A 44,939-nucleotide genomic window follows, 5' to 3' on the forward strand; every position below is an offset into this window, starting at 1 on the left:
TGGTCCTTGATGCCCGAGGGCTATATCTGAAGGTGACAGGGCCCGACAAAGGCCGATGGGTATACCGCTTTAAACTGAACGGAACGACTCGCGATATGGGGCTAGGAAGCCTTGAGGACGTGACGCTGGCTGAAGCGAGGGTGAAAGCTGATGATGCCCGCAAGCTAGCCAAAGCGGGCATAGACCCAGTGGAGGAGCGCACAGCAGCAATCGCGACCAAAACAGCAGCTCAAGCTCAGGCGCAGGCGAACAGGCGGCTGTTCATCGATGAGGCTCAGCATTACATCGAGTCAAAGCGCCCCGGCTGGAAGAATGCCAAACATGCACAGCAATGGGAGAACACTCTCAAGACTTACGCTTACCCGATAATCGGCCAAAAACCGGTAGCCGACATTTCAACCGACGACGTGATGAGAATTTTGACTCCGATTTGGAATTCAAAAGCTGAAACAGCAAGCCGGGTCAGAAGTCGGATCGAACTCATCTTGAACGCGGCCAAAGCGAGAAAATTTCGTACCGGCGAGAACCCGGCTCAATGGCGGGGACACCTCGACTCACTGCTGGCCAAACATAAATCCTCTGAAGTCGAGCATCAGCCTGCTCTCCCTTGGGAGCAGCTGCCAGCATTCATGAGGGCTGTGACTGCGGAGCCCGATCTCAGTGCTAAAGCGGTTCGCCTGACCATTCTCACTGCCCTGAGAACGAGCGAAGTGCTCCAAGGCACTTGGTCAGAAGTAAACCTGGAAGCCAAGATGTGGATAATACCTGCCAAGAGAATGAAACAGACGAGGCATCATCGAGTACCACTATCACAAGCTGCGATAGACCTGCTGAGTGAGCTTCCAAAAATAGACGGAAACCCTTTTTTGTTTCCTGGTGCGAAAGAGGAGCGCCCGATATCGAACATGGCGATGCTAATGAAAATTCGCAGGTTAGATGAGCGCTCTCGTGCGAATAATGGTCCGGGCTGGCGCGATGAACACGGTGAAGTAATAACGATGCATGGTTTTCGTTCATCTTTTAGCGACTGGGCAGCAGAGGCCACTCATTTCCCGACCATCGTTACCGAGCAGGCGCTTGCTCACAAGGTACCGAATGCTACCGAGGCCGCATATCGGCGCGGAGATCTGTTGAAAAAGCGAGAAGAGATGATGCAAGCATGGGCGGACTACATCACGGGCACCGATGATGGCAACACAGAAGCAAAGAATTGAACTAGCTTCCTTTGCCTGTGTGATATTTACACTTAAACGAGACTCGACATGGCCGACAATCACCTCTCGCAGCTAACTTGGCTCAGCGTTGATCAAGCACTGCGCTACTTAAAAGAGAAATACTCAGTCCAGCTTTCCGAGCTGGATTTGTTGAGCCACTGCGAAGATGGAAACTGCGTGGCTCAGCTGCCCACCAGAGGTGTTGCAGGGAAGAGCGCCACCTGGATTCAAGGTGAAGGCGACACCTTTTTCCAAGAAGTCTATGGCGCGGCACGATCTCATGTATTGAACCCGCTGGACATACTCAACTCCGTCAGCAAAAGCGCCATCACTGTCAATCTATCCGGGCAGGTATATGAACATGACGACGTGGAGTCTAGCCCGTATCAATGTGAAGAGTGGTCGGCTGAAATGCTCCCCGAGAATTGCCGTTTCATATTTGCAATCACTGACATCGAGTCGTTCGCAAAGCAAATCAGCGGTGGGCGAGTGACAGCCCCAGCTGAAGAAAAACCATCCCTCGTGCTTGCAATCGCTGCCTTGGTTGAACTGCTGACCGAAAACCCACCTCGTAGGTTCACCACCCAAGATGCCATTGCAAGCGAGATTGAAAGTCGTCATTCGAGCCGACGCGGCATGAGCGCCAGCAACCTGACAAAGATTTTCGCAGACTGCAACAAAGCCGCAAAAGACGCTGACAAGCGATAGCCGGGATTTCAACTGCAAATCTAAAAATTGCAGTTGAAATGACTCCTAGGCGCTCGCCGGATTGAATGCCCCCATCAATCCACACCGCGCCAGTGGGCGCCAAGGACGTCAGCAATGCATCAATCAGCAACCATTCAGACCCGCCAGATCGATGGCTCACTCCATGCTCGCCGAATCCTACGCCTACGGGACGTGGAGTTTCGGACAGGCTTCAAACGCGCCCACATCTACAACATGATTAGCCAAGGCCGGTTTCCGAGGGCAGTACAGCTCGGCCCGCGCGCCGTGGGTTGGGATTCAGTGGCTATCGATCAATGGATTGAAGAACTGATATCGGGCACATCGCTGCACTGAAGCATCAGCAGGCTGGCTCAGAGAGTGTACCTTTTGAGCCATCAAAAACAGCCAAGTCCAGCGGCGAGAAATGCGGCCCTCAGCATAGCTCAAATGTGTTGATTTAATTTGAGCTATCAAATATATTCTGAGCCATACTTTTGAGCCAGAATAGAGCGCCCCGACCATGACAACTCTTGCCTACGTCCGAGTCAGCACCGAAGACCAAAGCACTGAGGCTCAGCGCCACACCATTTCTCAACTGCACAACGTTGAGCATTGGTATGCCGACGAAGCCACCAGCGGAGCTACCAAGGCTTTACAGCGCCCCGGCTTTGCCGAGCTGTTCAAGTTCGCCAGGAAAGGCGACACCTTGATCGTCTCTGCTATCGACCGCCTGGGTCGAGACACGATCGATGTTCTCGAAACAGTTGAAGCTCTGAAAGCCAAAGGGGTGGCTGTTGTATCAATGCGAGAAGGCTTCGACCTGTCTAGCCCCATTGGAAAAGCAATGCTGACCATGCTGGCAGCTGTTGCCGAACTAGAGCGCTCCAATATCAAAGCCCGGCAGATGGCCGGTATTGCACGCGCTAGAGAGCAAGGGCAGAAGCTAGGCGCTCCAAAAAAAATCGATGATCAAGCTGTCGCCGCTTGGCGGACAGCAAATCAAGCAACGATCCAAGAGACTGCCACGGAATTCGGTATCTCTATCGCGGCAGTCAAAAGAGCCTGCGCGAAAAAATCCTTACATGTAGTTGAGGGCGAATAATCAAATGCCAGGCAAGCAAAAGACACCAGACCAAAGCGCTCAGGCGGTAATTCTCAGAGAGGCAGGCTACACACTGCCGGCCATCGCAGATCGCCTCAGCATCAGCCTAAGTACCACTCAGCGGCTATTAAAGCGAAACGGCGCGGTTGCTGGTGCTGCCACACAAGCGCTGATAGAAAAGGCCAGGGACGAGATGCTGAGCTCTGCCTTCGCTCTAGAAAGCGTGCAGCAAACAGCCGCATCACTCGTACTTGAAGACCTTGCTGTCTGTCGGCAGATCAGGATGACACTTTCCAGCGCTCTGGAGCAGCTCGATACGAGCAACCCCATAGTGTTCCGGGCGCTTGCTGCCAGCGCCACAGCACTCAAATTGACTCAGGATGTGGGGCGACGAGCATTGCCTCTCGACAAGCTAAATCAATCAATGGAAGTCGACGAACTGCCAGAGCTTCAAATCCACATCATGACTGAGGCCGATGTAGAGGAGGTGCGAGCACAGCAGCGCCTTGAAGAAGCGGAGATCAACGGAACGCTAGATGATGCGCTGGAGACCCAGCGATGGCTGGCGTACAGAGAAGAGGTAAAAGCTCAGCAGGCCGATGACGATGTCATCGAAGAATGCTGAAACGACCTTGACTCGATCGTGACCGGGTCAAGTGTCAAACCCTTAGAACCCCTGGAAAGGCTCCTACCCCCTGGCGATATCGAGCGCCGCCGATTTTTGAAAATCGACCAAAGGTGGTGGGGCCAGAGACCGACCATGACAGACAGCACCAGCACCAGCACCAGCACTCCAGTCGAACAGCCGGCCTTACCGGCACAACAGAGGCCAATTCGCCCGGAAGAGGTCGGACGGTTTGCCACTAACAAACCGGAGCAGCACGCCGGTGGTTGTGGAGTAGATGCAAAAACCAGCCGCCGCAAACTGCCTCGAAAAACCCTCTCAACTCCACAGCAGGCTGGGCTTATAGCTAGTTTCCACGCTAGCCATGAACAGCATGTAGTAGCTATTAGTGAACTACCCCCAGACCTAGACAGCGAACAAGTAACCAAGCTCCTTTCTATCAACAGCTTCATCAGTCAGTTAGCCAAGTCATACAAAGGCAAAGGCAAAGGCAAGCTTGCTGACTGGTCGAAGCATGTGCCTGCCCACATCAAGCAGTTCTTCCGGTTGCTTTGGTTAGCTCGGCAGCCAGACGCCAAGGCTTTTACTATCCGGCTGGATCACGTTACGGCGACAGCAGCGCTGGCAGCGAAGCGCAGCCCGGCCAATTACCTAGCCGGAATCATCCAGCGGACGCTGACCAAGCTCGGCATCACCTCCGAGCAAGCCTTCAATCTGGAGTTTGTCCACGGCACCAGCAAGGAAAACCACCCGCTGCATATCCACGGAGTTCTGTGCATCCCGGCTGATCGAATCGAAGAGGTCAGCAAGGCGATCAGAGCCGCGCTAGCGAAGGAGTACCGGCAGCGCTTCGATAACCTAGCCGTCCACATAGACAGCATCCAGAACGAGCGCTGGTGGGCTGCTTACTGCGTTAAAGAGCACGACATCACGGCAGGCCGGCTCAGGACCATCAGGGGCCACAAAACCGACCCGGACTATGCAGGCCATGCAGCTAGGCGAGGCGGTAAGGCGATTTATGAAAGCATGAGTGACTGGCTCGACTAGCCATTGTCGCGGCAAACCGTCTACGAGCTCGCTGGCGATGCGTGCGACTCAATCAGGATGCCGAAGGCAACCAAAACGTTCAAGCGCTCGCCTAGAGCGAATCTGGAGCTTCGTCGGATGAACTGTTCGACGAGTCAGGAGGGCTGGGTTCGCCGGGTATCGTCGGATGAGCCACCACCTAGTCCTAACCACAAAGGTCACTGGACATTAACGAGCTTTTGCATCTTATCTGACCACCTAATTGCATCCAGCGTGACAGGCTGAGATCGGCCACAAGCCGGCGATAGCCAAGCATTTCGTGCTGTAGTAGCGTTGTGCCCAGAATCTCTGCAAAAGCTGTAACACACGACCGGCGTCACGCATGATGTATAACTCCCTCATGCCGTCCCCGAGCCGCTGCAACGCCCTTTCTAGACAGGGAAATCAAGAGGACAAGGAATGTTATCCACCACGCCCGTAAAAGCTTTATCACACCATTTGGCGTCTATTTATAGTTATAAACCTTTGCCATCCAGCACCGGCGCGCCCCATGAAAGTCATTTATAAAATCACGTACCCAAATGGCAAAGTTTACGTCGGTAAAGATCTGACCGGAACGCTAAATTATTTTGGCAGCGCCGACAGCAAGCTAATTGAGCGTGACTTTACCGCTGAGCAAATGCGTGACTTTACAGTTCGCAAGCAAATCCTCTGGGAGTCAGAAACGGCAGCAGACAAGGAAGTAAACCTAAAAGAGGTCGAGCTCATCAAAGAGCTCCAATCAAACAATCCAAGCATCGGTTATAACCAGTGGCCAAAATTCAAGGCCGTCGCGCAGGCAGGCTTATAACTATGCGCTCAACCCCGTTCGCCTCGCTCACTGGACTCGCAAAAGCTACGCTTTGCTCGCCGGTTAGCACAAACGTTATGCACATTGCGTATTAGTCAGAACAGCTGAGAATTTTAGATGCTACGAGGATGGATCTACGTAATAACAAATCCGGCCATGCCTGCACTGGTGAAAATTGGGTATTCGACCAAAGATCCATCCTTTAGAGCCAAAGAATTAAATAATACAGGATCACCACATCCATACTCTGTAGCTTATGATGCCCTTTTACCCTCGCCAAGAGATATGGAACAAAGAGTTCATAAACTATTAATCGATAAAAGAGAAGGTAAAGAATGGTTTCGAATCACAGTAGCAGAAGCCATCTCAACAATCAGAACCACTGCAGGCGAACACATATTACTTGAAAGGGTTAATCATTCTGAACACGGGGAGCCTTTACCGCACTCAGAAACGTCAAATTCTATAAATTCATGCCAATTTCCAGGATGCACCTTGGATGCAGAACGTGCTTATAAAGAAATCTACTATTGCATTTGGCACTTCAGGGAAAAAACGAATCCACGTAACGTCGCTGCAATTCGCCTGCTGCGTGAAGAGCAACAAAAAACGAGCACTAAACCCGAGAAATGAGCATAACAAGGCGTTCACTTCGTTCGCTGGGACGGCGTTCCGCCGCCCCTTAGCTTAATCGTTATGCAATGAAGGAGGAAAAATGTTCGACCTCTCGAAAATTCAAGATATCGAAGTTAAGTATGAGTACAAAAAACTTGGTTTAACGAGCTACTACTCTGAAATCAATGACAAAAATAGCCGCACTATTGCACCGAACAAAGAAACAATACGACTTACAATTCAAGACGATAACCTGTCTGATGACAACGGAATTTACCAAGTAATAATAAAAAACAAAGGCGACCAGTACGAAATAAAAGGCGACTACTTTGTAAGCCCAGAGATATGGTACGAGGCATCGGCAATTATTAATGAGGACCATGTGTTAATTATTTCTGAAGATGCAGACGAAAAAATGACCATCATATGCCACATCGCATAACAATGCGCTCAAATCGTTCGCTTCGCTCACTGGGACCGGCTAAAGCCGGCCCCTTAGCTTAATCGTTAGGCATCATTAAGTAACCCATGAGCCATATCGAAAATTTTCGCAAGAAATTTCATATAGACCAAAAAGCCGATCTTCGGAATGCGCTGGTGGCTGTAGATGCCATTTATGAGGCGAATAGAATCGCCACCGAATATCTAAGTGAGATTGATCCTTCCGATGCAAAAACAGGCTTCCGCATTCATAGCCTGCTAAACCTACTTGGGCGTATTTTTGAACATTCAGAGGGCATGTTGGTGGCTATATCTACGGGTTCTCCAGCTAGCGCTGAAGCACTTTCGAGGATAGTTGTAGAGGGCTCTATAAATGTCATGTATCTAGCGACTATCGGAAATCCGAGCACTCTGATTCAGTTCTTTCGTTCGTGGCTTAATGAGCATGAGCGGAAGCTCGGCGAATGGAAAGAAACAATTAAAGGCGAGAGCTATGCAGATAAAGTTTCGGCAATGATCGATGAAAGAAGTGACTTTATCCAGAGTTTAGGCCTGTATGTAGATAAAATTGAAAGCCAATCTTTAATCGATCCTTGTGATAGAAATACAGAGTGGCCCAAGTCACTCTTTAAGCGCTTCGAGGCAATGGGCCGTAAGACTGACTACTACGAAAGCTACCATCGCCTAAGCGGTGCAAGCCATCTCACCGGTGAAGACACCCTTCTGTGGCTTATTTCACTTGAGATGCCCATCGAACAGAAGATCAAAATGGCCAAGGAAGCATGGGCATACTCCACAATGATGAGCCGTATCGCCTGTACCTTTTTCGTCGATGCAGCAGCAGCCTGCGTGATTGGGTATGGGAGGTCAAGCAATGAGGATTTACAAAAACTTAAGCAATCTCTTGGACGATCCGTACAAAGTATTGCTAAAGAGGCAGGTGTTCCACACTAATACCGAGAAATGATGCCTAACAAACGGTTCAAGCCGTTCGCTTCGCTCACTCGGGACTGGCTAAAGCCAGCCCCTTAACCTGAACGTTATTACTCATATAATCCACAACCGGAAAAAAAACAATGCTCAAAACATCATTATCTGTACTTTTACTCACTAGCCTTGCTGGGTGTGCAACCTCAAGCTACACATATGCGCCACCTAAAGAACACACAATAACGAAGCAAATAATAATCAACGAAGATTTTGATGCTGTTTGGGACAGGCTAGTAAGAAATCTCGCATCAGACTTTTTCGTTATAAATAACATAGAGAAAAACTCAAGAATAATAAATGTCTCTTTTTCGAGCACAACCCCGTCAAGCTATGTTGACTGCGGAATTACCACGCGAAAGTTTTCAAATGCACGCGGCGACAATACATACGCATACAACCCAGCAGACTCAAGCAAATACACGCTAACCAACGATCAAGGCGCATTATTCAATGCAATACGAACATCTAAACTAGATGGCAGATCAAATATATATTTAGCGCCTTCCGGCACTGGAACACTCCTAACTGTAAACACCAAGTACGTCGTGGACGTTAATGTTAAATATTTTGACGTTAACAACTTACCGGGCGGTAATGATAATTTCACATTTGATTTTTCAACCAAAGAAAAATATGAAAAAGACGGTATTTCTTGCACGGCAATAGGCAACCTAGAACAAAAAATCATTGATTACTCAAGGTAATATCTAACTAGCGGTTCAAATCGTTCGCTTCGCTCTCTGGGACTGCGTGCCGCAGCCCCTTAACCTAAACGTTAGGTGCAACATAGGATCATCACCGCATGAAAGCCCTTTTAATTGCAATCGCAGTCCTTTCGTCGTCAGCTTTATCGGCTGATGACACACTAATTGACGTATCCGGAATTATCGGCAAGTCAGAGGCGGCAGTAACTAAAGTCATAGGCCAACCCACAGAGTGCACAAGCACAAAACACGGCCGCAAGTGCACATACGAAAAAGCAGAAACTGAAATTGTCTTTATCAAAGGTAAAGCTGACTGGATTACGATTGAAGGCATCGACACACTTCCCTTCAACAAAAATACATTGAGTTCAATTGGCATAAAGGCTCAAATCCCATCCTTCACAAATGACTTCACCATGCGATGGGAGCCTTTACAAGGTATGCGTTCAATTTCACTATTTGGCGTCGGTAGCAACGCAGATTATTTCTATATAAAGGCCTATACCGAGTAGGTCAGCACCTAACAAACGGTTCAAATCGTTCGCTTCGCTCTCTGGGACGGGCTAAAGCCCGCCCCTTAACCTAAACGTTAGATGTCGAAGAAAATCGAATTACCGGAGAAAAATTATGAATTGTTATAGCTGCAGAGCAGAGCTAATTGACGGGGCTAAATTCTGCATATCATGTGGAACCAATCTTGAGAGCAAACCTGTATGCTCAACTTGCAAATCAGAGTTAAATCCAGGGGCAATATTTTGCGGTACATGTGGCAACGCAACAAAAACCAATAGAACCAGCGATTTTTACGAAGAATCCCTAGCCATAGTTAGAACAATTATTTACAAGCTATTTCCAAAAATGCAAGATTGCCCGCCAGTGCAACGGCCTACCTACTGGAATATGATGGCTGCTGGTTTGGCCGCATGCATCGTTACCTACCTCTTAATAGCGATAGCCCTTTTCGAAATCACAGCATCAAAAAATATTGCAAGCGCCATAGGGAACATTGCTGGATCATATGTTTTTCTAAAAATATGGGGGCACTTTTATAAAGGCCGGCTTATCGATGCCGGGGTTTATAGAAATAAAAAATACATAAACACCAGTATCGCGATCGCAGTGGTATTTATTTTTTCTGCATTTGTGAGCCCTCTGGTCTCATCAATTGCATCACTAGCTGGAACCATTATTTGCATAGTTGTAGGCTGCCTAAAATCAAAAAATCAAACTGATCTATCAGCACCTAAAGCCATATAACCTTGCTCACTTTGGGTCGGGCTAAAGCCCGCCCCTTAACTTAATTGCTTCAGAAATAACTCATATACCAGTATAGGAATCCCCATGTCCAAGTCAAAAATCGCTGAGGCTATTATTCAATTTCTTATTAAGACATTTTGGCCATGGTTTCTTGAAAATATATGGCCCCTGATTTTGAAGCACATAATATCTGTCGTTACAGATTCCCTGGATAGCTTAAGTAATCGTATAAATCGATTCTTCGCGGATCGCATGAAAAAACGTAGTCAAAATGCTGCAGAGCGGGCGCATGAAGCAACAGAAGCCGCAGCGGCAGCAACCACCGACAGCGAGCGGGAAAAACACGAAGCAGTTGCCAAGGTTTGGCGTGAGGTCGCAGAGCAGTTTCGTTCGGAAAATGAGGCTCTGCATGCTCAAGTTATAGAGCTAATCGCACGCACACAGCAGTCAGTGCAAGAAGACTTACGCCACACAAAACCTGCCATTGATGACCTAGCTGGTACTCCGTCGTTAATCATTGGCCAGTCAAAAGCAAAATTGCCAGCCTTGCCGTACGAGCAGGGTACGCTCTAACAAACGGTATATGGACTCTCCCCGCAAGCGGTGAGTAATGCTTTTCCAACCCTGTCGTCAGTGCGGTTGCATTCGTATATTCGGCCTGTAATGGGCGTCAGCGCCCTGGCCACTCTGTAGTTCGCGCAACGGGGGCCAAGCGTTCAAGGACGATGGCAGGTAGCTTCCTACGGTGAACGACCGTAAAGGGGTAGTTCTGAGCCCGTAGGGTGACTCGCTGACAGTGCCGTTTCTTCACCCATCTACAATGTATGGGCTGAGGTATGGGCTGGAGGTGCTTTGTTTGTAGAGGTCCCGTATTTATTGGCTTTCAGACATAAAAAAGCCGGCTTGTGGCCGGTTTCTTGAAATCGTACCCATCAAGCTAGATACAGGAAGCAGCATGGTCTAAAGGATGGTTTGCAAACCTCAGAAACGAAAAAACCCTGAATAATCAGGGCTTTAACGTACAAATATGGCGGAGGCGGTGGGATTCGAACTGTTATACAAGGTAACTGCACACCTCACCGAAAAAAAGAGTCGTACTCACTCACCTAAACCCCATTCTATAAGGCCTGTAGGCCCATAGCTACTCCCCATTCTACAGGCCTTAAGATGCAACTCGTTGCAGCTTATCATCATCGAGAGGATGAAAATACCGTCCATAGCTTCCTCTATAACGCCCCAACCCCTTTCGAGCTACCGTCATCAGACGAGCCAGGGCTTCTTGATTGGCCATCATCAGTTCAAACCAACGACGCAATTTGACTGCCCTTTCCTTAGCTGTCAGCGATCGCCAGGCTGGCAGTGCTCTGTTCGCGGCCTCGATAGCGCGACAAGTTTCAGTAGCCCCCATACGAGGCACAGTGCCAACCGTCTCTCCGGTGGCAGGGTTGGACACCGTAATTACCTGACCACTATCGGCATGAACCCACTCGCCATCGATGAACGCTTGTTGGCGGAAAAGAACAGTGTTTTGAACGGGCATCTCGAACTCCATTACAGCTTGATCCAGGTAGCTTTCAGTTCGGTGTACTTATCAAACGCATGGAGCGATTTGTCGCGACCGTTCCCCGACTGCTTGAATCCACCAAAGGGGGCAGTCATGTCGCCGCCATCGTATTGATTGATCCAGACACTGCCCGCCCGCAGGGCTTTAGCAGTGAGGTGTGCTTTGGAAATATCTGCTGTCCAAATTGCAGCGGCCAAACCGTATGGGGAGTCGTTCGCAATCGAGATAGCTTCCTCGACCGAATCGAAAGTGATGACCGATAGAACCGGCCCAAAAATTTCTTCCTGAGCAATTCTCATCGCGTTGCTGACACCATCGAAAATGGTGGGCTGCACATACGTCCCACCCGTTTCCTGAAGGACGCGCTCGCCACCTATTACCAACTTGGCGCCGTCCTTGTGACCAGCCTCAATGTAGGACAGCACGTTGTTCATCTGCTGAGTGTCGACCAGGGCTCCCACGTTTGTTTCAGGATCAAGCGGGTTGCCGGGCTTCCAACCTTTCAGCGCTTCGATGACCAACGGAAGGAATTTGTCTTTTATCGAGCGCTCGACGAGAAGACGGGAACCTGCGGTACAAACCTCTCCCTGATTGAAGGCGATCGCACCTGCAGCAGATTCCGCTGCGGCTTGAAGATCAGCAGCGTCGGCGAAAACGATGTTGGGGCTTTTGCCACCAGCCTCCAGCCATACGCGCTTCATGTTGGATTCGCCGGAGTAGATCAAGAGTTGCTTGGCGATCTTGGTCGAACCCGTGAAGACAATGGTATCGACGTCCATATGCAGGGCGAGCGCCTTACCTACGGTGTGTCCATAGCCCGGCAGTACGTTCAAAACGCCTGGAGGAATGCCAGCATCAATTGCCAATTGGGCAACACGAATTGCGGTAAGAGGCGACTTCTCCGATGGTTTAAGAATCACGGAGTTACCCGTTGCGAGTGCAGGGCCCAACTTCCAGCAAGCCATCATCAACGGGAAGTTCCACGGCACGATCGCGGCGACAACGCCGATCGGCTCACGAGTGACTAGGCCTAATTGGTCGTGAGGCGTCGCGGCAACTTCGTCGTAAATCTTGTCAATCGCCTCAACACTCCAACGGATGGCTGCAGACGCGCAAGGAACATCGACATTCAGTGCATCCGAGATAGGCTTACCCATGTCGAGTGTTTCCAGAAGAGCTAGCTCCTCTGCGTTCTGATCCAACAGATCAGCAAAACGGAGCATCGCCTGCTTCCTAGAAACTGGCGAAGAACGCGACCAAACACCGGAGTCAAAAGTGGCGCGGGCTACTTTTACTGCGAAATCCGCATCTGCAGTTTCGCAACTGGCAACGTTGGCGAGAAAGCGTCCGTCAACCGGACTGATGCACTCAAAAACACCTTCTGCTACTGCGTTCACATACGCGCCACTAACGAACGCGCGCCCTTCAATCTTCAGCTGTGCAGATTTGGTTTCCCAATCGCTCAAAGTTAACTTTTGCATGATCGTCCTCACGTTTCACGATTGATGGCCCAGATCGAGCAAGCTGAATTCGTATGCTGGGTCACGGTTGAATGGGTGCTTCAGATACCGGCTAAAAAATCCTGAAGCAGCAAGCGACAGTTGGTTCGATTGCCGGCCTCCTTCACCTGAATCTCCGCGCGCATACGCTCTGGCAGATCTCCGGCGGTGGCTAGAAACCGCTTCCCTTCCTCGGTATTGCTCCAGTAGTCAGTCCATGTATCGAACATCTGTGCGTCAATTTCTGGATGGAACTGCACGCCCATAGACTTGCCTTTGCGGTAAGCCTGGGGAGCTAGATCAGTCTTCGCCAACAAGGTTGAGCCGGGTGGAGGCGTGAAGGCATCAAAGTGGAAATTGAGCCAAGGGCCCTTGTGTGCCCACTCCTCCTGAAGTGTTTGAACTTCAGTCCAACCGATCTCTGCAGTGGAGTTGCGATAGACCTGACCGCCTAGTGCGCGTGCGAGCAACTGGCTACCAAAGCAAATTCCGAGCGTCGGCACGCCTCGCTCTTGAACAGACTTCAGCCATTTGAGCTCGGAGTCCAACCAAGACAATCGATGGTCATAGGCTGATTCAGGGCTGCCCATCACTACAACGATGTCGAGCGCTTCAGGTGCAGGTAGGGCTTGGCTGATCGATACGATTTCCAAATCAATACCCTGCTCGTTGAAGAGCTCAGGCAGGCTGCCAGGGACATCAGTATCGGAATGAACAATTGCAATGGCGCGCGACAACTTCATAAGCAAATCCTGATCAAAACTTAATACTTATGAAACCATATCTTAAAGTTAATTAGATGCCAAGCAGCTTTTTTACACCATTCGAAGGAGGATTTTCGTTCTAAATAGCCAAATTTTTATGCGATTTATGCCATGCAAGAGCAAAAACAAGCCGAATCACGCCCCACAAAACGAAAATTCTACTTGAAAGATATGAAACCATATTTTAAATTGAATTCGTAATGCGGCTCCGGCGAGATACCAAACCATGCAGGTCATGACCCGCACCACCCGTCAACCTTCGCAGTTGGCTCGTGAGCAGCTCGCTTCTTCTAATAACGATCGAAGGTGTCCAAATGTCTTCCAGTCTCCCTACTACGCTCGAAGCTGCGCCATACCTGGATGTGGCCAACCCTTCCTTTTCAATGCGCTCGAAGGAAGTGATTGATGCGCGAGAAAAAAGCTGGTTTGCACGGACGCCTTATGGCATCGCAGTGCTTCGCTACGACGAAGTCAACGCGCTGATTCGAGATCAACGTCTTCGTCAAGGGAGCTACGCATGGCCTGCGCACAACAAGGCCACAGGTAGTTTTGCCGACTGGTGGATTCGGATGCTGTTAAGTCGCGAAGGCGCTGATCACTCCCGCCTTCGCCGCCTTGCGAACCCTGCCTTTGCACCGAAGCTCGTACGCAAGCTCACCCCTGAATTTCAGGAAATGGCTAACGAAATCATTGATGGATTCTCGAAGAAAGGCACCTGCGAGTTCGTAGCGGACTTTTCTGAGCCATACGCAACTCAAGTCATCTGTGCCCTACTCGGCTTACCGCGTAGTGAGTGGCGAGGCCTGGCTCAGCTGGCGGTAGACATGGGCTTGGCGCTGGGCGTGACGTTTAAGCAGGACGAAGAGAAGATCAACGCAGCGACCGACAAGCTTTTTGGTTATGCCGCCATGGCGGTTGAAGCCCTGAAAAAGAACGGCCTGGGTGATGACTTTCTCAGCATGCTGGTTAAAGCCAACGAAGAAGACAAAACCGCGCTTAGCGATCAAGAACTATACGACATGATCGTTCTTGCAATTTTCGGCGGTATCGACACCACACGTAACCAGATCGCATTGGCCATGGACATGTTCGTCCAGCACCCAGACCAGTGGAAACTGCTGGGTGAAGATCCTGAACTGGCAAGAGCTGCTGTCGAAGAAGTCATGCGCGTGCGCCCGACCGTGACATGGGTGACCCGCGAAGCGTTGGTGGATTTCAACTATCAAGGACTGGATATCAAGAAGGGAACGACTGTTCACCTGTTCAGCCAAGCTGCCGGTACCGACCCGAACGTATTCGAAAATCCTGGATTCGATATCACAGCTAAACGCCAGGCGCACTTCGGTTTTGGCGCAGGCGCTCACCACTGCATCGGTCACTTCATTGCGCGCGGCGACATGACAGAAGCCTTGGCGCTTCTTGCACAACGAATCAAAAATCCTCGCTTCAATGGCGAAGTGGAATGGCTGCCGGATAGCGGAAACACCGGCCCTATTGCGATGCCTATGGCGTTCGATCCAGAGGTGTAATCATGAGCACTCCAACCATTGCGATAATCGGGTCGGGCCCATCTGGCTGCTACATAGCTCAAGCACTTCGACGCGAATGGCAGGACGCAGAGATCACGCTGATTGAACGACTGCCAGTTCCATACGGCTTAGTCCGGTACGGTGTTGCGCCTGACCACCCAGGCACGAAGGCAGTTACTCGGCAATTCGAAAGGATGTTTGAACGCGAAAAAATCCAGTTCCTGGGCAACGTTCATATCGGCTCCGAACTACCGCTCGCAGATCTTCGAGCTGCATACGACATCGTGGTGGTTGCAACGGGCCTGTATGGAGATCGGAAACTAGGCGTTCCGGGTGATGCGTTGAATCACATCTACGGTGCGGGGCAAATAACTCGATTCCTGAACGATCACCCAGACGAAGAAGAGTTTTTGCCAAGCTTTGGTACTCGTCCAATTATCGTGGGCAACGGCAACGTTGCCGTCGATGTGCTGCGATTGCTGGTCAAAAAGGGCGAGGAGTTTCATGGCTCGGACTTGTCCCACGAAGCACTGACACATCTCGTAAGCAGCCCAATAGAACACATCGATGTCGTAGGTAGATCTCCAGCCGCGCTCGCAAAATTCGACACGGTGATGATCAAAGAGCTCGCCAAACTTGCCAATGTCCGATTCGAGTTTAACGACGAGCTCGATCTCGAATCGATTGATGATCCACTTGCCAAGGCCAAGGTAGATGCGCTGCTCGCGCTTGCTAAATCGGGCAGCGAATCTGATTCGAGCAAAAGATCAGTCACGTTCCATTTTGGCTGGGCGTCTGTTCGCGTGGCCGGTGTCGACCATGTTGCAGGCCTGGTGCTTAAAGACACGCAAAACCCTGACCGCCAGCAAAGCATTCCCGCGACTTGCATTATCACTGCGATTGGATTCGAAGAGCGTCCAGAACTCGATCTCTGCCGCACTGATTTGTCACGCCCGGGCTCCGATTTAGCAAACGGATTTCTGGATGACGGACTGTATTGCACGGGCTGGTTCCGCCGGGGGCCCACCGGCACGATCCCGGACAATCGAGCGGATGCCAAACACGTAGCCGACAACATCGTCCAGGCAGTGAAGGCAGGCTCCCTAGCTCTTGGGAAACCAGGTTACTCAGCGATCGCAGAGGCAATCAAAAGCCCGACTGTTTGCTATGAAGACTGGAAGCGCATCGATACGGCTGAACTCAAAAATGCCCCTGATGACCGCGCGCGCCGAAAATTTCGCAACAAAGTTGCCATGTTGGGCGCAGCCCAGTCCCATCAAGCAGGAGAAAACAACAAATGAACATTCATGTCCTCTACGGCACAGAAACTGGCAATGCTGAAATGGTCGCCGACGATATCGTCGATGCGCTCAGCGGAGACGTGAGCATCGAAAGCACCGACATGTCTAAATTCTCAGCCTCCGATCTGTCGCCTGACGTGTTCTATTTCATCGTGTGCTCGACCTATGGTGACGGCGAACTCCCGCACTCAGCTCAGCCTTTCTTCGAAGCGCTAAACAGTGAGCAGCCCAACCTGTCCGGGCTCAAGTTCGCAGTATTCGGCCTGGGCGACAGCTTCTACGAAACCTTCAATCGGGGTAGCGAGATCATTGCACAGACACTGACTCAGCTGGGAGCCGAGCAGGTAGGAGAACGAGGGATGCATGACGCCAGTGCAGGACAGCTTCCAGGTGACATTGCAATGCCATGGGCTAAAGCAGTTCTATCAGGGCTGTGAACGCCATGAATAGCACAACGACGATTTCGTAAACCATCGCCTTCTGGCGCTGTTTGAACAAGCATCGTTACGTGCGGCACTACGATCTATGAGGTGAAAGATGTCTCAGCAGCCATTCCGGATTTGTATTCTGGAAAACGGACGAACCCCGGATGACTTGATCGATGAGTTTGGGTCGTACCCGAAGATGATCGACAAGTGGCTATCCCCTTTTCTTCCCGAAGCCACGTTTACCTACATATCGCCAGTGCGTGGAGAAAAGCTTCCTGCCCCTGGTGACTTCGATGGTTTTATCCTGACTGGCTCGAAACACAGTACCTATGAGCGCAGTCCATGGATGTTTGGCTTGATCGCACTCCTTCAACAGCTAAGACAGGAACACATACCCGTCTTCGGGATTTGCTTCGGCCATCAGATCATGGCAGATGCGTACGGCGGACTAAACGCAAAATCAACCAAGGGATGGGGTGTCGGCTCTCAGCAATACAAATATGAGACGCCTGACCTCCCAGGATGCAATGCCTCATTCGTTTTCCATCAAGATCAAGTTCAAACAATTCCGCCTGAAGCTACGCGCGTGGGCGGATCAACTCACTGCGAAAACGGGGTATTCGTCTATTCATTCCCAGCCATTTCCGTTCAGTACCACCCTGAGTTTTCCTCGGAATACACACAGGCACTGGCGAAAAAATTTCGAGGCGATCTTCTCAGCGACTACGTGTCAGCTAACGCCCTGGACTCCATCGCTCACCTCCCGGTCGATGCGACCCCAGTAGCGAAATGGGTTTCTCAGTTCTTCCGCACCTACTGCGTTACGTAAGCAACACTATATTGATTAACATATTGGCCTGCATGTATAGGCCATTTTTTTGCTCTGCGCTCTATAAAAAGCCTCGTCACTTTCTGAAAAAGCGCTAAATCTCTCATTTTATCTTCTTAAAAATAAAAATATCCGCACAAATCAGCCTTAAAAATCAGCTATTTTGAAATTTAAAGCTTGAAAGATATAAAACCATATCTTAGATTTAATGCTTCCCTGCCAGGTGCCATGTGCTAGCCGTCAGAGCAGGAATACAAAAAGAATGTGCTGCTGCTATGCCTTGTCCATGCAGCGCCAGGAGAACTCGAATGACTGCGTTAGACCTGCACAGAGAATTCAACACCAGCTCCCAAGCTTCCCAGGAGCTGGCTAAACGCATCAAAGATGCCGGCGTCGAATATCTCTACTACCAAGTTGTCACCCTCTCCGGTCGCGTCATCGCCAAGGTCGTGCCGGCGAAGCACCTGCTGCGCAACCTTGAAAAAGGCGTGCAATTCCATCGCACCGCTGTTTCAGACCTTCAAACCTCTCGTACCGGCGAACTGTTGGGCGGGGGCGCACAAGCAGCCGAGTTCACCGCAATCCCTGACGTGGATAGTTTCAATGTGCTTCCTTGGGATAAATCCATCGGCTCGTTCTTCTGCCGTATGTACGAGCCGGATCACCGCCTCGAAAACGGTGGCGCTCCGATGGGCACCGATGCTCGCGGGCACTTGATCCGTACGCACGAAGCCTTCATCAAAGAAACTGGCTTCCGTATGAAATCTGGCTGCGAACCAGAAATGACCTGGTTCGGTGACAAGCTGGAAGTACAAGTCCGCCCAGGTGCAAGCCCGGCTTATCACATGGGCAACCTTGAGCTCATGCGCCCGATCTACAAGCGCGTCATGGAATATGCGATCTCCATGGGCCTGGACATGATCGAAGGCGACTACGAGGATCCGGGTCAGCTCGAACTGAACTGGATGTTTGACTCTTGTGAACTCACTGCAGACCGACTGATGACTTATCGCTTGATCTGTCGCCAGGTCGCGAGCGAGTTCGGCGTTAAAGCGAGCTTCATGCCTAAGCCGAGCACCGGCAGCATGGGGAACGGTTGCCACCACAACGTCAGCTTGTGGAAAGACGACCGTAACGTTCTGGCTGAACCAGGTCGCCGCGACCTGCACTTGACTGAAGTAGGCATGCACGCCTTGGGCGGCATGCTCGCTCACGCTCCTGGCTCCATGATGATCATGGCGTCCACCGTGAACTCCTACAAACGCTTCTGGGATATCGGTCAGTTCGCTCCAACTCGCATCAACTGGGGCATGGACAACAAAACTTGCACCGTGCGCCTGTCTGCAAACGGTCGCCTGGAGTACAAGCTCCCCGATGCAAGCGTGAACCCGTACCTTTCGCACACCCTGCTTCTCGCCGGCATGCTGGACGGTATTCGCAACAAAACCAGCCCAGGCCCTTCCGAGACAAAAGACAGCTATGTCGACGGCGGCGAGTCGGTAGGCATCCCTCTTACCTTGGGTGATGCGGTTGCAGCATTTGACCGTGATGAAGTCGTACGCAGCGCCTTCCCTGCAGAGCTGACCAATCTCTACCGCAAATTGAAGGCTGATGAATGGGCTCGCTCTTGCGGCGTAGTGACCGACTGGGAACGCAAAATGTATCTGGACTACCTGCCATGATCGACAAGGTTCATCAAACAGCTGAATTCCGAGTTATTTGTGCAGATCTCCCTGCTCCACCGCTTTTCTGGAGAGACGACAAAGGATTCCGTCACGGCTACGAGTCTGATCTAGGCAGGTTGCTGGCCCATACACTTGTCCTGCCTTTTCAGTTCGCTTATCAAAACTGGGCTGATTTTTATCCAGCGCTACAGGCCGGGAAAGGCGAAGTAATTTTGTGCGGTCAGGGTATTTCTGATCATCGCAAAACACTTGCCGACTTCACTGAGCCTTACGCGGTATTCGATGAAGCAGTGATGATTCGACGCGGTTCAAATCTTCGATCCCCGTCTGACCTGATAGGTAAGAAAGTAGGCGCTATTGCCGATAGCTTGAACATGGCACTGGCTGAAACTTTCACCGGATGCATTTGCGTGCCTTTCGGTGGCAACAGCGATGATGTCTTGGGCGACATGGTAAGCGCGCTTCGCGACGGAAAAATCGATGCCTTCGTAGATGATGACGTTGCATTGGTTCCGCTGGCCGAAGAAGCAGATCTGGAAATTGGCTTCAGCGTTCCCACTCAAAACAAATGGGGCATTGCAGTCAAAAAGGGAAATGAGGCTTGGCTCGCGGAAGTGAATGAGGCCCTTGCGATCATCAAATCGAACGGCCAACTGGAGCAGCTTTGGCGCAAATGGATGCCATCGCTGAGCTACCCCTTCGGGATTAGTTGAGAAACAGCACTCACCCTGCCTCTCAGCTTGTCTGCTCGGCCTTACCACCCGAGCTGTTGGCCGCACCTGTCGAGGGAGCGGCCTTTTTTTAAAATTTTATTTGAGAGGTTTTAGCGCGAAGTGTCGACCGAGTCTGGTAAATTGAGATTATGAGACACAACCATTTGGGAGGATTGGCGAGTAGGTTTAGCTCGTTTGAGCAAGAATTTACTGCCGATGGATTATGAACAACAACTCCAGTGCAAGAACAGCCTCGTTCATGAGGTTGCGCCAGGAAGGCCGGACAGAAGAAGTCGTTCGCAGATTGATTGAAGTGATCGACCTTGGTCTTTTCGCTGAAGGCGAGCAATTGCCAAGCGAAAACGAGCTGGCGATGCAGTTTGGGGTGGCTACCGTAACCCTGCGCGAAGCCCTGGCCTACCTGCGCGAACGCCGTGTCATCGAGACAAGGAGAGGTCGTAACGGCGGCAGTTTTGTGTGCCCGGCTATAGAATTACCAGAAGTACATTTGCGTGCTCGCCTTGCCGATATGAGCGCTCTAGAACTACGAGACCTCTGCGACGAACACGTTGCCATCTCAGGGGCGGCTGCGCGGCTCGCAGCTAAACGCTCTTCATCAGAGCATCATGCCAAGCTACAGCATTACATTGATGCGCTAGGCGATGCGACTACCCGAACAGAACGTCGACGAGCAGATGCTCGATTCCACATCGAGATCGCAGTTGCCGCGCAGTCTGTAAGACTTACCCACGCAGAAATGAGCCTGCAGGCAGAAATTGGCGAGCTGATGTGGATCCCGGAAGAAGGCTCTATAACGCCAGAAGCAGCCCAATCAGAACATCGCGCTATCGCAGAAGCGATCATGGCTAATGATCCCAACCTTGCAGGCGCATTAGCAGAAGCGCACGTAACTCGAGGTATCAAAAGGCTTATAGATCTAAGATTAGATCTTTTAGCTGAGGTAGCCTAAAAGTGGCATGCGCCTTGCTCCTTCTCATGCAAGCGGCTTTTTGATGCTGAGTGAGTCGAAGATACTCACAGCACCAAGCTGAAACTGCGTCACGAGCATGCAACAGAGGCCCTACATCATGCCATTACCACTTTTTCGAACCGACGCGGACGACTGCGCGGACAGTATCAATGCTTCGATCGGTAACGTTTTTGACCAGTTGACGATCTTAGCAAACGAAGTCGTGGAGATTTGGCGACGTGAGGCTGCGCTAGGTAAAAAGCCATCATCTAAAGACCTGGCTGTGCTCAAACCGAAAATCGATGCGCAGCTTCAAGGCCCGAAATCTTGCATCCATGGAACAGGAGTTGTCCTGGAGCCAGGCGAGCTAGAAGACTGCGAGATGTATCTTGAATGGTGGAGAATGGGTTCTGCGGGTAAGGTTGTCCCAATGACGCTCAACTTTAACCGGCGCAGTGAAAGCTTTTACAACTATCAGAGCATGCAGTGGTTTGCTCGTCCTAAGGCCACAGGAAGCAATGTAGTCGTAGGCCCTTATGTCGATCTTTACGGGGCCGACATGTACATCATGACCTTCTCTCTACCCATTCACGTTGACGGTCGCTTCGTGGGCATTGCCGGCGCAGATATAGCCCTGCACCGCTTCGAGCGAATCCTGCTTTCCAGCCTGATAAAAATGGAAAATGAAGCTCTGATCGTATCGGAGGAAGGTCGTGTAATTGCAGCCAACACCGCCAATTGGACAGTTGGCGATATGGCCCATCACGCAATGAATCGCCAAGAAACAGGCTGTCGGGTTATTGAACTTGGAGAGGCAGCGGCTCACTGGTCGCTTGTTCAACGACCTTGCAAACGTAAACATCAAGGCGCTGCGTAACGTCACCAGTCTTGGTCTAGAGAGGCTCCTAGCCTCTCTAGACATCCTCACACCACGCTTCCCCTATTCCGTCTACAAACCCCACCTAGCGCCCAGTGATCTATTCTCCGCACGATGCCTGCCTCTTCGAGCCACATCAATCAAGTGGATGGTTGGCGCCGTTGCTCACTGAAACGACGTCCAGTCTCGTCGGATCGACACCCTCCAAACAGCCGATGTTGTAACCACACTGCAATGGATCAGAGCGCCTGACGTTGTGCGTATAAATTCCACATTGGGAACAGAAGTAATGACAAGCCACTCCTGTATTAAACCGGTAGGCCCTTAGAACATCTGCCCCCTTGAGGATCCGTATGCCCGATAGTGCCACCGTCCCCATCACTGCACCCTTGCGCTTGCAGAGTGAACAGTTGCAACGCTTGGGATCGACGACCCCATTAGGAAGATCCAGCTCGAACACCACAGCACCGCAATGGCAGGATGCAATGTGGGTAGGCTGGATATTGTTTCCCCAATGCGCTTTATCATTGAGCACCTCCGCCTGAAGCTAGCTGGTCACCTGGGCTCATTCGCTGCTCACCGAGACACTCGAGAGCATTGAATGGATCTGCTGAGTAGCCTCCTGCGTCCTTGAAGCGAGCTTTTTGACTTCGTCAGCGACAACAGAAAAACCACGTCCCGAATCACCCGCCCTCGCTGCTTCGATTGCAGCGTTGAGAGCGAGCATGGTTGTTTGATCTGCAATCGCCTTTATCACACCAAGAGCCGTGGAAATCTGAGCATACGTTGCTCTCATAGCGGACTGCTCACGCAGGCGTAGCTCCACGGCATGTCGCTCCGAAGATATGTCTCGGACAGCACCGACGAGTCTGCATACTTTTCCATCAGCGCCGGTCATTGCTCGACCTCGCTCTCGAAACCAAACCATACCCCGCTGCTTATGCCTCATCCGGTACTCAACAACGTAGTGGTCAGCGATATGCGGGGCCCGTACGTACTCTTCTATGATCTTAAGCATCCTGGGGAGGTCGTCGGGGTCAACGATTTGGTTGTACGTCTCCCATCCATCAAGAAACTCGTGATCTGAATATCCAACCAACTCTTTGAACTGACGAGACCATCGAAGCTCATTGGAAGGATGCTCCAGACCTCCGTCAAAAATTTTCAGATCCCAGCAACCTTCTGTAAGAGTCTGCTTGGCAAGCTCCCAAACCTCGGACTCCCCACGAAGCACGTTCAGCTCACTACCGATTGAGTCGAAAGCTATGAGCTTCTCAGCTAAACATCCATTGAGAGTAGCCACCTCGCCTTCCAGAGCACTGATTTTATCCGTGCTGACGACTGCGTTCCGCGCCCAGCCCTCCTCCGCAGACCGCCGATTCTCAACCTGGCCCTCCAACGCACTTATCCGTTCAGCTAGAGCGATTACATTTGAGTGAGCGGAAGCATGTGCCCTCTCCAATAACTGCAAGTTGCCGGGAGTGAGAGGCTCTCGGCATAGCAATGCGCGCAGGGCGCCATCCAGCTCGTTAAATTCCGCACTCAATGAACCTTTGAACCACATCACCTTGCTCCCCTACTGCGGTAGTAACCCATAGCCTCCTGGAGCTCCGACACCAACGCTGGAATCGGCGCTCTAGACGCAGCCATTAATTTGGAATGCCCCCTCAGAAACTAAAAAACGCCCTTCTTCAAGGGCGTTTTTTGAGCACATCGGGAAACTATGCAGTGGTGGTTCTTCGAACCCCACCGTTTACGACTGCACCAGCTGCAGGAATCGCATCGCCGTATGTAGCAGTGCTACGCAAGTGAGGACGAGCAATCCACATGTAAAGGAAGCCAACCGCGATGACAGCGAAAGACGACAGCACAACAATCCAGTTGTCGTACCAAAGAGCGTCTGGTGTGCGCGGCCAGCTGATGTTCACCATGGCGGCGACACCGTAGACGAGCGCTCCAATGTTGGTGATCAAGCCAAGCGATCCAAGCTGGTACTCGCCGCTTGGCTTCCAGCCTTTCAACCGAGCTCGCAGAGCAGCAAGGATAACCATTTGGAACGCGATATAGATGCCTACCGCAGAGAAGGAAATGATCTTCAACAGTGCATCAGCCGAGATCATCGAGCCGATAACAATCACACCTGGCAGAAGCGCCGAGAGCAACAAGGCGTAGGGAGGAACGTGACGCTCATGAGAGAACTTGGATAGCAGGCCGCTGGCGAAAATCATCTTGTCACGAGCGTAGGCATAGATCAGTCGACTGGCTGCAGCTTGCAAGCTCATGACGCAAGAAAGGAAGGAAATCAGCACTACGCAAAGCACCGCTGTCGATCCCACTGGCCCAAAGGCTTTTGCCAAAATTGCAGATACTGGATCAGCAAGGGTGCCGTCGATAACTGCACCGATATCTACCACCGCCATGATCAAAGCAAAACAGACGAAGGTTGCTGCAACACCGCCAATGTAAATCGTGCGACGCATGGATTTCGGGATACGCAGCCCGGGTTCCGGAACCTCCTCAGCAACATCACCACATGCCTCGAATCCGTAGTATTGAAAGACGCCGATCAAGCTTGCGACCAGGAATGCTGCCGTGTAAGAGCCCGTCTTCTCCGAACCGAACGTGTTGAAGAAAATACTCATATCGTGGTGACGCTCAAACACCAGCAGGTACACGCCTACAACCAACGCCCCCATAATTTCGGCAAAGAATCCGATCAGCGCTGCCTGCGCTAACACCTTCGTCCCCATCAGGTTGATTGCTGTGGCAATCGCCAGGATCACCAGCGCACAGATCACATTTGCACCTGTCGTAGGCTCGAAACCAACGACTGAGGCTGTATACGGCGCTGCACCATAGGCAACCCCGGCAATGGTCGAGAACATCGCCATCACATAAACCCAGCCGGTCATCCACGCCCACTTACGACCCCAAAGACGACGCGCCCATGGGTACACACCTCCGGCGAGAGGGAATTGAGAGACGATTTCGCCAAAGACGATCGCCACCAAGAGTTGGCCAACGCCCGCGATGAGCAATGCCCAGATCATCGGTGGCCCGCCCAGCATCAGCGATGACGCAAAAAGCGTGTAAATGCCGACCACCGGCGAGAGGTAGGTAAAACCCAAAGCAAAATTCGCCCAAAGGCTCATGTCACGTTTGAATTCCGATTTGTATCCAAGGGACGCAAGACGCTCGGCGTCGGCGTCAACCGGAGGGTTCACTGGATGATTCGTCATGATGCAACCTCGTATTTTTGTGTTCTCGGCAGCGACGTAGCAGGGAGGGCCATCTAGCATTTTTTTGCTCTTGTAAACGCGAACGCTCATCGCAGGTCTAGAAATACCGCCAAATACATGTGAAGTCAAAGGAAAATGTTTTATCTCTCACGGATCAGCACAAAACCCCGTAAACACTGGCTTAAAACCGAATAAACACGCTAAAAACACAACAAAAAGACTCAAGAAACCGCTAATGCCGATCAAAAAAACGGCAGATATCGTTGACAATACATATGGATTAGAATCTTAATGCTTGCACAGAGCCTGGCATGCAGCCGGCCTTAATCGACTTGGAGGCTTCTCATGCGTGAAATAATCGGTGCATTCGAGATCGGAGTGATGCCGGCTCCGGAGGCAGTGGAGCCTTCTATTGAGACGAAAGTGGATCAACGCGACGTATGGCCACTGTTTGCAGCACTGCTCGTTCAGGTTTTTGCCTGTTTCAGCCAAGCTCATTGATGCCATGAGCTTGCCTGCGTCATCAATCCGCCAACATGCGTTAGCCGGGCTTATAGGATGATCAGAGACATTTCTTAGCTCATCGAGTAGGGAGCGGGATTACTCCCGCCGCCCTCTCACACCACCGTACGTGCGGTTCCGCATACGGCGGTTCATGGGTGACGCTGGAGGTGCCGCTGGGTATCCAGCAGCGAGATCAAGCCCAAGGCGTCGAAGAAGCGTTTCGGGAAGGCCGCATTCATGTGTGATGCACCCGAATTCCACCACGGACCTTGTCCGTTTCGGGCCGAGCGCCATGCACGATCTTCCGTCAGGCGCTGTCGACGCAGCATTGTGGTTCGGCCTTGACGGTGCTTTGCTTGCCGCCAGAGCAGGCAGCGCAGTCTTCGTCTCAGCCAACCGTCCAGACTCTCCAGTGCATTCTTGGTCTGCGTGAACTGGAAGTAGCCGATCCACCCTCGAAGCACCGGATTCAGTGTCTCGATGGTATGAGTCAGGCTTCTTCCCCGTCCTTGACGTAACAACTCCTTCACGCGGGCCATTAGCCTTTGCAGGCTTTGCGGTGCGATACGCAGCCGAGCCTGGCGATGGGCCGTCAGGCTATATCCCAAGAACTTGCGCGTTGACGGCTTGGCGCAGGCACTTTTCGCTTCGTTGATTTGCAGCTTCAGGCGCTCCGTAAGGAACCCCTTCATCTGCTTCAACAGTTGCTCGCCTGCCGCCTTGCTTCGCACGTAGATGTTGCAGTCGTCCGCGTAGCGGCAGAACGCATGGCCACGTCGCTCAAGTTCGCGATCCCAATCGGTGAGCAGGATGTTCGACAGCAGCGGCGAGAGCGGTCCATGCGTGACGGGCTGGTCGCACAACGCCGAGAGCCGGATCAGCTTGAGCACTCGCGCATCCGTCACCCGCCGGGCGAGCCGTGACATCAGGATGTCGTGGTTCACCCGGTCGAAGAATTTCTCCAAATCGATATCCACCACCCAGCGGCGGCCTTCTTGCACATACTGCTGTGCCGCTAGTACTGCCTGCTGGGCGCTGCGCCCCGGCCGGAAGCCGTAGCTGGAGTCGGAGAAAACCGGCTCGAAGATCGGTTGGAGGGTCTGGAGCAGCGCCTGCTGGATCAGACGGTCCAGTACCGTCGGGATACCCAGTGTGCGTATCCCGCCCGCAGGCTTGGAAATGTCCACTGCGCGTACCGCCTGCGGCATGTACTGTCCGTTTATCAGCACTGCTTTTATGCTTGGCCAGTGCATCTTCAGCCAGCCGGCGAACCGCTCGACCGGGAGTCCATCGACCCCCGGCGCGCCACGGTTGCCGACCACTTTTCGATACGCCAGCCACAGGTTGTCTCGATCAACCACCGCCTCCATTAGCGATGGCTCCCCCGCTTTCGTTTGCTCGGTAGCCGCCGTGCCCGCCTCAACGCCATGCACATCGCCCCCGGAGTTCCGCCCCGGCTCTGACGTCATGGCTGCGTTTTCGCGCACTTGTGTCTCATCGGCTGCATCGAGTCTCTACCGTCCTAATCGCGGTCACTCATGTTCGGCCCTTCGGTCAAACCGCACCTACTATGGCTTCTGCTGACTTCTGTACGGCCATCCTCACGCCTCGCGACGCCAGTAGCACAATGGCAGCCATACAGATCTCCCCGGGTATGACGCACCCACCTTCACGCTTATGCCTGTCGGATATACGCCGCATCGTTCTGTGCAAGTACCGGGCTTTGGCCTTTTTTGCTGCCTTACCCCGATGCGTCGCCTCGTATCCGCTTCCTGTTCGTCAGGCCAGCGCTTTGCCTCGGGCTTCCTTCGGATTCGCAGTCACCCGCGACACCCTTGCCTCTGGCTAACACTTCCCCTTGCCGGGTGTGTAGAGGACTTTCACCTCCGAGTGAGTGCGCCCTGCCGGGCGCACAAAAAAAAGGCCTAGATTTTCATCTAAGCCTTTGATTTTATTCAGTTTTTTTCGAATTTGGTGGAAGGCCAGGGATTCGAACCCTGGGAACGCTACTAACGTTCGACGGTTTTCAAGACCGTTGCATTCAACCGCTCTGCCAACCTTCCAGATTGTATGTGCATCTTACTTCGGGGTTCCAGCCATAAGGCGCAACGAAAAGCTACCTTAGATAAGAACTCACGGACCTGTTACAGTCGACGGTTTTCAAGACCGTTGCCTTAAACCACTCGGCCACACCTCCGCAAAAGTGCGGGCGGCAATAATACCGGAACGAAACACACTGTCAAACTCTCGAGATTGGCAGTAACGATGTCTCTGCTATGATCCGTTTCGACCTTGGTCACGGAACCCTTAGCCCTTTTCAGGAGTGTTGCCATGCACGAACAAGATTACGCACTCAACCACGCGCAGGTTGAGCAGCAAGAAGTCAGCCGCGTCCTGCGCAACACCTATGGCCTGCTGGCCATGACGCTCGCCTTCAGTGGCCTGGTCGCTTACGTGGCACAGCAGATGCGCGTTCCTTACCCAAGTTTCTTTGTGGTCCTGATTGGCTTTTACGGCCTGTTCTTTCTGGCGGCCAAGCTGCGCAACTCGCCCTGGGGTTTAGTTGCGACATTCGCCTTGACTGGCTTTATGGGGTACACCCTTGGGCCGATCCTCAATCGCTACTTGGGCATGCCCAATGGCGGCGAGGTGGTGAGTTCGGCATTCGCCATGACCGCGCTGGTGTTCTGCGGCCTGTCGGCCTACGTGTTGACCACACGCAAGGACATGAGCTTCCTGGCTGGCTTTATCACTGCCGGCTTCTTTGTACTGATCGGCGCTACGCTGGCGAGCATTTTCTTCCAGATCAGCGGCCTTCAATTGGCGATCAGCGCGGGTTTCGTACTGTTCTCCTCGGTCTGCATCTTGTTCCAGACCAGCGCCATCATTCATGGCGGCGAGCGTAACTACATCATGGCCACCATCAGTTTGTACGTGTCCATCTACAACCTGTTCGTCAGCTTGTTGCAGTTGCTGGGCATCGCCAGCAGTAACGATTGATAGATTTCATGTTGTAGAAAAGCCCGCTTCGGCGGGCTTTTTCATGTCCGCGGCGAGCAACTTACGTGCTCAGGCCGTATCATTCCGACAAGAATCTCCCTTGTCGGGTATGCCATGAAGTTTGCCATCGCCCTCTTCTCCCCACCGCACGCACCCTCCTCACGCCGCGCCTTGCGCTTTGCCCAAGCCGCATTGGCTGACGGGCATGAAATCGTGCGGCTGTTTTTCTATCAGGATGGCGTGTACAGCGCCTCGAGCAATGTCGTGACGCCACAGGATGAGCTGGACTTATCTGGCGAATGGGCTGCTTTCGTCCGCGAACAACAACTCGATGGGGTAGTTTGTATCGCCGCGGCTCTGCGGCGTGGCGTATTGAATGAGGAAGAGGCACAACGTTACCAACGTAACGCCGCCAACCTGGCTAAGCCCTGGGAGCTCTCCGGACTAGGGCAACTGCATGAAGCGGCGCAGTTGGCCGATCGCCTCGTTTGTTTCGGAGGCCCTTGAAATGGCTAAATCGCTTTTGATCATGTGCCGCCAGGCACCCTGGTCCGGCCCTGCTGCCCGCGAGGCACTTGATATTGCCCTGGCTGGCGGTGCTTTCGACCTACCTATCGGCCTGCTGTTTCTCGACGATGGTGTCTTCCAACTAGCCCAAGCCCAGCAGCCCAGCGCATTGCAGCAGAAAGACCTGACGGCCAACCTCCAGGCGCTGCCACTGTTCGGCGTGGAGTCGCTCTACGCCTCCTTGCGCAGCCTGCAAGAACGCGGCCTGGATACCCAGGCGCTCAACTTGCCGGTGGAAAGTCTGGATGATGCTGCGCTGACCACTCTTATCAACCACTACGACCAGGTGATCACCCTCTGATGGCCACCCTGCATATCCTTTCGCATTCGCCTTTCAGCGACAGCCGCCTGAGCAGCTGCTTGCGTCTTCTCGGTCCCGATGATGGCCTGCTGCTGACTGGCGATGCGGCATATGCCTTGCAACCTGGTAGCGCACAACGCCAAGCGCTGGAGCTGATGCCCGCATGCATTGAGCTGTTTGCCCTCCATGAAGACCTACAAGCCCGCGCCTTAAGTGCCCCAGTCCGCCTGCAAGTGATCGACTACCACGGCTTTGTCGACATCTGTACGCGCTATGCCAAGGTCAATAGCTGGCTATGAGCGCGCTGATCGTCGATGAGCGCAGCATTGCGCTGGATAAAGACGGCTACCTGCTGGAGTTAAGTGACTGGTCGCCCGCCGTCGCCGAGGCCCTAGCCCTGCAAGAAGAGCTGCCACTTAGTGCTGAGCATTGGGAAATCCTTCAACTACTGCGGGCTTTCTATAGCGAGTTTCAGCTTTCTCCAGCCACTCGTCCGCTAATCAGATATGCCGCGCTGAAACTCGGACCGGAGAAAGGCAATAGCCTGCACCTTAACCGCCTGTTCAAAGGCACCCCCGCCAAACTCGCCGCCAAACTGGCGGGCCTGCCGAAGCCGACCAATTGCCTATGAATCCGCAGCCTCTAACTCTGACCACCCCAGCCGAGCACCCTTTCGCCCATTACGTGCGCATTCTCGGTAAAGGCAAGCGGGGTGCCCGTAACATGACCCAGGACGAAGCCCGCGAGGCCATGGGCATGCTGCTCGACGGCAAAGTCGAAGACACCCAACTCGGTGCCTTTCTGATGCTGATGCGGTACAAGGAAGAAAGCCCGGAGGAGCTGGCCGGATTTACGCAGGCCGTCCGCGCACGGCTAGGCGCACCGGTCATTGCGGTGGATCTCGACTGGCCGACCTATGCCGGCAAAAAGCGCCATCTGCCGTGGTATCTCTTGGCCGCCAAATGTCTGGCCAACAACGGTGTACGCATCCTCATGCACGGCGGTGGCGCGCACACTGCCGGCCGCCTGTACAGCGAGCAGCTGCTGGAGCTGCTGGACATTCCGCTCTGCCGTGACTGGACCTCTGCCGGCCAAACACTTGAACGGCAGAACCTCGCCTTCGTTCCGCTGGGAGACTGGATGCCGCAGCTGCAACGGATGATCGACCTGCGCAACACCCTGGGGCTGCGTTCGCCGATCCATTCCCTGGCGCGGATTCTCAACCCGCTCAACGCGCGCTGCGGCCTACAAAGCATCTTCCATCCGGGCTATCAGGCGGCGCACCGCGAGGCCAGCCAGTTACTAGGTGACAACTCCATCGTGATCAAAGGCGATGGCGGCGAGATTGAAATCAACCCGGATGTCAGCTCGCACCTGTATGGCACTGCCGACGGCAGTAACTGGGACGAGGAATGGCCGGCGCTCTCGGCGCAGCGCCACGTCAAACCGGAAAGGCTTGAGCCGGATCATCTGCTCGCCTTCTGGAATGGCGAAGTCGAAGACGACTATGGTCGCCTGGCAGTGCAGGCCACGATGGCGCTGGCTCTACGCGGTCTAGGAATGCCGCGCGAAGAGGCCTTCGCGCAATCTCAACAATTCTGGGATGCACGAAACAAATCGATTTGATCGATACGTAAGGCGCAGAGTTTGCGTCATTCGTTCGAGTTCTTAGCATTAGACTGAGCTCCTACGCAGCAGGCAGAGGAATCGGGACAATGGGTTTACTGATCGATGGCCACTGGCATGACCAGTGGTACGCAGCCTCCGAAGGCGGTCGTTTCCAGCGCGAGAAAGCGCAGCGGCGTAACTGGATCACTCGCGATGGCGAGCCAGGCCCCAGCGGGGGTGGTGGCTTTCGCGCAGAGGCTGGCCGTTATCACCTGTATGTTTCCCTGGCCTGCCCCTGGGCTCACCGCACGTTGATCCTGCGCAAGCTCAAAGGCCTGGAAAGCCTGATCGACGTCTCCGTAGTCAGCTGGTTGATGGCCGAGCATGGCTGGACCTTCGAGCAAAGCCACGGCTCCACGGGCGACGCCCTAGATGGGTTGAGTTATCTGCATCAACGCTACACCGCTGATGACACCAACTACACCGGCCGGGTGACCGTGCCCTTGCTGTGGGACAAGCAGCTCAAGCGCATCGTCAGCAACGAGTCAGCCGAAATCATCCGCATGTTCAATTCCGCGTTCGATGGCTTGACCGCCCCCCAGGGTCAAGATAGTAGCCGCCTGGACTTTTACCCGGCACCACTGCAACGCGAGATCGACTCGCTCAACGAGCAGATCTATCCGGCGGTCAATAACGGTGTCTACCGTGCCGGCTTCGCGACCTCACAAGAGGCTTATGCGGAGGCCTTCGATGAGCTCTTTAGCGAACTGGATTATCTGGAAGAACTGCTGGACCAGAAGCGCTATCTGGCGGGCGAATACCTGACCGAAGCCGACTGGCGCCTGTTCACCACACTGATTCGTTTCGACGCGGTCTATTACAGCCACTTCAAATGCAACCAGCGGCGGATCGAGGATTATCCGAACCTGTCGAATTGGCTGCGAGAGCTGTATCAGTGGCCAGGCATCGCGCCGACTGTGGACTTTAGCCACATCAAAGGGCATTACTACGCGAGCCACCGCACCATCAATCCGACCGGCATCGTGCCCAAGGGCCCGGCTCTGGACTTCAGCCGCCCGCACGATCGCGAACGACTACCCGGTCGGGGTATCTGGCACAACAGCGGGATTTGACTGCCAGCGGTATCCGTAGGCTGGGTAGAGGCTTCAGCCGAAACCCAGCGTTGACTCAGCATTGTGAGCGAGTTGGGTTTCACGGTGTTCTACCCAGCCTACAGGTGTAGGGCGGGTGAAACCCGCCAAATAAAAGTAACGCAACAATCTCGGCCGGTCATTGGTTTCTACCGCGCGGGTTTCACCCGCCCTACAAGACCAGCCCCCTCCCTACACCTGCTCTTGAGCGCCTTCGAACCAGGCCAGTTTGTCACGCAGGGTCACCACTTCACCGACGATTACCAGCGTCGGTGCATGCACTTCATGCTGCGCCACCAGTTCCGGCAGATTGGCCAAGGTACCGGTGAACACGCGTTGTTTGGCAGTGGTGCCCTGCTGAATCAATGCGGCCGGAGTCGTACTGGCGCGGCCGTGCTTGATCAGTTGTTCGCAGATAACCGGCAATCCCACTAAACCCATGTAAAACACCAGGGTTTGCCCCGGCGCAACGAGGTCGCTCCAAGGCAGATCGCAACTGCCATCCTTCAAATGACCGGTGACAAAACGCACTGACTGGGCATAGTCGCGATGGGTCAGTGGAATGCCGGCATAGGCCGCGCAACCGCTGGCGGCGGTGATGCCCGGCACCACCTGGAAAGGGATGCCGTTGGCGGCCAACTCTTCAATCTCTTCGCCACCACGGCCAAAAATAAATGGGTCGCCGCCCTTCAAGCGCAATACGCGCTTGCCTTGCTTCGCCAGTTCGACCAACTGCTGGTTGAGCTGCTCTTGCGGCAGGGCATGCTCGGCGCGCTGCTTACCGACATAGACACGCTCGGCATCCCGTCGGCACAGCTCAATGATCGCCGGCGCGACCAATCGGTCGTACAGCACCACATCAGCCTGCTGCATCAGGCGCAAGGCGCGGAAGGTCAGGAGATCAGGATCGCCAGGACCGGCACCGACCAGATAGACCTCACCGAGCACTTTGGGTGCGGCGCCACTGAGTTTGGCTTGCAGCAGTTTCTCGGCTTCGGCGCCCTGCCCGGCCAACATGCGCTCGGCGATTGGGCCCTGGAACACATCTTCCCAGAACACCCGGCGCTGCTGCAGATTGGGAAACAGGTCTTTCGCCTGGCTACGGAAACGCTTGGCCAACCCTGCCAGTTGGCCATAGCTGGCGGGAACCCAGGTTTCCAGCTTGGCGCGAATCAAGCGCGCCAGCACCGGCGCATCGCCACCGCTGGAAACCGCCATCAGCAACGGCGAGCGGTCGACAATGGCCGGGAATATCACGCTGCACAGGGCTGGCGCATCGACCACATTGACCGGCAGACCACGCCCGCGAGCATCGTGCGACACCCTGGCATTCAATGGCTCGTCATCGGTGGCGGCGATAATCAGCACGCAGCCATCCAGATCACTTTCAACATAGCCGCGCACATGCAGCTCACCACCGCCCTGCTCGACCAGATCGGCCAGTTGCGCCTCGATCTGCGGCGCCACAACTCGCAAAACAGCGCCGGTGTCAGCTAGCAGGCGCGATTTGCGCAAGGCGATTTCGCCGCCACCAACCACCAACACGCGCTGTCCGCGCAGGTTATGAAACAGCGGCAAAAAATCCATTTAACCGATTACCTCGATGCCACCCATATAGGGCTTGAGCACTTCCGGCACGCGGATCGAGCCATCGGCTTGCTGGTAGTTTTCCAGCACGGCGACCAACGTCCGACCAACCGCCAGACCCGAGCCGTTCAGTGTGTGTACCAGCTCCGGCTTGCCGGTTTCCGGGTTACGCCAGCGCGCCTGCATGCGCCGGGCCTGGAAGTCGCCACAGTTGGAGCAGGAGGAAATCTCGCGATACTTGTCCTGGCTCGGCACCCAGACTTCCAGGTCATAGGTTTTGGTCGCACTGAAGCCCATGTCACCGGTGCACAGAGCCAGCACACGGTACGGCAGCTCGAGCAGCTGCAAGACTTTCTCGGCGTTACCGGTCAGGCTTTCCAGTGCTTCATAGGATTTGCTCGGCTCAACGATCTGCACCATCTCGACCTTGTCGAACTGGTGCTGACGGATCATGCCACGGGTATCGCGGCCAGAAGCACCCGCCTCACTGCGGAAGCACGGGGTGTGCGCGACGAATTTCAGCGGCAGCTGTTTAACGTCGAGAATCTCGTCGCTGACGATATTGGTCAGCGAAACCTCGGCCGTCGGGATCAGGTACAGGTCGGCTTCGCCGTCGCGGCTGATCTTGAACAGGTCTTCTTCGAACTTTGGCAGCTGACCCGTACCCTGTAGCGCAGGCGCCTGCACCAGGTAAGGCGTGTAAGCCTCTTCGTAACCATGCTCGCCGGTGTGCAGATTGATCATGAACTGCGACAGCGCACGGTGCATACGGGCGATGGGGCCGCGCAGCAGTGCGAAACGCGCGCCCGAGAGTTTGGCCGCGCGCTCAAAGTCCAACCAACCGTGCAGCTCACCCAGGGCCACATGGTCTTTGATCTCGAAATCGAAAACCTTCGGCGTGCCCCAGCTACGCACTTCGACGTTAGCTTCTTCATCGTCGCCAACCGGTACCGACTCGTGCGGCAGGTTGGGCATGCCTAGCAGAATGGAGTCGAGCTCGGCCTGGATCGCATCCAGCTCGTGCTTGCCGCTGCTGAGCTCGTTGGCCATGCGATCGACATCAGCCATCAGCGGGCCGATATCTTCACCACGGGCCTTGGCCTGACCGATGGATTTGGAACGCGCATTGCGCTCGGCCTGCAGTTGCTCGGTGCGGCTCTGCACGGTTTTGCGCTGGGCTTCCAGCCCTTCGATACGCGCCACATCCAGTTGATAACCGCGGGCAGCCAGGCGTTCAGCGATTGCCTGCAGTTCGGTACGTATCAGTTTGGGATCAAGCATGTTCGTCTCTCAGTCATCAGAGTTTGGTCAGGGACAAGCCCACCCAAGTGGCGAGCAGGCCGCCGAGCACGCTGAGTGCCACATAGCCGAGAGCTAGCGGCAACTGCCCGCTTTCCAGCAAGCGCAGCGTGTCGAGGGTAAAGGAGGAAAAGGTCGTCAGCCCACCGAGAAAGCCAACCACCAAACCGGCGCGCAACTCCAGCGGTATCTCCGGGCGAAGCAAGAATAGGCCGTAGAGATAGCCAATCAGCAGGCAGCCAACAATATTGACCAGCAGCGTACCGACATTGAAGTGCTGCGGCCAATGGGCACTGATCCAGTTGGTGGTCGCAAAGCGCAATAAGGTGCCCGCTGTACCGCCCACAGCAACCGCAAGAACCACTCGAATCATGGTTTTCTCCGTTGCCTAGGGCTAGCGCGATCCTGCGCCGCGAGATGATTCAGCTTGTCACGGATTTTCAACTCTAGGCCGCGCGGCACCGGCTGGTAGTAGTTGCGCGGTTCGAGGCTGTCCGGGAAGTAATCCTCGCCAGCGGCATAGGCTTCCGGCTCATCGTGGGCATAGCGGTATTCGTCGCCATAGCCCAGCTCTTTCATCAATTTGGTCGGGGCATTACGCAGATGCAGCGGCACTTCCAGCGAGCCATGCTCCGCGGCATCCCGCATCGCGGCGTTGAATGCGTTGTAGACCGCGTTGCTCTTTGGTGCGCAAGCCAAATACACGATGGCTTGCGCCACCGCCAACTCACCTTCTGGACTACCCAGGCGCTCCTGCACGTCCCAGGCGGACAGGCATAAGCTCAGCGCGCGCGGATCGGCGTTGCCAATGTCTTCACTGGCCATACGCACCACACGGCGGGCGATATACAGCGGATCGCAGCCACCGTCGAGCATGCGCGCGAACCAATACAACGCGCCGTCCGGGCTGGAGCCGCGGACTGACTTATGCAGTGCAGAAATCTGGTCATAGAACGCTTCGCCGCCCTTATCGAAACGACGACGGCTGTCACCCAGCAGGTTTTGCAACAGCCCGACACTGATCTCACTATCGTCTTCGGCCAGATCGGCGGCGTTCTCAAGGAAGTTCAGCAACCGCCGACCATCACCATCGGCGGCCGCCAGGAGAATCTTGAAACTGTCTTCCGGCAAGCTTAAGTGACGATCGCCCAAGCCTTTCGGCTCATTCAGGGCGCGCGCTACCAGTTTGCGTAACGCCGACTCATCCAGGCTTTTCAGCACATAGACGCGGGCACGGGAAAGCAGCGCGTTGTTCAGCTCGAACGAGGGGTTCTCGGTGGTCGCACCGATGAAGATCAGCGTGCCGTCTTCCACGTAAGGCAGAAAGGCATCCTGCTGCGACTTGTTGAAACGATGCACTTCATCGACGAAGAGAATCGTTCGCCGGCCGTACTGCGCAGCATGCTGCTGGGCAATCTCCACCGCCTGGCGAATCTCCTTCACCCCGGACAACACCGCCGAGAGCGTTTCGAAATGTGCATCGGAAACCTGCGCCAGCAGCCTCGCCAGGGTGGTTTTGCCGACACCCGGCGGGCCCCAGAAGATCATCGAGTGCAGCGCGCCCTGCTCCAGCGCCTCGCGTAGCGGCTTGCCACGGGCCAGCAGGTGTTCCTGACCGACGTACTCGTCCAAGCTGGCTGCACGCAGGCGGGCGGCCAGGGGTTGAGCGACGGGGGTGTTACGGAACAGGTCCATGGGCTGGGGTCAGCACCTCTTACACTTGAGCATTTACTCTTGAATCACGTCAGCGCCGGCCGGGATATCGAAAGTGAACTGGCCGGCGTCCAGCGCCGCGTTCATCTTCACTCCGAGGAACAGAATGTTGGTGCGCTGGCCGACACTGTCGATCAACTGCATGTCGTTGATCACCCCTTTGCGGAAGGACAGACGCAGGTTATCGAACAGCGTGTCCTTGGCTTTCGGCTTGAGGGTGAAGTCCACCACATCGCCAGCTTCTTTGAAGGTGATGTCGAAGTTCTGGCGAATCTGCGAAACATCCCCGGAAAGCAGCAAAGCCGGCGTATGAGTCAAACGCTGGTCGAGCTTCTGAATCGTCACTTGTTGCAGATCCGGGTCGTACAACCAAACTTTCTGGCCATTGGAGACCAGTAACTGCTCTTGTGGCGCGTCGGTATGCCAGCGGAACAAACCCGGACGCTTCAAGGACAGCTCACCAGCCGTTTCCTGCAACTGCGTGCCAGTACCGTCCAGGGTCAGCTGGGAGAAACGCGCAGTGATGGTCTGCGCCTGGCTGAGCAGTTGGGTCAGGCGCTGAACGGCGGCCTCGTCGTCGGCCTGGGCTGGGATGACGGCAAAAGCCATAGCTGCCAGCAACAGCATGCGGATCAGGCGCATGTAAATCCTCATTGAATCCATGGGTAGGCGTTAATCGCGAATCGGGCCCGGCGCAATCACTTCACGGGAGCCGTTGGTGTTCATAGACGTCACTACGCCGGCCATTTCCATGGCTTCGACCATCCGCGCGGCGCGGTTGTAGCCAATTTTCAGCTTGCGCTGTACAGCGGAAATCGAAGCGCGGCGGCTCTCGGTAACGAAACGCACGGCTTCGTCGTACAACGGATCGTCCTCACTGCCTTCGCCGCCACCTTCGCCACTGCCACCGTCGAAGCCGCTGCCAGCCTCTTCCACGCCGGCGAGAATGTCCTCGATGTAGTCGGGCGCACCACGCAGTTTCCAGGCTTCGACTACACGATGAACCTCTTCGTCGGAAACGAAGGCGCCGTGAACGCGGATCGGCAGGCCAGTGCCCGGCGGCAGATAAAGCATGTCACCGTGGCCGAGCAGTTGCTCCGCGCCGCCCTGGTCGAGGATGGTCCGCGAGTCGATCTTGCTGGAGACCTGGAACGCCATACGCGTTGGGATGTTGGCCTTGATCAAGCCGGTGATTACATCCACCGACGGCCGCTGAGTGGCAAGGATCAAGTGAATACCCGCAGCCCGCGCCTTCTGTGCGATACGCGCGATCAGCTCCTCAACCTTCTTGCCGACGATCATCATCATGTCGGCGAATTCGTCGACCACCACCACGATGGTTGGCAGGGTCTTCAGCAGTGGCGCTTCGTCGTGGATGCTTTCGCGCTTATACAGCGGATCGACCAGCGGCTCTCCCGCCTCTTCTGCATCCTTCACCTTGCGATTGAAGCCGGCAAGGTTTCGCACCCCCATTTTCGACATCAGCTTATAGCGCCGCTCCATTTCGGCAACGCTCCAACGCAGGGCGTTGGCAGCCTCTTTCATGTCGGTCACGACTGGGCAGAGCAAGTGCGGAATACCTTCGTAGATCGATAGCTCAAGCATTTTGGGGTCGATCATGATCAGCCGGGCATCTTCTGGTCCGGACTTGAACAGAATCGACAGGATCATGGCATTCACGCCCACCGACTTACCCGAACCGGTGGTACCGGCGACCAGCAGGTGTGGCATCCGCGCCAGGTCGGTAATCACCGGACGGCCACCGATGTCATGCCCCAGCGCCAGGGTTACCGGCGACTTGGCCTCGTCGTACTCGGGCGAGGACAACACTTCAGAGAAGCGCACGATCTGGCGGTCCTCGTTAGGTATCTCAATACCCACAGTGGTCTTGCCTGGGATAACTTCCACCACGCGCACGCTGATCACCGCCAACGAGCGCGCCAAGTCCTTGGCCAAACCTGAGATGCGGCTGACTTTGATCCCGGCAGCTGGCTGGATTTCGAAACGGGTAATCACCGGCCCGGATGCACGGACTCGACGATGACCTCGACACCGAACTCTTTGAGCTTGATCTCCAGCAGACGCGACATGGCCTCTAGGGACTCAGGGGAATATTTCTTCTGCTTCTTCTCGGCCGCATCGAGGATGGAAATCGGTGGCAAGGTGCCCTCGACCGCGCTATCGACGAACAGCGGCGCTTGCTTCTCTTTCTGTACGCGCTTGCTCGGCTCAACGGCTTTAGGTGCAGCAGGCGGAGTAATCACCGGTGCGGGGCGCTTCTCGCGCTCGCTCATGTGCTTGCTCAGGGCTTCTTCACGCTCGATCAGGCGCTCTTTGACCTTCGCCTGCTCACGCCGGTCATGCACCATCGGTGCGGCTACTTCGTTGACGCGATCATCGACTTCGCGCAACTGGGCTACCAATTGCTTGCGCTCGACCCGCGCACTCCACCAATTGTTGGTGGCGTTTTGGATCAGCTCGAACAGGTCTAGGGTGATCTTGCCGGTCAAATCCATGACCTTGAACCAGGACAGGTCGCTAAACACCGTCAGGCCAAACAGGAACAACGCGATAAACAGCAACGTGCTGCCCTGCACATTCAGCGCAGCAACGGCCAACTGCCCCAGGCTTTCACCTAGCGCACCGCCAGCCGAAGCGGGCAAGCTGGAACCGGAATGGAAATGGATATAGGCCAAGGCCGCGCCGGACAACACCAGAAACACCAAACCAATCAGCCGCCAGGAAAACAACCAGCCGCTCCACTGCCAGGGCTGGTGACGGCCGCGGAAGACCTGGAATGTCTTCACCGCCAAAAGCAGTGGAAACAGGTAGGCGAAATAACCGAGGGCCATGAATAAGATATCGGCAAACCACGCACCGGCACGGCCAGCGGCATTCTGAACCTGCACGACATTGCTGGTATGGGTCCAACCCGGATCATTCTGATCATAGGTCAGCAGCGCCATCCAAAGATAAAGGCAAAGCGCACCCAGCGCGATCAGCGCACCTTCCTTGAGCCGGTAGTGCAATTGCTGACGCCAAACTGGTGCTTGAGCGGTAGTGGTGGAGTTCTTCAAAACGCGTCTTTTCCTGCGCCTACGGCGCGCCCAACAATCGATTGACGGCGAAAACTTGGCCTATTGTACGGGTTTGCCTGCCTGATGCCACGTCACGCGACATGCCTATGGCGCGTTTTGCCGGCCTCTCCCGCTTCGGTGTAGCATAGCCAACAGCATCTTCCGTGCGGCTCAATTGGAGCACGCATTCTCTTTTGTGACAAAGGCTTATGAGGTGTTTTTATGAGCGAAGTCAAGCATTCACGCCTGATCATCTTGGGCTCCGGCCCTGCCGGCTATAGCGCTGCTGTATACGCCGCCCGCGCCAACCTCAAGCCCCTGATGATCACCGGCATCCAGCCCGGCGGCCAGCTCACCACCACCATCGAGGTGGACAACTGGCCAGGTGACATCGAAGGCCTGACCGGCCCGGTACTAATGGACCGCATGCAGAAGCATGCCGAGCGCTTCGACACCGAGATCGTTTACGACCACATTCATACCGCCGAGTTGCAGCAGCGCCCCTTCATCCTCAAGGGCGACAGCGGCACCTACAGCTGCGACGCACTGATTATCGCCACCGGCGCCTCTGCCCAGTACCTCGGCCTGCCATCGGAAGAAGCCTTTGCCGGCAAGGGCGTGTCCGCCTGCGCCACCTGTGACGGCTTCTTCTATCGCAACCAAGTGGTCGCAGTGATCGGCGGCGGCAACACAGCCGTGGAAGAGGCCCTGTATCTGGCCAATATCGCCAAGGAAGTGCACTTGGTGCATCGTCGCGACAAGCTGCGCTCGGAGAAAATCCTGCAGGACAAGTTGTTCGAAAAAGCCGCCAACGGCAATATCCGCCTGCACTGGAACCAAACCTTGGACGAAGTGCTGGGCGACGCCTCCGGTGTCACCGGCGTGCGCCTGAAAGACACCAACAACGGCGCGACCGAAGAATTGCCGCTGACCGGCGTGTTTATCGCCATCGGCCACAAACCCAACACCGACCTATTCCAGGGCCAACTGGAGATGCGTAATGGCTACCTGCTGATTCAGGGCGGCAGCGAAGGCAATGCCACCGCTACCAGCATCGAGGGCGTCTTCGCCGCCGGCGATGTCGCCGACCATGTCTACCGCCAGGCCATCACCTCGGCAGGCGCGGGCTGCATGGCCGCACTGGATGTCGAAAAGTTCCTCGATATCGGCAACTGAGCCCTACAGGTGGGCGCCCAGCGCCCACCTTCGCCCTACCCTCTCGGTCATAGCCCATCATGCTGACCTGGCTACAGCGCGACTCCCTGGACTTCCCCTCTCTCGAGAAAGCCTTGCGCGAACCTAACGGCCTGCTCGCGGCCGGCGGCGACCTGAGCGCTGACCGCCTGATCCAGGCTTACCGTCACGGTTGCTTTCCCTGGTATCAGGACGACCAGCCGATTCTCTGGTGGTCACCGGATCCACGCACCGTGCTATTTCCGGGCGAAATTCACATCTCACGCAGCCTGAACAAGACCCTGCGTCAAGCCCGCTACCAGGTAACCTTTGATCGGGATTTCGCTGCCGTAATCCACGCCTGCGCTGCTCCGCGCACTTATTCCGAGGGCACCTGGATCACCTCCAGCATGCAAGCCGCGTATCTGGAATTGCATCGGCGCGGCATTGCCCACTCGGTCGAAGTCTGGCTCAACGGGGAGCTAGTTGGCGGGCTTTATGGGCTGGCGATGGGGCAGCTGTTTTTCGGTGAGTCCATGTTCAGTCGAACCGATAACGCCTCCAAAGTGGGATTTATCACGCTGGTCGAACACCTCAAGGCCTGGGGCTTCGTGCTGGTCGACTGCCAAATGCCCACTCCGCACCTGCAGAGCTTTGGCGCCCGCGCCATTCCTCGCACGGAGTTCGCAGGCTACCTGGCTCGTCACCTGAATCAAGCAAATACGGCGGACTGGCTTGCCTAGGCGAGTTCGGCAGGCTGGCATACACTTACTCTAAGCCTCTCTTGAGGGTTAATCATGACCGAGCTGGCTCGCCTTAAGTTCTACGCCACTCAGCCGCATCCCTGCAGCTATCTGCCCGAGGAACAGGCCACGACGCTGTTTCTTGACCCCAGCCAGCCAATGGATATGGAGGTCTACGCCGAGCTTTCGGAAATGGGTTTTCGCCGCAGCGGTGATCACCTATATCGCCCACATTGCCAGCGCTGCACAGCCTGCGTGCCGGCGCGCATTCCTGCGGCGCAATTCACACCCAACCGCCAGCAACGACGAATCCTCAAACGCAACGAAGAGCTTCAGGTTCACGCCGTACGCCCAACCTTCAGTGAAGAGTATTACGCTCTCTACGCGCGCTATATCGAACAGCGCCACGCCGATGGCGACATGTATCCACCCAATCGCGATCAATTCGCCACCTTTTTGGTGCGTGACCTGCCTTTTTCCCGCTTTTACGAGTTCCGGCTGTCCGGTCGCTTGCTCGCCGTCGCAGTTACCGACGTACTGCCCAATGGTCTTTCCGCGGTTTACACCTTCTACGATCCTGACGAGGAGCGCCGCAGCTTGGGCCGTTATGCCATCCTCTGGCAGATTGGCGAAACCGTTCGCCTAGGCTTAGAAGCTGTCTATCTTGGTTACTGGATCAAGAGCTGCCGGAAGATGAACTACAAGACCCAATACCGCCCCATTGAGCTGTTCGTCAATCAGCGCTGGATAACCCTCTCCTAGGCTCTGTTGATGTTTAATGACGGCCGCGCGGACCCTTCGGGTTGTGCCTGAAAACGTGCCATGCTGTGTTGCAGTCCTTGGCAAGGAATAACCATTGCCTGCGGCCTGCGCCTTGCCTGGCGCGCTTTCAGGCGACAACGCGGCTCGTCATTAAACTTCGACAGAGCCTAATTACCTTGGCGGGCAGACCTATTTTCGGGCACAATGCACGCCGCTTTTGCCTGGCGCCAGTTGCACCGGGCCATTCATTGGATACCGAGGGCTTTACTGCATGTCGAAAGAAGACAGCTTCGAAATGGAAGGCACTGTCGTCGACACCCTGCCAACACCATGTTCCGTGTGGAGTTGGAAAATGGGCACGTCGTAACCGCGCACATTTCCGGCAAGATGCGCAAGAACTACATTCGCATCCTGACCGGTGACAAAGTACGTGTTGAATTGACGCCCTACGACTTGAGCAAGGCCGCATTACTTACCGCGCGCGCTAAGCCAGTCCCAATGAAAACGCCCGGCAATTGCCGGGCGTTTTCATTTCTCGACAGTTGATGACTACGCCATTTCAGCCGTGGTCTCGAAGTCAAAGCTCAGCTCACCATCCTTCACATCGATGTGCACGACACCGCCATGCTCAGCCAATTCGCCGAAGAGAATTTCCTCAGCTAGTGGCGCTTGATCTTATCCTGAATCAGGCGAGCCATTGGTCGAGCACCCATCTGTGAATCATAGCCACCAGCAGCCAGCCAACCGCGCGCCGCGTCACTAACTTCAAGCGTGACGTGCTTATCCTCCAGTTGCGCCTGCAACTCGGTGAGAACTTGTCCACCACGCTCTTAATCACTTCGTGACTCAGGCGACCAAACTGGATAATGGTGTCCAGACGTTACGGAACTCTGGCGAAAAGCTCTTCTTGATCACTTCCATGGCATCCGTGGAGTGATCCTGATGGGTGAAGCCGATAGAAGCCCGCGCCGCGGTTTCCGCGCCAGCATTGGTAGTCATGATCAGGATGACGTTGCGGAAATCCGCCTTGCGTCCGTTGTTGTCGGTCAGAGTGCCGTGATCCATCACTTGCAACAGCAGGTTAAAGACCTCCGGATGCGCCTTCTCGATTTCATCCAAGAGCAGCACGCAATGCGGCATCTTGGTGATGGCTTCGGTCAGCAAGCCGCCTTGATCGAAACCGACATAGCCCGCGGCGCACCGATCAGCCGCGAAACCGTATGGCGCTCCATGTACTCGGACATGTCGAAACGCACCAACTCGATACCCATCGCCTTGGCCAACTGCCGTGCAGCTTCAGTCTTGCCGACGCCCGTAGGCCCGGCGAAAGAAGGAACCCCCGGCTTATCCGGTGACTTCAACCCAGCGCGGGACAACTTGATAGCCGTGGATAGAGAGTCGATCGCAGCATCCTGGCCAAACACCGTCAACTTGAGGTCGCGCTCCAGATTACGCAGCAACTCCTTATCCGAAGTGTTGACATGCTTAGGCGGAATACGCGCGATTTCGCGACGATGTCCTCAACATGCACCACTTCTATGCGCTTAACACGCTTGTCTAACGGCTGTAGACGCTGGTAAGCGCCAGCCTCATCGATCACGTCGATAGCCTTGTCCGGCATATGACGATCGTTGATATAGCGCGACGCCAGTTCGGCCGCAGCTCGCAGCGATTCATCGCTGTACTCGATACTGTGATGCTGCTCGAAACGCGCCTTGAGACCGCGAAGGATGCCAATGGTGTCTTCCACCGATGGCTCACTCACATCCACTTTCTGGAAGCGCCGCGCCAGCGCGCGATCCTTCTCAAAGATTCCGCGAAACTCTTGGAACGTAGTCGAGCCGATGCAACGGATTTCCCCGGAAGACAACATCGGCTTGAGCAGATTGGACGCATCCATCACGCCCCCAGACGCCGCGCCAGCACGATGATGGTGTGAATCTCATCGATGAACAGGATCGCATGCGGCCGCTTGCGCAATTCGTTGAGCAAGGCCTTGAAACGCTTCTCGAAGTCGCCACGGTACTTAGTGCCGGCCAATAAAGCGCCGAGATCAAGGAATACACCACGCTATCCGCGAGCAAATCCGGCACCTGATTATCGACGATACGCTTAGCCAGACCTTCGGCGATGGCCGTCTTGCCAACACCAGCCTCACCCACCAACAGTGGATTATTCTTACGCCGCCGCGCGAGGATCTGCGCAACGCGCTCGACCTCCAACTCACGCCCACCAGAGGATCAATACGACCCAGGCGCGCCAACTCATTCAGGTTGCTGGCATAGGCATCCAGCGGATTGCCCGAGGAGGAAGACTCACCACCCTCGTCATCCTGCATTTCCTGGTCACTTTCCGAATGATCGGCATGCCCTGGAACCTTGGAGATACCGTGAGCAATGAAGTTGACCACATCGATACGGGCAACACTTTGCTGCTTGAGCAGGAATACGGCCTGACTCTCTTGCTCGCTAAAGATCGCCACCAACACATTGGCACCGGTTACTTCACGCTTACCTGAACTCTG

44 protein-coding genes, 1 tRNA gene and 4 pseudogenes (1 of these 49 only partly in view) are annotated in these 44,939 nt (G+C 54.6%); 34 read left to right on the plus strand and 15 right to left on the minus strand.

The features are described 5' to 3' along the window. The 14 genes from D3879_RS15690 to D3879_RS15750 all read left to right on the plus strand — a co-directional run. Positions 1–1,214: the 3' portion of a tyrosine-type recombinase/integrase gene (locus tag D3879_RS15690; protein WP_238474265.1), read on the plus strand. Its footprint begins 1 nt before the window's first position; the window shows 1,214 of its 1,215 coding nt (coding positions 2–1,215); the start codon is cut by the window's left edge — 2 of its three bases fall inside, at positions 1–2; it ends in the stop codon at positions 1,212–1,214. Positions 1,215–1,262: 48 nt separating this feature from the next. Continuing rightward, entirely contained in the window at positions 1,263–1,922 is a 660-nt protein-coding gene (locus tag D3879_RS15695) for a hypothetical protein (protein WP_119955232.1), read from the plus strand. Positions 1,923–2,036: 114 nt separating this feature from the next. After that, the gene (locus D3879_RS15700; RefSeq protein WP_119955233.1) at positions 2,037–2,276 is read left to right on the plus strand and encodes an AlpA family transcriptional regulator; all 240 of its coding nucleotides are present in this window, start codon (positions 2,037–2,039) and stop codon (positions 2,274–2,276) included. A gap of 166 nt (positions 2,277–2,442) precedes the next feature. Continuing rightward, positions 2,443–3,024: a recombinase family protein gene (locus D3879_RS15705; protein WP_119955234.1), complete on the plus strand. Its 582-nt coding sequence runs from the start codon at positions 2,443–2,445 to the stop codon at positions 3,022–3,024. A 4-nt stretch (positions 3,025–3,028) separates the two neighbouring features. Next, positions 3,029–3,649 carry a helix-turn-helix domain-containing protein gene (locus D3879_RS15710; protein WP_119955235.1) on the plus strand — a complete coding sequence of 207 codons (621 nt, stop codon included), beginning with the start codon at positions 3,029–3,031 and terminating at the stop codon, positions 3,647–3,649. Positions 3,650–3,784: 135 nt separating this feature from the next. Then, positions 3,785–4,696, plus strand: a complete 912-nt coding sequence (locus tag D3879_RS15715) for a hypothetical protein (RefSeq protein ID WP_119955236.1) — start codon at positions 3,785–3,787, stop codon at positions 4,694–4,696. Between the two features lie 529 nt (positions 4,697–5,225). Beyond that, the gene (locus D3879_RS15720) at positions 5,226–5,525 is read left to right on the plus strand and encodes a GIY-YIG nuclease family protein (protein WP_119955237.1); all 300 of its coding nucleotides are present in this window, start codon (positions 5,226–5,228) and stop codon (positions 5,523–5,525) included. A 117-nt stretch (positions 5,526–5,642) separates the two neighbouring features. Then, positions 5,643–6,158, plus strand: a complete 516-nt coding sequence (locus D3879_RS15725) for a GIY-YIG nuclease family protein (RefSeq protein ID WP_119955238.1) — start codon at positions 5,643–5,645, stop codon at positions 6,156–6,158. An 82-nt stretch (positions 6,159–6,240) separates the two neighbouring features. Then, positions 6,241–6,582, plus strand: coding sequence for a hypothetical protein (locus D3879_RS15730; protein WP_119955239.1), 342 nt, complete (start codon positions 6,241–6,243; stop codon positions 6,580–6,582). A gap of 86 nt (positions 6,583–6,668) precedes the next feature. Beyond that, positions 6,669–7,535 (plus strand): DUF5677 domain-containing protein, encoded by an 867-nt coding sequence (locus D3879_RS15735; RefSeq protein WP_119955240.1) that lies wholly within the window; start codon positions 6,669–6,671, stop codon positions 7,533–7,535. 122 nt (positions 7,536–7,657) lie between these two features. Further along, complete coding sequence (locus D3879_RS26340) at positions 7,658–8,275, plus strand: hypothetical protein (RefSeq protein WP_147411169.1); 618 nt, start codon at positions 7,658–7,660, stop codon at positions 8,273–8,275. 98 nt (positions 8,276–8,373) lie between these two features. Continuing rightward, positions 8,374–8,787, plus strand: coding sequence for a hypothetical protein (locus tag D3879_RS15740; protein WP_119955241.1), 414 nt, complete (start codon positions 8,374–8,376; stop codon positions 8,785–8,787). A gap of 115 nt (positions 8,788–8,902) precedes the next feature. Further along, positions 8,903–9,532 carry a zinc ribbon domain-containing protein gene (locus D3879_RS15745; protein ID WP_119955242.1) on the plus strand — a complete coding sequence of 210 codons (630 nt, stop codon included), beginning with the start codon at positions 8,903–8,905 and terminating at the stop codon, positions 9,530–9,532. 84 nt (positions 9,533–9,616) lie between these two features. Beyond that, complete coding sequence (locus D3879_RS15750; RefSeq protein WP_119955243.1) at positions 9,617–10,105, plus strand: hypothetical protein; 489 nt, start codon at positions 9,617–9,619, stop codon at positions 10,103–10,105. 631 nt (positions 10,106–10,736) lie between these two features. Here the strand turns inward: D3879_RS15750 and D3879_RS15755 are convergent. From D3879_RS15755 to D3879_RS15765, 3 genes and pseudogenes are all read right to left on the minus strand, one after another. After that, a pseudogene (locus tag D3879_RS15755) lies at positions 10,737–11,072 on the minus strand (aldehyde dehydrogenase family protein); the annotation flags it as partial. 11 nt (positions 11,073–11,083) lie between these two features. Beyond that, positions 11,084–12,577, minus strand: a complete 1,494-nt coding sequence (locus D3879_RS15760; protein WP_119955244.1) for an aldehyde dehydrogenase — start codon at positions 12,575–12,577, stop codon at positions 11,084–11,086. Between the two features lie 80 nt (positions 12,578–12,657). Continuing rightward, complete coding sequence (locus D3879_RS15765) at positions 12,658–13,338, minus strand: type 1 glutamine amidotransferase (RefSeq protein ID WP_119955245.1); 681 nt, start codon at positions 13,336–13,338, stop codon at positions 12,658–12,660. A gap of 335 nt (positions 13,339–13,673) precedes the next feature. Here D3879_RS15765 and D3879_RS15770 point away from each other — a divergent pair, with 335 nt between their 5' ends. The 8 genes from D3879_RS15770 (at position 13,674) to D3879_RS15805 (ending at position 21,691) form a co-directional block, all read left to right on the plus strand. Then, positions 13,674–14,888: a cytochrome P450 gene (locus D3879_RS15770; RefSeq protein WP_119955246.1), complete on the plus strand. Its 1,215-nt coding sequence runs from the start codon at positions 13,674–13,676 to the stop codon at positions 14,886–14,888. 2 nt (positions 14,889–14,890) lie between these two features. Further along, entirely contained in the window at positions 14,891–16,189 is a 1,299-nt protein-coding gene (locus D3879_RS15775; protein ID WP_119955247.1) for an FAD-dependent oxidoreductase, read from the plus strand. Then, the gene (locus D3879_RS15780; RefSeq protein ID WP_119955248.1) at positions 16,186–16,626 is read left to right on the plus strand and encodes a flavodoxin domain-containing protein; all 441 of its coding nucleotides are present in this window, start codon (positions 16,186–16,188) and stop codon (positions 16,624–16,626) included. The genes D3879_RS15775 and D3879_RS15780 overlap by 4 nt, the downstream gene beginning before the upstream one ends. Positions 16,627–16,726: 100 nt before the next feature. Beyond that, on the plus strand, positions 16,727–17,446 hold the full coding sequence (locus D3879_RS15785; RefSeq protein ID WP_119955249.1) for a type 1 glutamine amidotransferase: 720 nt from the start codon (positions 16,727–16,729) through the stop codon (positions 17,444–17,446). A 308-nt stretch (positions 17,447–17,754) separates the two neighbouring features. Next, positions 17,755–19,128 carry a glutamine synthetase family protein gene (locus D3879_RS15790; protein WP_119955250.1) on the plus strand — a complete coding sequence of 458 codons (1,374 nt, stop codon included), beginning with the start codon at positions 17,755–17,757 and terminating at the stop codon, positions 19,126–19,128. Further along, a complete protein-coding gene (locus D3879_RS15795; RefSeq protein ID WP_119955251.1) occupies positions 19,125–19,844 on the plus strand; it encodes a substrate-binding periplasmic protein in 720 nt (239 codons plus the stop codon). The genes D3879_RS15790 and D3879_RS15795 overlap by 4 nt, the downstream gene beginning before the upstream one ends. 223 nt (positions 19,845–20,067) lie before the next feature. Then, on the plus strand, positions 20,068–20,814 hold the full coding sequence (locus tag D3879_RS15800) for a FadR/GntR family transcriptional regulator (RefSeq protein ID WP_119955252.1): 747 nt from the start codon (positions 20,068–20,070) through the stop codon (positions 20,812–20,814). A gap of 118 nt (positions 20,815–20,932) precedes the next feature. Further along, a complete protein-coding gene (locus D3879_RS15805; protein ID WP_238474266.1) occupies positions 20,933–21,691 on the plus strand; it encodes a cache domain-containing protein in 759 nt (252 codons plus the stop codon). A 136-nt stretch (positions 21,692–21,827) separates the two neighbouring features. Here the strand turns inward: D3879_RS15805 and D3879_RS28025 are convergent, their stop codons facing one another. The 3 genes from D3879_RS28025 to D3879_RS15820 form a co-directional block, all read right to left on the minus strand. After that, the gene (locus D3879_RS28025; RefSeq protein ID WP_476644159.1) at positions 21,828–22,226 is read right to left on the minus strand and encodes a GFA family protein; all 399 of its coding nucleotides are present in this window, start codon (positions 22,224–22,226) and stop codon (positions 21,828–21,830) included. A 30-nt stretch (positions 22,227–22,256) separates the two neighbouring features. After that, positions 22,257–22,994 (minus strand): methyl-accepting chemotaxis protein, encoded by a 738-nt coding sequence (locus D3879_RS27505; protein ID WP_274381382.1) that lies wholly within the window; start codon positions 22,992–22,994, stop codon positions 22,257–22,259. A 418-nt stretch (positions 22,995–23,412) separates the two neighbouring features. Continuing rightward, on the minus strand, positions 23,413–24,930 hold the full coding sequence (locus D3879_RS15820) for an APC family permease (RefSeq protein ID WP_119955279.1): 1,518 nt from the start codon (positions 24,928–24,930) through the stop codon (positions 23,413–23,415). 345 nt (positions 24,931–25,275) lie between these two features. Between D3879_RS15820 and D3879_RS26560 the strand changes: the two genes are divergently transcribed. Further along, positions 25,276–25,431 (plus strand): hypothetical protein, encoded by a 156-nt coding sequence (locus D3879_RS26560; RefSeq protein WP_158592094.1) that lies wholly within the window; start codon positions 25,276–25,278, stop codon positions 25,429–25,431. Between the two features lie 152 nt (positions 25,432–25,583). Here D3879_RS26560 and ltrA read toward each other — a convergent pair whose 3' ends face one another. Both ltrA and D3879_RS15835 read right to left on the minus strand, forming a co-directional pair. Further along, positions 25,584–26,921 carry a group II intron reverse transcriptase/maturase gene (ltrA, locus tag D3879_RS15825; RefSeq protein WP_238474267.1) on the minus strand — a complete coding sequence of 446 codons (1,338 nt, stop codon included), beginning with the start codon at positions 26,919–26,921 and terminating at the stop codon, positions 25,584–25,586. Between the two features lie 485 nt (positions 26,922–27,406). Continuing rightward, positions 27,407–27,497, minus strand: a tRNA-Ser gene (locus D3879_RS15835). Between the two features lie 268 nt (positions 27,498–27,765). Between D3879_RS15835 and D3879_RS15840 the strand changes: the two genes are divergently transcribed. From D3879_RS15840 to D3879_RS15870, 7 genes are all read left to right on the plus strand, one after another. Then, positions 27,766–28,434, plus strand: coding sequence for a Bax inhibitor-1/YccA family protein (locus D3879_RS15840; protein WP_119955256.1), 669 nt, complete (start codon positions 27,766–27,768; stop codon positions 28,432–28,434). Positions 28,435–28,548: 114 nt separating this feature from the next. Next, on the plus strand, positions 28,549–28,941 hold the full coding sequence (tusD, locus tag D3879_RS15845; protein WP_119955257.1) for a sulfurtransferase complex subunit TusD: 393 nt from the start codon (positions 28,549–28,551) through the stop codon (positions 28,939–28,941). Between the two features lies 1 nt (position 28,942). Further along, on the plus strand, positions 28,943–29,302 hold the full coding sequence (gene tusC / locus D3879_RS15850; protein WP_119955258.1) for a sulfurtransferase complex subunit TusC: 360 nt from the start codon (positions 28,943–28,945) through the stop codon (positions 29,300–29,302). Next, the gene (tusB, locus tag D3879_RS15855) at positions 29,302–29,601 is read left to right on the plus strand and encodes a sulfurtransferase complex subunit TusB (RefSeq protein ID WP_119955259.1); all 300 of its coding nucleotides are present in this window, start codon (positions 29,302–29,304) and stop codon (positions 29,599–29,601) included. Before tusC ends, tusB begins: the two co-directional genes overlap by 1 nt. Then, entirely contained in the window at positions 29,598–29,933 is a 336-nt protein-coding gene (locus tag D3879_RS15860; protein ID WP_119955260.1) for a TusE/DsrC/DsvC family sulfur relay protein, read from the plus strand. Before tusB ends, D3879_RS15860 begins: the two co-directional genes overlap by 4 nt. Beyond that, positions 29,930–30,928 carry a glycosyl transferase family protein gene (locus D3879_RS15865; protein ID WP_119955261.1) on the plus strand — a complete coding sequence of 333 codons (999 nt, stop codon included), beginning with the start codon at positions 29,930–29,932 and terminating at the stop codon, positions 30,926–30,928. The genes D3879_RS15860 and D3879_RS15865 overlap by 4 nt, the downstream gene beginning before the upstream one ends. Before the next feature lie 89 nt (positions 30,929–31,017). Then, on the plus strand, positions 31,018–32,043 hold the full coding sequence (locus D3879_RS15870; protein WP_119955262.1) for a glutathione S-transferase family protein: 1,026 nt from the start codon (positions 31,018–31,020) through the stop codon (positions 32,041–32,043). Positions 32,044–32,253: 210 nt separating this feature from the next. On the opposite strand, the gene cysG is transcribed toward D3879_RS15870, so the two are convergent. The 6 genes and pseudogenes from cysG to ftsK all read right to left on the minus strand — a co-directional run bounded on the left by cysG (position 32,254) and on the right by ftsK (position 39,779). Further along, positions 32,254–33,648: a siroheme synthase CysG gene (gene cysG / locus D3879_RS15875; RefSeq protein WP_119955263.1), complete on the minus strand. Its 1,395-nt coding sequence runs from the start codon at positions 33,646–33,648 to the stop codon at positions 32,254–32,256. Continuing rightward, on the minus strand, positions 33,649–34,929 hold the full coding sequence (serS, locus tag D3879_RS15880) for a serine--tRNA ligase (RefSeq protein ID WP_119955264.1): 1,281 nt from the start codon (positions 34,927–34,929) through the stop codon (positions 33,649–33,651). 16 nt (positions 34,930–34,945) lie between these two features. Then, on the minus strand, positions 34,946–35,320 hold the full coding sequence (gene crcB / locus D3879_RS15885) for a fluoride efflux transporter CrcB (RefSeq protein ID WP_119952152.1): 375 nt from the start codon (positions 35,318–35,320) through the stop codon (positions 34,946–34,948). Next, positions 35,317–36,642 carry a replication-associated recombination protein A gene (locus D3879_RS15890; protein WP_119952151.1) on the minus strand — a complete coding sequence of 442 codons (1,326 nt, stop codon included), beginning with the start codon at positions 36,640–36,642 and terminating at the stop codon, positions 35,317–35,319. The genes crcB and D3879_RS15890 overlap by 4 nt, the downstream gene beginning before the upstream one ends. A gap of 33 nt (positions 36,643–36,675) precedes the next feature. After that, on the minus strand, positions 36,676–37,302 hold the full coding sequence (gene lolA / locus D3879_RS15895; protein WP_119952150.1) for an outer membrane lipoprotein periplasmic chaperone LolA: 627 nt from the start codon (positions 37,300–37,302) through the stop codon (positions 36,676–36,678). Positions 37,303–37,332: 30 nt separating this feature from the next. After that, positions 37,333–39,779 (minus strand): annotated as a pseudogene (ftsK, locus tag D3879_RS15900) (DNA translocase FtsK). Positions 39,780–39,959: 180 nt separating this feature from the next. Between ftsK and trxB the strand changes: the two are divergent. From trxB to infA, 4 genes and pseudogenes are all read left to right on the plus strand, one after another. Further along, positions 39,960–40,913: a thioredoxin-disulfide reductase gene (gene trxB / locus D3879_RS15905; RefSeq protein ID WP_119952148.1), complete on the plus strand. Its 954-nt coding sequence runs from the start codon at positions 39,960–39,962 to the stop codon at positions 40,911–40,913. A 59-nt stretch (positions 40,914–40,972) separates the two neighbouring features. Beyond that, a complete protein-coding gene (gene aat, locus D3879_RS15910; RefSeq protein WP_119952147.1) occupies positions 40,973–41,653 on the plus strand; it encodes a leucyl/phenylalanyl-tRNA--protein transferase in 681 nt (226 codons plus the stop codon). A 54-nt stretch (positions 41,654–41,707) separates the two neighbouring features. Next, positions 41,708–42,415, plus strand: coding sequence for an arginyltransferase (locus D3879_RS15915; protein WP_119952146.1), 708 nt, complete (start codon positions 41,708–41,710; stop codon positions 42,413–42,415). 271 nt (positions 42,416–42,686) lie between these two features. Further along, positions 42,687–42,903: pseudogene (gene infA / locus D3879_RS15920) on the plus strand (translation initiation factor IF-1). 61 nt (positions 42,904–42,964) lie between these two features. On the opposite strand, the pseudogene D3879_RS15925 reads toward infA, so the two are convergent. Then, positions 42,965–44,939 (minus strand): annotated as a pseudogene (locus D3879_RS15925) (AAA family ATPase); the annotation flags it as partial.

The sequence above is a fragment of the Pseudomonas cavernicola genome, assembly GCF_003596405.1.
GTDB lineage: Bacteria > Pseudomonadota > Gammaproteobacteria > Pseudomonadales > Pseudomonadaceae > Aquipseudomonas > Aquipseudomonas cavernicola.

Coding starts and splice junctions, on each gene's coding strand:
- D3879_RS15695 (WP_119955232.1), top strand. CDS start 1,263: ATGGCCGACAATCACCTCTCGCAGCTAACTTGGCTCAGCGTTGATCAA.
- D3879_RS15700 (WP_119955233.1), top strand. CDS start 2,037: ATGCATCAATCAGCAACCATTCAGACCCGCCAGATCGATGGCTCACTC.
- D3879_RS15705 (WP_119955234.1), top strand. CDS start 2,443: ATGACAACTCTTGCCTACGTCCGAGTCAGCACCGAAGACCAAAGCACT.
- D3879_RS15710 (WP_119955235.1), top strand. CDS start 3,029: ATGCCAGGCAAGCAAAAGACACCAGACCAAAGCGCTCAGGCGGTAATT.
- D3879_RS15715 (WP_119955236.1), top strand. CDS start 3,785: ATGACAGACAGCACCAGCACCAGCACCAGCACTCCAGTCGAACAGCCG.
- D3879_RS15720 (WP_119955237.1), top strand. CDS start 5,226: ATGAAAGTCATTTATAAAATCACGTACCCAAATGGCAAAGTTTACGTC.
- D3879_RS15725 (WP_119955238.1), top strand. CDS start 5,643: ATGCTACGAGGATGGATCTACGTAATAACAAATCCGGCCATGCCTGCA.
- D3879_RS15730 (WP_119955239.1), top strand. CDS start 6,241: ATGTTCGACCTCTCGAAAATTCAAGATATCGAAGTTAAGTATGAGTAC.
- D3879_RS15735 (WP_119955240.1), top strand. CDS start 6,669: ATGAGCCATATCGAAAATTTTCGCAAGAAATTTCATATAGACCAAAAA.
- D3879_RS26340 (WP_147411169.1), top strand. CDS start 7,658: ATGCTCAAAACATCATTATCTGTACTTTTACTCACTAGCCTTGCTGGG.
- D3879_RS15740 (WP_119955241.1), top strand. CDS start 8,374: ATGAAAGCCCTTTTAATTGCAATCGCAGTCCTTTCGTCGTCAGCTTTA.
- D3879_RS15745 (WP_119955242.1), top strand. CDS start 8,903: ATGAATTGTTATAGCTGCAGAGCAGAGCTAATTGACGGGGCTAAATTC.
- D3879_RS15750 (WP_119955243.1), top strand. CDS start 9,617: ATGTCCAAGTCAAAAATCGCTGAGGCTATTATTCAATTTCTTATTAAG.
- D3879_RS15760 (WP_119955244.1), bottom strand. CDS start 12,577: ATGCAAAAGTTAACTTTGAGCGATTGGGAAACCAAATCTGCACAGCTG.
- D3879_RS15765 (WP_119955245.1), bottom strand. CDS start 13,338: ATGAAGTTGTCGCGCGCCATTGCAATTGTTCATTCCGATACTGATGTC.
- D3879_RS15770 (WP_119955246.1), top strand. CDS start 13,674: ATGTCTTCCAGTCTCCCTACTACGCTCGAAGCTGCGCCATACCTGGAT.
- D3879_RS15775 (WP_119955247.1), top strand. CDS start 14,891: ATGAGCACTCCAACCATTGCGATAATCGGGTCGGGCCCATCTGGCTGC.
- D3879_RS15780 (WP_119955248.1), top strand. CDS start 16,186: ATGAACATTCATGTCCTCTACGGCACAGAAACTGGCAATGCTGAAATG.
- D3879_RS15785 (WP_119955249.1), top strand. CDS start 16,727: ATGTCTCAGCAGCCATTCCGGATTTGTATTCTGGAAAACGGACGAACC.
- D3879_RS15790 (WP_119955250.1), top strand. CDS start 17,755: ATGACTGCGTTAGACCTGCACAGAGAATTCAACACCAGCTCCCAAGCT.
- D3879_RS15795 (WP_119955251.1), top strand. CDS start 19,125: ATGATCGACAAGGTTCATCAAACAGCTGAATTCCGAGTTATTTGTGCA.
- D3879_RS15800 (WP_119955252.1), top strand. CDS start 20,068: ATGAACAACAACTCCAGTGCAAGAACAGCCTCGTTCATGAGGTTGCGC.
- D3879_RS15805 (WP_238474266.1), top strand. CDS start 20,933: ATGCCATTACCACTTTTTCGAACCGACGCGGACGACTGCGCGGACAGT.
- D3879_RS15820 (WP_119955279.1), bottom strand. CDS start 24,930: ATGACGAATCATCCAGTGAACCCTCCGGTTGACGCCGACGCCGAGCGT.
- D3879_RS26560 (WP_158592094.1), top strand. CDS start 25,276: ATGCGTGAAATAATCGGTGCATTCGAGATCGGAGTGATGCCGGCTCCG.
- D3879_RS15840 (WP_119955256.1), top strand. CDS start 27,766: ATGCACGAACAAGATTACGCACTCAACCACGCGCAGGTTGAGCAGCAA.
- tusD (WP_119955257.1), top strand. CDS start 28,549: ATGAAGTTTGCCATCGCCCTCTTCTCCCCACCGCACGCACCCTCCTCA.
- tusC (WP_119955258.1), top strand. CDS start 28,943: ATGGCTAAATCGCTTTTGATCATGTGCCGCCAGGCACCCTGGTCCGGC.
- tusB (WP_119955259.1), top strand. CDS start 29,302: ATGGCCACCCTGCATATCCTTTCGCATTCGCCTTTCAGCGACAGCCGC.
- D3879_RS15860 (WP_119955260.1), top strand. CDS start 29,598: ATGAGCGCGCTGATCGTCGATGAGCGCAGCATTGCGCTGGATAAAGAC.
- D3879_RS15865 (WP_119955261.1), top strand. CDS start 29,930: ATGAATCCGCAGCCTCTAACTCTGACCACCCCAGCCGAGCACCCTTTC.
- D3879_RS15870 (WP_119955262.1), top strand. CDS start 31,018: ATGGGTTTACTGATCGATGGCCACTGGCATGACCAGTGGTACGCAGCC.
- cysG (WP_119955263.1), bottom strand. CDS start 33,648: ATGGATTTTTTGCCGCTGTTTCATAACCTGCGCGGACAGCGCGTGTTG.
- serS (WP_119955264.1), bottom strand. CDS start 34,929: ATGCTTGATCCCAAACTGATACGTACCGAACTGCAGGCAATCGCTGAA.
- crcB (WP_119952152.1), bottom strand. CDS start 35,320: ATGATTCGAGTGGTTCTTGCGGTTGCTGTGGGCGGTACAGCGGGCACC.
- D3879_RS15890 (WP_119952151.1), bottom strand. CDS start 36,642: ATGGACCTGTTCCGTAACACCCCCGTCGCTCAACCCCTGGCCGCCCGC.
- lolA (WP_119952150.1), bottom strand. CDS start 37,302: ATGCGCCTGATCCGCATGCTGTTGCTGGCAGCTATGGCTTTTGCCGTC.
- trxB (WP_119952148.1), top strand. CDS start 39,960: ATGAGCGAAGTCAAGCATTCACGCCTGATCATCTTGGGCTCCGGCCCT.
- aat (WP_119952147.1), top strand. CDS start 40,973: ATGCTGACCTGGCTACAGCGCGACTCCCTGGACTTCCCCTCTCTCGAG.
- D3879_RS15915 (WP_119952146.1), top strand. CDS start 41,708: ATGACCGAGCTGGCTCGCCTTAAGTTCTACGCCACTCAGCCGCATCCC.